The 57,671-nt window shown below is 72.7% G+C and carries 36 protein-coding genes; 9 read left to right on the top strand and 27 right to left on the bottom strand.

Annotation, left to right across the window (positions count from 1 at the left end; translation table 11 throughout):
* Positions 1–42: 42 nt before the first annotated feature.
* Genes ABFJ78_RS09400 through ABFJ78_RS09360 form a run of 9 tightly spaced genes read right to left on the bottom strand, consistent with a single transcriptional unit; the run spans position 43 to position 9,591 of the window.
* On the bottom strand, positions 43–1,512 hold the full coding sequence (locus ABFJ78_RS09400) for a dihydroorotase (protein WP_436385490.1): 1,470 nt from the start codon (positions 1,510–1,512) through the stop codon (positions 43–45).
* Positions 1,513–1,520: 8 nt separating this feature from the next.
* Positions 1,521–2,900: an FAD-dependent oxidoreductase gene (locus ABFJ78_RS09395; RefSeq protein WP_436385489.1), complete on the bottom strand. Its 1,380-nt coding sequence runs from the start codon at positions 2,898–2,900 to the stop codon at positions 1,521–1,523.
* Positions 2,897–3,529: an aspartate/glutamate racemase family protein gene (locus ABFJ78_RS09390; RefSeq protein ID WP_436385488.1), complete on the bottom strand. Its 633-nt coding sequence runs from the start codon at positions 3,527–3,529 to the stop codon at positions 2,897–2,899. The genes ABFJ78_RS09395 and ABFJ78_RS09390 overlap by 4 nt, the downstream gene beginning before the upstream one ends.
* Positions 3,529–4,878 carry an MmgE/PrpD family protein gene (locus ABFJ78_RS09385; RefSeq protein WP_436385487.1) on the bottom strand — a complete coding sequence of 450 codons (1,350 nt, stop codon included), beginning with the start codon at positions 4,876–4,878 and terminating at the stop codon, positions 3,529–3,531. The genes ABFJ78_RS09390 and ABFJ78_RS09385 overlap by 1 nt, the downstream gene beginning before the upstream one ends.
* Positions 4,875–5,576 carry an ABC transporter ATP-binding protein gene (locus ABFJ78_RS09380; RefSeq protein ID WP_436385486.1) on the bottom strand — a complete coding sequence of 234 codons (702 nt, stop codon included), beginning with the start codon at positions 5,574–5,576 and terminating at the stop codon, positions 4,875–4,877. The genes ABFJ78_RS09385 and ABFJ78_RS09380 overlap by 4 nt, the downstream gene beginning before the upstream one ends.
* Positions 5,563–6,297: an ABC transporter ATP-binding protein gene (locus tag ABFJ78_RS09375; RefSeq protein ID WP_436385485.1), complete on the bottom strand. Its 735-nt coding sequence runs from the start codon at positions 6,295–6,297 to the stop codon at positions 5,563–5,565. Before ABFJ78_RS09375 ends, ABFJ78_RS09380 begins: the two co-directional genes overlap by 14 nt.
* Positions 6,294–7,340, bottom strand: a complete 1,047-nt coding sequence (locus ABFJ78_RS09370) for a branched-chain amino acid ABC transporter permease (protein WP_436385484.1) — start codon at positions 7,338–7,340, stop codon at positions 6,294–6,296. The genes ABFJ78_RS09375 and ABFJ78_RS09370 overlap by 4 nt, the downstream gene beginning before the upstream one ends.
* The gene (locus tag ABFJ78_RS09365; RefSeq protein ID WP_436385483.1) at positions 7,337–8,350 is read right to left on the bottom strand and encodes a branched-chain amino acid ABC transporter permease; all 1,014 of its coding nucleotides are present in this window, start codon (positions 8,348–8,350) and stop codon (positions 7,337–7,339) included. Before ABFJ78_RS09365 ends, ABFJ78_RS09370 begins: the two co-directional genes overlap by 4 nt.
* Positions 8,347–9,591 (bottom strand): ABC transporter substrate-binding protein, encoded by a 1,245-nt coding sequence (locus ABFJ78_RS09360; protein WP_436385482.1) that lies wholly within the window; start codon positions 9,589–9,591, stop codon positions 8,347–8,349. The genes ABFJ78_RS09365 and ABFJ78_RS09360 overlap by 4 nt, the downstream gene beginning before the upstream one ends.
* Before the next feature lie 245 nt (positions 9,592–9,836).
* On the opposite strand from ABFJ78_RS09360, the gene ABFJ78_RS09355 reads away from it, so the two are divergent.
* From ABFJ78_RS09355 to ABFJ78_RS09330, 6 genes are read left to right on the top strand one after another with little or no spacing between them, the layout of a single operon-like run.
* Entirely contained in the window at positions 9,837–11,024 is a 1,188-nt protein-coding gene (locus ABFJ78_RS09355) for a CaiB/BaiF CoA transferase family protein (RefSeq protein ID WP_436385481.1), read from the top strand.
* Positions 11,021–11,830, top strand: a complete 810-nt coding sequence (locus tag ABFJ78_RS09350) for an HpcH/HpaI aldolase/citrate lyase family protein (protein ID WP_436385480.1) — start codon at positions 11,021–11,023, stop codon at positions 11,828–11,830. Before ABFJ78_RS09355 ends, ABFJ78_RS09350 begins: the two co-directional genes overlap by 4 nt.
* Positions 11,827–12,648 (top strand): cyclase family protein, encoded by an 822-nt coding sequence (locus ABFJ78_RS09345; RefSeq protein WP_436385479.1) that lies wholly within the window; start codon positions 11,827–11,829, stop codon positions 12,646–12,648. The genes ABFJ78_RS09350 and ABFJ78_RS09345 overlap by 4 nt, the downstream gene beginning before the upstream one ends.
* Positions 12,649–12,659: 11 nt before the next feature.
* A complete protein-coding gene (locus tag ABFJ78_RS09340; protein ID WP_436386740.1) occupies positions 12,660–14,063 on the top strand; it encodes an MmgE/PrpD family protein in 1,404 nt (467 codons plus the stop codon).
* Positions 14,064–14,097: 34 nt separating this feature from the next.
* Positions 14,098–15,345 (top strand): FAD-dependent monooxygenase, encoded by a 1,248-nt coding sequence (locus ABFJ78_RS09335; protein ID WP_436385478.1) that lies wholly within the window; start codon positions 14,098–14,100, stop codon positions 15,343–15,345.
* Positions 15,329–16,039, top strand: coding sequence for a TetR/AcrR family transcriptional regulator (locus ABFJ78_RS09330; protein ID WP_436385477.1), 711 nt, complete (start codon positions 15,329–15,331; stop codon positions 16,037–16,039). Before ABFJ78_RS09335 ends, ABFJ78_RS09330 begins: the two co-directional genes overlap by 17 nt.
* An 81-nt stretch (positions 16,040–16,120) precedes the next feature.
* Here ABFJ78_RS09330 and ABFJ78_RS09325 read toward each other — a convergent pair whose 3' ends face one another.
* Complete coding sequence (locus ABFJ78_RS09325) at positions 16,121–16,732, bottom strand: TetR/AcrR family transcriptional regulator (RefSeq protein ID WP_436385476.1); 612 nt, start codon at positions 16,730–16,732, stop codon at positions 16,121–16,123.
* A 116-nt stretch (positions 16,733–16,848) separates the two neighbouring features.
* Here ABFJ78_RS09325 and ABFJ78_RS09320 point away from each other — a divergent pair, with 116 nt between their 5' ends.
* Genes ABFJ78_RS09320 through ABFJ78_RS09310 form a run of 3 tightly spaced genes read left to right on the top strand, consistent with a single transcriptional unit; the run spans position 16,849 to position 20,153 of the window.
* The gene (locus ABFJ78_RS09320; RefSeq protein WP_436385475.1) at positions 16,849–18,381 is read left to right on the top strand and encodes an acyl-CoA synthetase; all 1,533 of its coding nucleotides are present in this window, start codon (positions 16,849–16,851) and stop codon (positions 18,379–18,381) included.
* 12 nt (positions 18,382–18,393) lie between these two features.
* Positions 18,394–19,386: an LLM class flavin-dependent oxidoreductase gene (locus tag ABFJ78_RS09315; RefSeq protein ID WP_436385474.1), complete on the top strand. Its 993-nt coding sequence runs from the start codon at positions 18,394–18,396 to the stop codon at positions 19,384–19,386.
* An 11-nt stretch (positions 19,387–19,397) separates the two neighbouring features.
* Positions 19,398–20,153, top strand: coding sequence for an SDR family NAD(P)-dependent oxidoreductase (locus ABFJ78_RS09310; protein ID WP_436385473.1), 756 nt, complete (start codon positions 19,398–19,400; stop codon positions 20,151–20,153).
* Between the two features lie 40 nt (positions 20,154–20,193).
* Here ABFJ78_RS09310 and ABFJ78_RS09305 read toward each other — a convergent pair whose 3' ends face one another.
* The 17 genes from ABFJ78_RS09305 to ABFJ78_RS09225 all read right to left on the bottom strand — a co-directional run bounded on the left by ABFJ78_RS09305 (position 20,194) and on the right by ABFJ78_RS09225 (position 57,516).
* Positions 20,194–21,231 carry a glycoside hydrolase family 43 protein gene (locus tag ABFJ78_RS09305; protein ID WP_436385472.1) on the bottom strand — a complete coding sequence of 346 codons (1,038 nt, stop codon included), beginning with the start codon at positions 21,229–21,231 and terminating at the stop codon, positions 20,194–20,196.
* A gap of 139 nt (positions 21,232–21,370) precedes the next feature.
* Positions 21,371–21,805, bottom strand: a complete 435-nt coding sequence (locus ABFJ78_RS09300) for a VOC family protein (protein WP_436385471.1) — start codon at positions 21,803–21,805, stop codon at positions 21,371–21,373.
* 54 nt (positions 21,806–21,859) lie between these two features.
* Positions 21,860–22,975: a GntG family PLP-dependent aldolase gene (locus ABFJ78_RS09295; protein ID WP_436385470.1), complete on the bottom strand. Its 1,116-nt coding sequence runs from the start codon at positions 22,973–22,975 to the stop codon at positions 21,860–21,862.
* Between the two features lie 17 nt (positions 22,976–22,992).
* Positions 22,993–23,178, bottom strand: coding sequence for an MbtH family protein (locus ABFJ78_RS09290; RefSeq protein ID WP_436385469.1), 186 nt, complete (start codon positions 23,176–23,178; stop codon positions 22,993–22,995).
* Entirely contained in the window at positions 23,175–24,671 is a 1,497-nt protein-coding gene (locus tag ABFJ78_RS09285) for an argininosuccinate lyase (protein ID WP_436385468.1), read from the bottom strand. The genes ABFJ78_RS09290 and ABFJ78_RS09285 overlap by 4 nt, the downstream gene beginning before the upstream one ends.
* Complete coding sequence (locus ABFJ78_RS09280) at positions 24,668–24,838, bottom strand: hypothetical protein (RefSeq protein WP_436385467.1); 171 nt, start codon at positions 24,836–24,838, stop codon at positions 24,668–24,670. The genes ABFJ78_RS09285 and ABFJ78_RS09280 overlap by 4 nt, the downstream gene beginning before the upstream one ends.
* Positions 24,835–26,028, bottom strand: a complete 1,194-nt coding sequence (locus ABFJ78_RS09275) for an ATP-grasp domain-containing protein (protein ID WP_436385466.1) — start codon at positions 26,026–26,028, stop codon at positions 24,835–24,837. The genes ABFJ78_RS09280 and ABFJ78_RS09275 overlap by 4 nt, the downstream gene beginning before the upstream one ends.
* On the bottom strand, positions 26,025–27,047 hold the full coding sequence (locus ABFJ78_RS09270; protein WP_436385465.1) for a pyridoxal-phosphate dependent enzyme: 1,023 nt from the start codon (positions 27,045–27,047) through the stop codon (positions 26,025–26,027). The genes ABFJ78_RS09275 and ABFJ78_RS09270 overlap by 4 nt, the downstream gene beginning before the upstream one ends.
* 5 nt (positions 27,048–27,052) lie before the next feature.
* Positions 27,053–27,976 carry a GHMP family kinase ATP-binding protein gene (locus tag ABFJ78_RS09265; RefSeq protein WP_436385464.1) on the bottom strand — a complete coding sequence of 308 codons (924 nt, stop codon included), beginning with the start codon at positions 27,974–27,976 and terminating at the stop codon, positions 27,053–27,055.
* Between the two features lie 11 nt (positions 27,977–27,987).
* Positions 27,988–31,962 (bottom strand): non-ribosomal peptide synthetase, encoded by a 3,975-nt coding sequence (locus ABFJ78_RS09260; RefSeq protein WP_436385463.1) that lies wholly within the window; start codon positions 31,960–31,962, stop codon positions 27,988–27,990.
* A complete protein-coding gene (locus ABFJ78_RS09255) occupies positions 31,959–52,001 on the bottom strand; it encodes a non-ribosomal peptide synthase/polyketide synthase (RefSeq protein ID WP_436385462.1) in 20,043 nt (6,680 codons plus the stop codon). Before ABFJ78_RS09255 ends, ABFJ78_RS09260 begins: the two co-directional genes overlap by 4 nt.
* Before the next feature lie 18 nt (positions 52,002–52,019).
* Positions 52,020–52,226: an MbtH family protein gene (locus ABFJ78_RS09250; protein WP_436385461.1), complete on the bottom strand. Its 207-nt coding sequence runs from the start codon at positions 52,224–52,226 to the stop codon at positions 52,020–52,022.
* The gene (locus tag ABFJ78_RS09245; protein ID WP_436385460.1) at positions 52,223–53,521 is read right to left on the bottom strand and encodes an MFS transporter; all 1,299 of its coding nucleotides are present in this window, start codon (positions 53,519–53,521) and stop codon (positions 52,223–52,225) included. The genes ABFJ78_RS09250 and ABFJ78_RS09245 overlap by 4 nt, the downstream gene beginning before the upstream one ends.
* A complete protein-coding gene (locus ABFJ78_RS09240) occupies positions 53,518–54,771 on the bottom strand; it encodes a glutamate synthase-related protein (protein WP_436385459.1) in 1,254 nt (417 codons plus the stop codon). Before ABFJ78_RS09240 ends, ABFJ78_RS09245 begins: the two co-directional genes overlap by 4 nt.
* Complete coding sequence (locus tag ABFJ78_RS09235) at positions 54,768–55,751, bottom strand: asparagine synthetase A (RefSeq protein WP_436385458.1); 984 nt, start codon at positions 55,749–55,751, stop codon at positions 54,768–54,770. The genes ABFJ78_RS09240 and ABFJ78_RS09235 overlap by 4 nt, the downstream gene beginning before the upstream one ends.
* A gap of 32 nt (positions 55,752–55,783) precedes the next feature.
* Positions 55,784–57,034 carry a methylaspartate mutase gene (locus tag ABFJ78_RS09230; protein WP_436385457.1) on the bottom strand — a complete coding sequence of 417 codons (1,251 nt, stop codon included), beginning with the start codon at positions 57,032–57,034 and terminating at the stop codon, positions 55,784–55,786.
* A complete protein-coding gene (locus ABFJ78_RS09225) occupies positions 57,031–57,516 on the bottom strand; it encodes a cobalamin B12-binding domain-containing protein (RefSeq protein ID WP_436385456.1) in 486 nt (161 codons plus the stop codon). The genes ABFJ78_RS09230 and ABFJ78_RS09225 overlap by 4 nt, the downstream gene beginning before the upstream one ends.
* Positions 57,517–57,671: the final 155 nt, after the last annotated feature.

Raw genomic sequence — 57,671 nt, 5'->3', positions numbered from 1 at the left:
GCCTGACGACAGGAATGAGTCATTCACTACAGCGGTGCGGGGTCAGCGGCCGCGCTTGAGGTACTTGCCCACCGGGTCGCCGGTGATCTTGCCGTCGGCGAACACGTGGTGGCCGCGCACGAACGTGTCGGTCACCTTGGCCGTCATGTCGAAGCCCTCGAACGGCGTGTACTCCTGCGTCGACTCGGACTCCGCCGCGCGCACCGTCCACCGGACGTCCGGGTCGACCAGCGCGAAGTCGGCGTCGAAGCCCTCGGCGATCGTGCCCTTCTTCAGCAGCCCGTAGCGGCGGGCCGGGTTCTGCGACGTCAGCTGCGCGATCCGCTGCAGCGAAAGACCGCGCTTCACGCCTTCGCCGACCAGCCCGGGCAGCAGGTACTCGGCGCCGCCGAAGCCGGACTTCGCCAGGAAGACGTCGTCGCGGTCCGCACCGAACTTCAGCTCGTCGCGGCAGCACGCGTGGTCGCTGACCACCCAGTCGACGTCGCCGGCGAGCACGTGCCGCCACAGCGCCTCGACGTCTTCGCGCTCGCGCAGCGGCGGGTTGACCTTGCCGCCGACGCCCGACGCGGTGTCCACGTCGGCCAGCAGGTGCCCGATCGTCACCTCGCGCCGGAAGTCGATGTGCGGGAACGCCTTCGCCATCGTCAGCGCGGCCGACAAGGCCTTCTCCGACGACAGGTGCAGCAGGTTGATGTTGGGCAGCCCGGTCTCGTGCGCCAGGTAGGACGCGATGGTGACGGCCAGGCCTTCGGAGTGCGGCGGCCGCGACGCGCTGTAGGCCCGCAGCCCCGACAGCGAGCCGTCCTGCTCGACCAGTTTCGTGTACGCGGTCATGATCTCCGCCGTTTCGCAGTGCAGCGAAAGCGAAAGGTGTGGCGCGTACTCCGTCAGCACCTCGCGCGCGTGCTGCACCCCGCGCATGACGAACTCGAAGTGCGCGATGTCGTAGCGCTCGTCCGGCGGGATCATCAGGAAGTCGCTCTGGCTGGTCGACCGCCCGTGCAGCCCGTGGCTGCCGTAGAACATGAAGATCTTGAACGACGTGACGCCGAATTCCTCGACCAGGTAAGGGATTTCGGAGATGTGCTGCGAGCTCATCGGCGCGAGGTGGAAGGCGTAGTCGACGTAGGCGTTGCCTTCCGACGCGCTCAGCACCTCGGGGAAGAAGTCGCGGTAGCTGCCGCCCTTGTTGAGGTAGTACTGGCCGGTGCGCATGTACGTCAGAGACGTCGTGACGCCGCCCTGCGCGCTCGCGCGGCTCTCGGTGCGGGTGTCGGTGGCCAGCTCGTTGTAGATACCCCAGTGCTGGTGCGCGTCGACCACGCCGGGGAAGGCGAGCAGGCCGCGGCCGTCGACGACCTGCGCGACGTCGTCCGTGGGCAGGTCCGGCGCCACACGCGTGATCGTGCCGTCGTTCACGGCGATGTCCAGCAGTTCGGGCTCGGACCCGTCGGCGTCGTCGGGGCGGACGACCCGGACGTTCTTCACGAGCAGTTCCGTGGTGGCCATTTCTCTCCTCAGCTTGCGGTGTTCGAAGTCAGGCGCCGGGCGACGTCGGCGGCGGCCAGGTAGGCCAACCCGAAGGCGGGCAGGAGCCCGTTGCCGGGCAGGTAGCCGGCGGCGCCGTGGCCGGAGATGCTCGCCGCGGCGCCACCCGCGGCGTACAGCCCGGGGATCGGGCGGTCGCCGTGGTCGACGACGGCGGCGTGCTCGTCGACCAGCAGCCCGCCCTGGGTGTGGAAGAGCGCGGGCACGACGCGGACCGCGGCGAGCCGGCCCGAAAGCGGGCGCTCCCAGTGGGTGCGACCGTGCTCGTCTTCACGTTCGCCGCGGGCGATCGCGGCCGCCGCGGCGATTTCCGACTCCAGAGCGTCCGGTGGCAGGCCGGTCGCCGAAGCGAGCCCAAGAGCGTCGTCGGCCCAGACGAGCGCACCCGCCGACACGACGTCCCGGAAGTCCTGGAAAGGCTGGCACTGCTCGAAAATCTTCTCGTCGAGCACGATCCAGCCCGCCGAACCGGGGCGCGCGGCCAGCTCGGCGGCGTACTCCGAGTAGCCGCGGGTCTCGCTGCCGAAGCGGCGGCCCGCGAGGTCGACGAGGAACCCGCCGTGGATGATCGTCGCCCAGCCGACCAGGGTGCCGGCGGCCGCGGAAACCGCGCCATGGCCCTGGTACGCGTCGAGGAACCCGGTCGCGGCACCCAGCTTCTCGCCGATGCGCAGCGCGTCCCCGAGTGACTGGTCACTCCCCTGGTACAGCGCTCCCGAGATCTCCGGCAGGTGCTGCGCGACGAGGTCGGCGTCGGCGCCGAACCCGTTGGTGGCCAGCAGGACCGCCCGCGTCGGAATCTCCTCCTCGGTGCCGTCCGGGTACCGGACCACGACTCCACGCACACAGTCCACATCGGACAGAACGTCGATGAGCCGGGCGGGGGCGAGCAGCTCGATGTTCTCGTGCTCGGTCACGCGCCGGGCGAGGTGGTCGACGACGCCGGAGCCGTGCCGGCCCGGGATCGTGTGGCACCGGGGCACGGAGTGGCCGGGGTAGTTGAAGTCCGTCACCAGCGACAGCGGCAGCCCGGCGGAGTCGGCGAGCCACTCGACGAGCGGCGCGCTGACCTCGGCGAGGGTACGGGCCAGCCGCGCGTCGGCCTGCCCGTGCGTCTTGGCCATGATGTCCGCGACGAACTTCTCGGGCGAGTCGTCGACGCCCTCCTCGGACTGCCACCGGGAACCCGCGCCGGGGAACATCGCCGTGGACATCGAGGTGTTGTTGCCGCGCCGGAAGTGCTCGCTCGCCTCGACGACGAGCACGGAAAGCCCCAGCTCGGCGGCCCGCAAGGCACCGGCGAGGCCGCCGCCCGCGCCGGCGACGACGAGATCGGGTCCGTCGGTCACCGCTCCTCCACAGCCAGCAGCCGCATCGCCAGCTCCGTCGGGTCGACGATCCGCGCGGGCAGGTCGGCGGGCTCGACGTCGACGGCCGAGCAGCCGTTGATCACCGCCGTGGCGCCCAGCGCGGCGAGTTCGCGCACGGCCGTGCCGAGCGCCGCGTTCCACGTCTCGGTCTCGGCGATCGCGGAGAACGGCAGGTCCAGTACGCGGACGCCGACGAAGTACTCGGTCAGCCGGTAGGCGGCGATGCGCTTGGCGAATTCCTCCGCGATGGCCTCGTTCCGCACGACCGCGCCGAACCGGACGCCCTTCGCGGCGAGGTAGGTCGCCGACAGCTTGAGCAGGCCGTGCACCGGCACCGGCGGCCCGGCGACGGCGTCGGGGACCGCCGGGTCGAGCACGCAGTCCGGGAAGGCCAGGTCCCAGCCCTCGCCGGCGGCCGCGAGCGCCGCGGCGACCTCGCGTTCGGACGCGCGCACGGCCTCGCCGGTGTCCAAAGTGGCCGGCGCGGCCGGGCCGACGTCCCGCAGCTCGATCGTCAGACCGGGCGGGGCGAGCCGGTCGTAGCGCTCCTGCCGCCGCCGGATCTCCTCGGGCGGCAGGTGGATGGGCGTCACCGCGAGGGCACGCATCAGTTCGGCTCCTTCTCTTCGGTTCCGGCCAGCTCGCGCAGCGCGGCGCCGACGCGGGGCCGGCCGGGCAGGTCGTGGCCGAGCGCGGCGGCGCGGCCGACGACGGGCCCGGGCAGCCACGTCCCGAGCATGCCGACCAGATCGGACTCGGTCAGCGGACGGTGGTCGGCGTCACCGACCGGGTTGGGGACTTCGCAGGTCAGCGACGTACCGTCGGCGAAAGCGACGGTCACGCGGGCAGCCCGCTCGTCCGGAAGACGTGCGGTGAGGTCGGCGGCCTCGACGACCCGCACCCGGCTCGCCAGCGCCCGCACGCTCGCGTCGCCGAGCGGGCTTTCCGGCCCGACCTCGCCGGTCAGCGCGGCGGTCGCCACCACGAACGGCGTCGAGAACATCGCCGAGAGCCGGTTCGACCAGTCCGCATCGGACAGACCGGCGCCGAGGACGTGGGTCTCCACCAGGATGCGCATGATGCCGTCGGCCTGGAATGCCGGCCGCGTGCGCAGCTCCAGCACCGCGTCGGCGGCCGGGTGCGTGAACGAGCAGGACGCGTGCCGCTTGAAGTACCCGCGAGTGATGTCCCAGCGGGTGCCCAGGTCCGCGGTCAGCTCCGCCGCGTCCAGCGAACCGAGCAGTGTGCCGAGGGAGAGCGCGGCGGTGCCGGTCGTCCGGGCCATCCCGGCGGCCGCCATCCGCGCGGCGGCCAGCCCGGACGTCGCCGACGCGCCCAGCCAGGCGTTGCGCACCGGGTTGCCCTGGGTCGCCGAGTCGAAGTGCCCGGCGACCGCCAGCCCGGCCGCGGTGTCGATGGCGGCCGCGACCGCGCCGGGCGGGAGCCCGAGCAGCCGTGCGCAGCCGGCCGCCGCACCGGGGACGCCCCAGCTGCCGTGCGGGTGCGCGCCCGCGCGCAGGGTGGTCGCGCGGCCGAACCGCGCGGCCACCTCGTAGGCGGCCAGCAGCGCCGCCGCCGTGTCCGCGCCGGTGCTGTCCAGCTCGGCCGCCAGCGCCAGCACCGCCGGGAAGCCGTGCGCGGCCGGGTGACCCTTGGCGTACTTGTGCCCCTCGTCCAGCTCCAGCGAGACGAGCGCGACGCCGTTGAGCCAGGCCGCCGCGTCGGTCGTCACCAAGCGCCCGCCGCCGATGAGCGGCGCCGGACCGGCCGGCGCGCGCCAGGCATCGACCAAGGAGCGCTGCTCCGGCAGCGAGGCACCCAATGCGGTGACGCCGACAACGTCGAGCAGGACGAGGCCCAGCCGGTCGAGCACCGCGGCCGGCACGCTCGCGACGTCCAGTTCGGACACCCAAGCTCCCAGCGACGCGGTCGCCGATGCGGTTTGTTCGCGTTTCACAGTCCCAAGTACGCCTTCCTGACGCGCTGGTCGCCGGCGAGCTCGGCGCCGGTGCCCTGCAGGACGGTCGACCCGCTTTCCAGCACGTACGCCCGGTCGGCGATGGCCAGCGCCTGCTTCGCGTTCTGCTCGACCAGCAGCACCGCCACGCCGTTGTCCCGGATGCGCTGCACCGCTTCCAGGACCGTCCAGGTCAGTTTCGGGGACAACCCGGTCGACGGCTCGTCGAGCATCAGCAGGCGCGGCCCGGCCATCAGCGCGCGGCCGATCGCGAGCATCTGCTGCTGCCCGCCGCTGAACGTCTGGGCGAGCTGCGTCCGGCGCTCGGCGAGCACCGGGAACAGCGCGTAGACCTCGTCCAGCGACGAAGCGGCCTGGGCGGGCGTGCGGGTCCACGCACCCATCCGCAGGTTCTCCTCGACGGTGAGGGTGCCGAACAGCGCCCGGTCCTCGGGCACGTGCACCAGGCCGTCGCGCACGAGCTGGTCGGGACGGCGGCCCGCGGTGGACGCGCCGTCGAGCGTGACGCGGCCCGACAGCGGCTTGAGCTGCCCGCAGATGCTGCGCAACGTCGTGGTTTTGCCCGCGCCGTTCGCGCCGACCAGGGCGACGATCTCGCCCGCATCGAGGTGCAGGTCGACGTCGTGCAGGATCCGCATCCGCCCGTACCCGGCGCACACCTTCTCAAGCGTCAGCATGGGTCGGCTCCTCACCGAGGTAGGCGTCGATGACCCGCGGGTCGCTGGTCACCTCGGCGGGTGAGCCGACGGCCAGCACGCGGCCCTGGTCGAGCACGACGACGCGGTCGGCCAGCCGCATCACGGCGGCCATGATGTGCTCGATGAACACCAGCGTCACGCCTTCCTGCTCGCGCAGGGTGGCGAGCAGGTCGAGCACCGGCTCGCGCTCGGCCGGGACGAGCCCGGCCAGCACCTCGTCGAGCAGCAGCACCTTCGGCCGGGTCGCCAGCGCCCGGGCCAGCTCGAGCCGTTTGAGCCCGGCGGTCGGCAGGTCGGTCGCGTTGCGGTGCGCCCACGGCCCGAGGCCGACGCGCTCCACGACGTCGAGCGAATGCTCCCGCAGCTTCTTCGCGCTCAGCCGGTGGTGCTGGGCGGCGAGGCTGACGTTCTGCGCGACCGTCATGCTCGCGAACGGCCGCATCAGCTGGAACGTGCGGACCATCCCGGCCCGCGCGATCCGGTCGGGGGCGCGGCCGGTGACGTCGTCGCCCGCCAGCCGCACCCGGCCGGTGTCCGGGGTCAGCGCCCCGGAGATCACGTTGAACAGCGTGGTCTTGCCCGCGCCGTTCGGCCCGATGACACCGAGGATCTCGCCCTCGGCCACGGTCAAGTCCACATCGGACAGGGCGTGCACGCCGCGGAACGCCTTGCCGACGCCGGTCACCTCCACGATGGTCATCGACGCCACCTCGCAGCGAGAGTTCCGACGATCCCCTTGGGCAGCAACCGGACGATCAGGATCACCAGGACCGCGTACAGGACGACGTCCAAGCCGCTGCGGCCCTGCAGGAAGCCCAGGAACTCCGGTGGGGTGCGCAGCAGGGTCGCGGTGACGTCGGTGAGCGAGCCGATGATGATCGCCCCGACCACCGGACCCCAGACCGTGCCGATGCCGCCGATGACCACGGGCACGATGGCCTGGATCGAGATGGCCGAGCCGAACCCGAGGTCGGGGTTCACGAACAGGTAGTACTGGGTGTAGAACGCGCCGGCCACCGCGGTGATCGCCGCGGACAGCGCCACGGTCAGCAGCTTGTGCCGCAGCACCGGGGCGCCGAGTGACGCGGCCGCCAGCTCGTCGTCGCGGATCGCCGTGACGTACCGGCCGGCGCGGGAGTGCAGGAACAGGATGCTGACCGCGACCGCCGCCCCGGCCAGGACCAGGGCCACCCAGAAGTACGCGGGCGAGTCGGCCGGGAACTGGATCAGCCACAGCGACGAGTCCTGGATCAGCGGCACGCTGAAGCCGACCGCCTTGTTCGCGAACGCGCTGCTGGTGACGATCAGCCGCAACATCTCCGCGAAAGCGAACGTCGCCAGCGCGAAGTAGGCACCTTGGAGCTTGTAGCGGAAGGAGAAGTAGCCGATGACCACGGCGACCGCGGCGGCCACCGCCATCCCGGCCAGCATCCCGATCCACGGCGACACGTTGTGCTTCACCAGCAGGTACGCGCTGGTGTAGGCGCCGAGGCCGAAGTAGGCGGCGTGGCCGAAGCTGAACATCCCGCCGAAGCCGCTCATGATGTTCCAGCCGACGGCCATCAGCAGGAAGATCAGGATCCGGACGGCAACCGCGCCCTGGGCGGCGGGCAGGATCAGCGGCAGCGGGATCGCGACCAGCACGAGGATCGCCAGGATGGCGAGCTGCTTGTTCTGCGGCCGCAGCGGCGGCGCTTTGACGGCCTCCGCGGAACCGGCGGGAGCTTCGATCGTGATACTCACGCGCGCCTCCCGAACAGGCCCTGCGGACGCAGGAACAGCACCAGCAGGAACACCACGAACACGCCGAGCAGGGAGCTCTGACCGCCGAGGTAGATGGTGGTGAGCTGCTCGACCAGCCCGATCAGCAGGCCGCCGACGAGCGCGCCGGCGACGTTGCCCATCCCGCCGAGCACCACGACCACGAACGCCGTGATGTTGAACTGCTCGCCCAGCGTCGGGGTCACCGTGACCAGCGGGCCGGCGAGCACCGCCGCGGCCCCCGCGCACGCCGTGCCGATGGCGAAGGTCAGTGTGTGCATCCGGCGGACGTTGATGCCGACCAGCGCCGCCCCGGGCGCGTTCGCGGCGACCGCGCGGATCGCCGTGCCCAGCCGGGTGCGCCGCAGCAGCCAGTACAGCAGGCCGCCGAGGACGATCGCGCCGAGGAACGCGTACAGCCGCGAACCCGCGACGACCGCGCCCAGCAGCGGGAACTGGAAGTCGCCGGGCAGGTCGATCGTCTTCGGCTCGGCGCCGAAGAACATCAGCAGGCCGTTCTCCAGCAGCAGCGACAGGCCGAGCGTGATCAGCAGCTGGTTCTCCAGCGACCCGCCGCCCGCCCCGGACAGCAGCCCGCGGTGGACCGCCGCGCCGAGCAGGAACAGCGCCGGCACCGCGACGATCAGCGTCAGGTACGGGTGGAGCCCGGTCGCCTGGATCATCCCGAAGGACAGGAACATCGCCACGGTGAGGAACGCGCCGTGGGCGAAGTTGACGATGTCGAGCACGCCGAAGATCAGCGTCAGGCCCATCGCGATCAGGCCGTAGAGCCCGCCGGTCAGGATGCCGGTGACCACCGACTGCCAGACCACCAGGCCGCTGCCGGACTGCAGCAGCGCGACGACGATCGCGACGACGAGCACGACGGCCACGACGCCGGCGCGGCCGAGGAAACCCTTGTCCGCCTTGCTCTTTTTCTCCGGTGGTGCGGTGTCGGGGACGACGGGCGCCCCGGTGTCGAGTTCGGTCATGGTCGCCACGCCACCCTGTAGTCGGGCCGGGATTCGGCTTTTTCGGGGGGATACACCTGCTGGACCCGCCCGTCCCGGACCTGCATCAGCACCGGGAAGGCGTTGCGGTTGTCGCCGTTCGGGGCGAACTGGATCGGCCCGCGGCCGACGGTCAACGGAGACACCTGCGAAGCGGCGATCGCGTCCCGCACCTTCTGCGGGTCGGTACTCGCGGCCTGCTCGACGCCGTGCGCGATCACCTGGACCGCGTCGTAGGACAGGACCGCGCCGGTGCGCATCGGGTCGCCGTAGCGCTTCTGGTACTTCTCGCGCAGCGCGACGGTTTCGGGGTTCGTCGCGTCGTAGTGGTAGTTGGTGCTGAAGTAGAGGTTGCCGAGCGCGGCCGCGTCGGCGACGAACTTCGGCTGGTCGTAGGCGCCGTTCGAGACACCCCAGACCGCGTTGAGGTCGGGCTTCACCGAGGCGATCGCCTTGGCCGCCAGCAGACTGTCGCGGTAGTAGCCGGCGACCGCCAGCACGTCCGCGCCCGAGGCCTTGACCTGGGTGATCTGGGCGGTCAGGTCGCTGACGGTGGTGGCGTCGTAGCTGATGTTCGGGCCGACCTCGACGCCGAGCTGCTTGGCCGCGGCGGTGAAGGCGTCGGCCGCGCCGCTGCCGAAGTCGCTCTGCTCGTGCAGGAACGCCACCTTGCGCACGGGCTTGCCCGCCTGGTCCGAAACCGCCTTCAGGTACTGGGCGGCGGCCGTCGCGATCGCCTTGCTGCCCGGCTGCACCCGGAACGAGTACTTGTAGCCGTGGGAAAAGATCGCGTCGGACGCGGTCACGTCCATCACGAACGGGACCCGGTTGCGTTCGGCGACGACGGCGACGTTGGTGCTCACGGCGCTCTGGTAGGTGCCGACCAGGCTCACCGCGCCGGCCGAGATCAGCCGCTGGGCCTCGCTCTGCCCGATGTCGGCCTTGCCCTGCGTGTCCCCCGTGACCAGCTCGACCTTGCGGCCGCCGAGCGACTTGATGCCGCCGGCCGCGTTGATCGCGTCGACCGCCAGCTGCGCCCCCCGGCGCATCTGCAGGCCGTCGACCGCGTTCGACCCGCTGACCGGGTGCAGGGCCCCGATCTTGACCGGGCCCTCGTCCCGCCCCGCGGCGGCGCCCCCGGCTCCCATCGGAGCCGATCCCCCGCACCCGGTCACGAGCAGGGCCAGCGCCCCGAGTCCCGCGACGAGCATTCGTGCGGACATGTCACCTCTTCCCACTGGAAGGACTGTTGTTCCGCTAAGCGAAACGCCAGGTTTGTTGCCGGTCATCGTGACACCCGCCCCGACTTCCGGTCAACATCTGCGCATAACTTGACGGACACGTGCGATCAGTGCGAACTTGGGAAACACCGAGAGACGTCGCTACGAAACCAGACGTTCACAAGCGTTCCCCCCGGCGAAACGGTAGTCACATCCGGACCGCCGGACGAGAAAGGCAGGTAAGCCCCATGACGGGCGCTTTGTCCGGGATCCGGGTGCTCGACACCGCCACCCTGTTCGCCGGCCCGCTGGCCGCCACGCTGCTGGGCGACTTCGGCGCCGAGGTGATCAAGATCGAGCACCCGAACGGCGACCCCGTCCGCAGCCACGGCGCGCAGCGCGACGGCGTCGGCCTCTGGTGGAAGATGCTCGGCCGCGGCAAGAAGGCGATCACGCTCTACCTCGGCTCCCCCGAGGGCCAGGAGATCTTCAAGAAGCTGGTGGCCGACGCCGACGTCGTCGTCGAGAACTTCCGGCCCGGCACCCTCGAACGCTGGGGTCTCGGCTACGACGAGCTCAGCAAGATCAACCCCGGCCTGGTGCTCACCCGCGTCACCGGGTTCGGGCAGATCGGCCCGTACGCCAAGCGGCCCGGCTTCGGCACGCTCGCCGAGGCGATGAGCGGGTTCGCCGCGATCACCGGCGAGCCGGACGGCCCGCCGACGCTGCCGCCGTTCGGGCTCGCCGACGGGATCGCCGCGCTGACCACCGCCTACGCCGTGCTGACCGCGCTGCGGGCCCGGGACCAGACCGGCCGCGGGCAGGTCGTCGACCTCGCCATCATCGAGCCGATCCTGACCCTGCTCGGGCCGCAGATCATCGCCTACGACCAGCTCGGCACGCTGCAGCCGCGCACCGGGAACCGGTCCACGAACAACGCGCCGCGCAACACCTACCGCACCCGCGACGGCAGCTGGGTCGCCATCTCCACCAGCGCGCAGTCCATCGCCGAGCGCGTGATGCGGCTGGTCGGGCGCCCGGAGCTGATCGACGAGCCGTGGTTCGCCAGCGGCGCCGAACGCGCGCAGCACGCCGACCTCCTCGACGACGCCGTGGGCTCGTGGATCGCCGACCGCGACCGCGACGACGTCGTCAAGGCGTTCGAGGAGGCCCAGGCCGCCGTCGCGCCGATCTACACCGCCGCCGACGTCATGACCGACCCGCAGTTCGCGGCGCTGGGCAGCATCACGACGGTCGACGACGAGGAGCTCGGGCCGGTCAAGATGCAGAACGTGCTGTTCCGGCTGTCGGAAACCCCCGGCGGGATCACGTCCGCCGGGGCGCCGCTCGGCGCGCACACCGCCGAAGTCCTCGGCGGTCTCGGCCTCGGCGAGCCGGAACTCGCTGCGCTGCGCGAGAAAGGCGTGATCAAGTGATTCCGCGCAGCTGGCTCTACGTCCCCGGCGACCGGCCGGACCGGATCACGAAGGCGCTGAACGGCCCGGCGGACGCGGTGATCATCGACCTCGAGGACGCCGTCGCCGCGGCCGCGAAGAACGAGGCGCGGCGGACTGCGGTGTCCGCTTTGGACGGTGGCGCGACCGCGTACGTCCGGATCAACGCGCCGGGCACCCCCGCCGGGGAAGCCGATATCAAGGCATTGCGCGGCGCCGCGGGCGTTCGCGTGCCGAAGTGCGAGGACCCGGGCGAGGTGCGCCGGGTCGCCGACGCCCTCGGCGTGCCGGTGTACCCGGTGCTGGAATCCGCGCTGGGCGTGGAAAACGCCCTGGACATCGCCACCGCGCACCCGCTCGTCGCCGGGATCTCGCTCGGCGAGGCCGACCTCGCCGCGGACCTGCGCGTGACCGGCGGCGACGCGCTGACCTGGCCACGCTCGCGGGTCGTCGTCGCGGCGCGGGCGGCCGGGCTGCCGAGCCCGGTGCAGAGCGTCTGGACCGCCGTGCGCGACCTCGACGGCCTGCGCACCAGCACCGAAGCCGGGCGGGCGGCCGGGTTCTTCGGCCGGTCGGTGATCCACCCCGCCCAGATCCCCGTGGTGCACGAGGTCTGCGCACCCGACCCGGCCGAGACCGCCTGGGCGAGCGACCTGCTCGACCACCTGGAAACCACCGGGTCGGCGGCCTGGATCGACCACCACGGACAGTTCGTCGACGCCGCGATCGTGGCGCGCGCCCGCTGGGTGCTCGCCCTCGCGGGAGAAAGGGAAGGCCAGCACTCATGACACGTCCCCAGGATCCGCTGCTGTCGGCGGTCGCCGGCGGGGTCCGGCTGATCGAGCTCGGGCAGCCGTTCTTCACCGGCATGCCCTGCTCGCCGAACCACCCCGGGTTCCGGATGACCCTGATCCGCCGCCACGGCGACATGCGGCGTCCGGACGGCGGGTCGGCGGCCAACGAGATCATCGTGACCGGCGGGCACGTCGGCACCCACATCGACGCGCTGTCGCACGTCAGCCACGACGGCAAGCTGCACGGCGACGTCGACGCCGCCGAGGCCCAGCAGGGCGGCGTGTTCCGGACGCACGGCGCGGAGAACCTGCCCGGCCTGCTGCGGCGGGCGGTCCTCCTGGACGTGGCCGCCGTCCACGGCGTCCCCACGCTGGAGCCGGGCTACGGCGTCACGGCCGAAGATCTGGACGCGGCGGCGAAGCGGGCGGGCACCGAGCCCGGCGCCGGGGACGTCGCGCTGATCCGGACGGGCTGGGCGCGGAACTTCGACGACGCTGTTTCCTATATGGGCAAGGAGACCGGCGTTCCCGGCGCGACGACGTCGGCCGCGGAATGGCTGGCGGCGCGGGGTGTCGTCGCGACCGGCGCGGACACCACGGCTTACGAGCAGATCCCGGCCGGCGCCGGGCACGCCGTGCTGCCGGTGCACCGGATCCTGCTGGTGGAGTCCGGCATCTTCATCATGGAGCACCTGAACCTGGAAGCGGTGGCCGAGGAAGGCGTCCACGAGTTCGTGTTCGTGCTGGCGCCGCTGCGGATCGTCGGCGGCACCGGCTCCCCCGTGCGTCCGCTCGCGGCGGTGAGCGCGTGACCGCCACGATCGTGCAGCAGCTGGCCGCGTTCGCCGCGTCGGTGCGGGCCAAAGGGCTACCGCCGGAGCTGCGGGACGACGCCGCCCGGCGCGTCCTGGACGTGCTCGGCAACAGCCTCGCCGCCACGGGCGAGCGGCCCGCCGCGGCCGTCGGCGCCCTGGTCCGGGAGTGGGGCGGCACCGGCCGCGCGACGGCCATCGGCACCGGCGACCGCCTGCCGGAACCGAGCGCGGCCCTGCTCAACGGCACCCTCGCGCACTCGCTCGACTTCGACGACACGCACCTGCCCTCGGTGCTGCACCCGTCGGCGTCCGTGGTACCGGCCGCGCTGGCGGTGGCGGAGTCGCGCGGAGCCACCGGGGCCCAGCTCTTGGACGCGATCGGCGTCGGCGTGGAGATCACCGTCCGGCTCGGCATGGCGGGCTACGACGAAGAACTCGGCAACTCCGTGTTCTTCGAGCGCGGCCTGCACGCGACGGCGATCTGCGGCGCGCTCGGTGCCGCGGCGGCCGCCGCGATGCTGTCCGATGTGGACGAAGCGGGGATCGCCGACGCGCTGGGCATCGCGGCCAGCATGGGGTCCGGCCTGCTGGAGGCCAACCGCACCGGCGGCACGGTCAAGCGCGTCCACTGTGGCTGGGCGGCCCACGCGGCGGTGACGGCGGCGGGCATGGCGCGTCACGGCATCACCGGCCCGCCCACGGTGCTGGAGGGGCGGTTCGGCCTGCTGCAGGCGTTCTGCGGCGACCGGTCCGATGTGGACGCGATCGTCGACGGCCTCGGCGAGCGCTGGGAGCTGCCCGCGATCTTCTTCAAGCCGTACCCGTGCAACCACTTCACCCACGCGGGCATCGACGCGGCCCGGCGGCTGGGTTCGCGAGGTGTCGACCCGGCGGAGATCGAGCACCTGGAACTCGGTGCGCCGACGGCGGTGCTGCGGACGATCGGCGAACCGCGGGAGTCGAAGATCCGGCCGCAGTCCGGCTACCACGCGGCGTTCTCCGGCCCGTACACGGTGGCCGCCGGGCTCCTGGGCGGCGGCGGCCTCGGCGTCTTCCACGACGACTTCACCGACTCGGCGGCGGCGGACCCGGCGCGGCTCGCGTTGGCGGCGAAGGTGCGCTGCGTCCCGGACGCCCGCTGCGACGAGATCTTCCCCCACCAGTTCCCGGCGGTCCTGCGGGTGCGGCTGCGGGACGGCCGCGAGCTGGAGGAGCGCGTCGACGCCAACCGGGGCGGACCAGAGAACCCGCTGTCGGCCGACGAGCTGGCGACGAAGTTCCGCCTCAACGCGGCGCGGGTGCTGCCGGCGGACGTCAGCACGCGGATCACGGAGCTGACCTACGGGCTCGCGGAACTGGGCGACCTGACGGAGCTGACCGAGCTCCTGCGCGTGACGGGAGCCACAAACTGACCAACTGAACGATTTGGTCAGTATGGTGGTCGGCATGACGGAACACAAGACCGGCCGGGTGCTCGTCGTCGGGATGGGCGTGAGCGGGCTCGCCACGGCGGCCCGGCTGCACGCCGCGGGCTGGACCCCCGTACTCGTCGAACGAGCACCCGCCCGGCGCTCCGGCGGCTACTTCGTCGCGCTGTTCGGCGCGGGCAAGGCGGCCGCGCGCCGGCTCGGCATCGACGGTGCCCTCCACGACCGCGCCGGTGACCGGCCGCCGCTGACCCTCGCCCGGCACGGGCGCGTCCGAGCCGGTGCGGGGCTCGCCGACCTGCCGGGCAAGCCGTGGCTGATGCTGCGCGGCGACGCGGAAAAGGCCGCGTACTCGGCGCTGCCGGACGACGTGGAGATCCGGTACTCGACCGTGCCCACCGCGATCGAGCAGGACGACGGCGGCGTCGACGTCACCCTGCGGGACACCGCGGCCGGCACCTCGGTCACCGAGCGGTTCGACCTGGTCGTCGGCGCGGACGGCCTCCGCTCGACCGTCCGGTCGCTGGTGTTCGGGCCGCACGCCGAGCACCTGCACCGGCTCGGCTACGTGGTCGCCGCGTTCGAGTACGACGGCACGCCCGCCGGCCTCACCCCCGGACAGGGGGCGACGCTGCTCGAGCCGGGCCGCTCGATGTGGGTGTTCGCCTTCGCCGACCACAACCCGACGATCATGCTGACCTACCGCACCGACGACGTCGACGCCGAGTTCACCGAGCCTCCCGCGCGGCGCCTGCGGACAGCGTTCGGCCCCGAGCCGCTGGGCCGCACGCTCACCGACGTCCTCGACCACCTCGAAACGACCGGCGACGTCCTGTTCGACTCGGTGGAACAGGTGCGGATGCGGCGGTGGCACCGCGGGCGCGTCGTGCTGGTCGGCGACTCCGCCTGGTGCGTCACCCTCTACGCGGGCATGGGGGTCTCGGCCGGGCTGACCGGCGCCGACCTGCTCGGCACGATGCTCGAACGCCACGACGACCTCGAGACCGCGCTGACCGAGTGGGAACGCGGGCTGCGGCCCTACCTCGACCACTACCAGGACGGCGCGTTCGCCGACCGAAAGATCTTCATGGCCGACACCCGGCTGGAGGTCCGGCTCCGGCGGGTCCTGCCGAAACTGGGCAGGACGAAGCTGGGCGGCCGCCTGCTGCGGCGGATGATGCGGGTGGACGACATCGAGCGGTTCAAGAACGCCGATATCGTCGCCCGCAGCACCGACGAGAGGACCAGCGTTGCCGGACCTGCCTGAACACAGCTCGCCCAAAGCGGCGCGCATCCTCGCCGCCGCGGGTGAGCTGCTGCTCGGCCGCGGCAGCAAGGGCGTCACGATCGCCGACGTCGCCGCGAAGGCCCACATCGGCAAGGGCACGGTCTACCTGTACTGGAAGACCAAGGAAGACCTGCTGCTCGGCCTGATCTGCCGGGACTTCCTGGCCCTCGCCGACGACGTCACCGAAGCGGTCACCGCCGACCCGGACCTGGCCCGCCCGTCCCGGCTCCTTCCCCACATGCTGCGGACGGCGTCCCGGCACCCGTTCGTCAGCGCCCTGCGCGGGAGCGACGACGGCCTCCTCGGCGCTCTCGCCGAGGACCCGCGCTCGGCCGAGCTGCTCGACACGCTCGGGCCGGACGCGGTGATGTACGACGTGCTGCCGATCTGGCGGCGCCACGACCTGGCCCGCACCGACTGGGCGTTCGAGGAGCAGGCCATGGCGCTGCACGCCCTGCTGACCGGTTTCGTCGTGCTCACCACGCAAAACCGGTTCCGCCCGGGCGGGTCCGCCGACCCGGACCCGGCGTTCGCCACCGCCGTCACGGCCTTGCTCGGCCCCGAGCGCGCCACCGCCGACCAGGTACGGGCCACCGCAGCGGAGGGTCTCCGGTCCCTGGCCGAAGGACGCGCGACGGCGCTGGAAATCATCACCCGGCCGACGCTCGGCTGACCGTCCGGCGCGAATCATCCTGCGCTACCACGGTTCCCGCGCGAACGGCCCCCTGGGCGAAGTTCCCGTCCCGCCCTGACCTCAGCCGACCAGGCGCGGGAACAGCTCGCGGACGCCGCGCCGGAAGTCGTCCAGGGCTTCGGCCGTATCGGCCAGGTGGCGCAGCAGGGCTTGCTGGAACAAGCCGTCGAACAGCGCGTAGGCCTCGGCCGGGGTGCAGTTCGGCGACCCGCCGGCGAGCTCGGCGTAGGCCGAGACGTTGCGCCAGATCATCTCCTGGAGGCCCTCGTCGATCTCGGCGACGTCGGCGCGGAACGCTTCCTCGAACATCGACTGCGTGCGCAGGTCGTACCAGAGGCGGTGCATGAGCGGGGCTTCGGCCAGCGCCGTCGCCAGCCCGTCGGCGCAGGCCGCGGCGAGGTCCTCGGGGGTGTCGGCGGCCCCGACCCCGCCCTCGTACCGCTGCACGCACGCCTCCTTGTAGCGGCGCACGCAGTAGGTGATCAGCTCGACCTTGTCGGCGAAGTAGTAGTGCAGCAAGCCGTGCGAGAACTTCGTGTGCTCGGCGATCGTGCGCAGGCTCGTGCGGGCGTAGCCGAGGTCGGCCAGGGCGAGCAACGCCGCGTCGGCCAGTTCCCGGCGGCGGTCCTCGAACTTGTCGACTCGGCGCCTCACGGCGGCTGCGCTGGTCACCGTCCGAACATACCATCGAGCACTTCTCTGACCAATCGTCCAAGAAAATCTTGACATTCGTCCAAACGGCGGCCAAGGTCGTCACCAGCCGCCGGCGGAGTTCGGGAGGGACGACGATGTCTCTGTTCTTCTACCTGGAAAAAGGCGCCTCCCTGGACCCCGGGGCGCCCTGCCTCACCCTCGACGGGGTTTCCCGCTCCTACGGCGAAGTGGTCGCGCTCGCCGAGGCCGTCGCCCGCGCCCTGCGCCGGTCGGGGGTCGCGCCCGGCGACAAGGTCGGCATCCTCTCGGCCAACGACCCGACCGCGTTCACCTGCGTCTTCGGCATCTCCCGGGCGGGCGCGGTCTGGTGCCCGATCAACCCGCGCAACGCCGCCGGCGAGAACGCCGAGCTGCTGGACCTGTTCGACTGCACCACGCTGGTCTTCCAGCCCGCCTTCGAGGACCTGGTCCGCAAGATCGCACCCGACCTGCCGAAGCTGACCACGCTCGTCCGGCTCGGCGAGGGCGACGGCTTCGCGCCCGGGTTCCAGGACTGGCTCGGCCAGGCGAACGACGACCCGCCCGCCGCGGCCGCGCAGCCCGACGACGTCGTCGCCCTCGTCGGAACCGGCGGCACCACCGGCCGCCCCAAGGGCGTCATGCTCACCGACCGCAACCTCGAGGTGATGTCGGCGATCACGCTGATGAGCTACCCCTTCGAGGGCCGCCCGGTGTACCTGGCGCTGGCTCCGCTGACGCACGCGGCCGGCGTCCTGTGCTTCCCGGTCCTCGCCCGCGGCGGCGAGGTCGTGATCATGCCCAAGCCCGACGTCGGCCGCTTCCTGGAGCTGATCGAACGCCACCGCGTCACCCACACGTTCCTGCCGCCGACGCTCATCTACCTGGTCCTCGGCCACGAAGCCTTGGACACCACGGATCTCTCGTCGCTGCAGTGCTTCTGGTACGGCGCGGCGCCGATGTCGACGACCCGGCTGGCCGAAGCCCTCGACCGCATCGGGCCGATGGCCCAGCTCTTCGGCCAGTCCGAGGCGCCGATGATGATCTCGACGATGTCACCCGCCGAGCACCGGCACCCGGACGGCACCGTCCACACGGGACGGTTGTCGTCGGCCGGCCGCCCGTCGCCGCTGGTCACCGTGGCGATCCTCGACGCCGACGGAAACCCGTTACCCCAAGGCGAACGGGGCGAGATCTGCGTCCGCGGCTCGTTGGTCATGGCCGGCTACTACCGGAACCCGGAGGCCACGGCGGAGGCGTCGGCCCACGGCTGGCACCACACCGGCGACATCGGCTTCCTCGACGGCGAAGGCTTCCTGCACATCGTCGACCGCGCCAAGGACATGGTCATCACCGGCGGGTTCAACGTCTACTCCGCCGAAGTCGAGCAGGCCGTGCTGGCCCACGACGCCGTCCGCGACTGCGCCGTGATCGGCCTGCCCGACGACAAGTGGGGCGAGCGCGTCACCGCCGTCGTCCAGCTGAGACCCGGCGCCGAACTGGACACCGGCGAGCTGATCGCGTTCGTCAAGGACCGCATCGGCAGCGTCAAGGCACCCAAGCAGATCGAAGTCTGGCCGGAACTCCCCCGCTCGACCGTCGGCAAGGTCCTCAAGGCCGAGATCCGCACCTCCCTCACCGCCCGCTGAAAGGGAACACCCATGAAACTCGCCCTCTACCTGCCGAACTTCCGCGACAAGGTGACCGTGCCGGAGCTCGAGGACCTCACCGCCCTCGCCGAGGACCTCGACTTCGACTCCGTCTGGACGCTCGACCGGATCATCGTGCCGGAGACGTCGGACACCGAGGAGATGCAGTACGCCTTCGGCATGATCGAGGGGTTCCCGAAGGGCCTGCCCGTCAGCTCGCGGGGCGAGTTCCTGCAGGGCATGCCGCTCATCCCGTGGCTCGCGGCCAAGACGTCGAAGGTGCGGATCGGGATGAGCATCATCGACACGCCCTACCGCTCCCCCGGCGTCCTCGCCGCGGAGCTGGCCACCATCGACCACCTGTCGGGCGGCCGGCTCAACGTCGCCGTCGGCTCCGGCTGGATGCCCGAGGAGTTCGCCGCCGCGAGCGCGTCGCACATCTTCCCGAAGCGGCACAAGCACGTCCGCGAAACCCTGGAGATCATGCAGGGCATCTGGACCAACGACCTGTTCGAGTACCACGGCGAGTTCGCCGACTTCCAGCGCAGCGGGTTCGGCGCGAAGCCGGTGCAGAAGCCGCACCCGCCGATCTTCTTCAGCGGCCTCAAGGACGCGAAGCGCTCGGCCGCGCGCATCGCGAAGTACGGCCTGTCGGGCTGGATCGGCATCCAGGACTCCCCCGACGACATCAAGCGCTGGCGCACCGAGATCCAACGCGAGCTCGAAGCCCTCGACACCCCGCGCTCGGTCGACGACCTCGAGATCTCCAGCATGATCTGGTTCGTCATCACCGACCAGGACATGGACCAGTCCTTCCTGGGCAAGGGCACCAATCTGCTCGTCGGCTCGGAACGGCAGATCACCGACCAGCTCAAGCGCTACCGGGAAGCCGGGCTGACGATGCCGTTCCTGTGGCCGCCGTTCCAGGACGTCCCGGTTGCGAAGACGCTCGACGACATGAAGCGTCTCAAGGAAGAGATCCTGCCCAAGATCGAAGCGATGTGAGAGGAACCAGCATGTCCGAACTCGAGGGAAAGCGCGTCTTCGTCACCGGCTCCGGCGCGGGCATCGGCAAGGCGATCGCGGCGCTGTTCACCGAACGCGGCGCGAAGGTCGTGGTCAGCGATATGAACGCGGACGCGGCCAAGCAGGCGGCCGACGAGATCGGCGCCGCCGGCGTCGCCAACTGCGACGTCACCGACGAAGCCCAGGTCCAGGCGGCCATCCAGCAGGCGGTCGACCTCCTCGGCGGCCTCGACGTCCTGGTCAACAACGCCGGCATCGAGGTGTCGTCGCCGCTGCTGCAGCAGTCGACGGAGAGCTTCGACAAGATCTTCGCCGTCAACGTGCGCGGCACGTTCGTGGCGATGAAGGCGGCGACCCCGCACCTGGTGGAGTCCAAGGGCAACATCGTCAACATCGCGTCGATCGCCGGCATCGGCGGCAGCCCGCTGCTCGGGTCGTACTGCGCGACGAAGGCCGCGGTCATCCAGCTGACCCGCGTCGCGGCCGTCGAAATGCGGCCGGCGGGGATCCGGGTCAACGCGGTGTGCCCGGGCTTCGCGGACACGGCCATGGTCGAGCGCCTGGTCCCCGACTTCGAGGCGGCGACCCAGGTGCCGTTCGGCGACCTCGTCGCGGCGAAGCAGGGCCGGCTGGGCACCCCGCGGGACATCGCGGAGGTGGCGGCGTTCCTGGCCTCCGACCGCGCGACCTGGATCACCGGCAGCCACTACGTCCTCGACGGCGGCCTGACGGCGTCGCTGGTGTGAGGAACCGGCCGGCGGGCCATGCCCCGGCCCGCCGGCTCCCTCACTCGAAGAACTTCAGGCTGAACCCGGTGTCGGTGTTCGCGCCGGGGACGTTCGCGCGGCTGTAGGTCGTCGAGCCCCACCAGCAGAACGTGCCGGTGTACCAGGAGCGGTTCGCCCAGGAGTACGGCGTCCCCTTCGGGACGGCGTGGAACATCAGGGGGAACCGCGGGCCGGCGGGCGGGCTGGTCGCGATGTCGCCGTTGAGCAGGACGAAGGTGTTGTGGCCGGGGCCGTTGACGTACAGCGTCGGATCCCAGCCGGCCATCATCGTGGCGCGGTTCGAGCCGAAGAGGCACCCGTTCGACTTGTACCAGTCCCACACGTAGGTCGGATCGCCGCCGGCGCGCAGGCGGAGTTCGGCGATGCAGTACTGGTCGCTCCAGCTGCCGTTGGCCGAGTAGACGATGTGCAACTGGCCGTTGGGATCCTTGATGGCTTCGGGCGCTTCGTTGATGTACGGGTTGCCGACGACCCGCTCCCAGCTTTCCCGCGGCTGCGAGATGACGTACCGCCCGCCGGTCGGAGTGGTCGGGGTGCTCATCCGGGCGATGTAGAGGTTCTGCTCGACGTTGGTGTCCCCCGCCCAGCCGGACCAGACGAACCAGCGCTGGCCGTTGAAGGTGAAGAGGGTGCCGTCGATGGCCCACTTGCCGTCGGGCAGCGCGAGCTGGGTTTCGCCGGTGTACCCGCTGTCGGCGACGGTCGAGCTGATGACGTACATCCGGTGCGCGGCGCCGGTCCCGGCGGTGAAGTACACGTAGAACCGGCCGCCGTCGGTGACGATCTCCGGCGCCCAGACTTCCCCGAGCCCCCGGGTGTCCGACCAGATCCGTTTTGCCGTGGCGCTCGCGAGGCCGTCCGGCGAGGTGGCTTGCCGGACGACGATCCCGCCGCCGGACGACTGCACGCCGACGTAGGTGGAGCCGACCCGCAGAACGCTGGGGTCGGCGGCTTTGAGGGAGGTCTGGCCGGCTTCCGCTGGTGAGCCGGTGACGATCATGGTGAGGAAGAGCAGGAAAGCGGCGGCGAGTTTCATGACCCCACCCCTCGGTCGAGTGCGGTCCCGGAGAGCGGGAACCCTCAGGCAGGATCACCGGTGATCGAGAGGGATGGGTAGGGCCGCCGGTACTTGCTCGATCCAGTCGGGGCGAAATTGGTCTGAACCGGTGACGGCCTCAGTCGAGGCAGAACTCGTTGCCCTCGACGTCCTGCATCACGATGCACGACTCGTTGTACTCGTCGGCGTACAGCGTCTGGAAGTGGCTCGCCCCCAGCGCGATCAACCGGTCCCGCTCGGCTTCCAAAGCGGCCAGTCGCTCGGCACCCACCAACCCCGTGCCCACTCGCACATCCAGGTGCACCCGGTTCTTCACGACCTTGCCCTCGGGCACCCGCTGGAAGAACAACCGCGGCCCCGCCCCGGACGGATCGGCACAAGCGAACGCCGCCCCCTGGCGGTCGGCAGGCAGCGACGCGTCGAACTCCGCCCAGGACGCGAACCCCGACGGCGCCGGCGGGACTGCGTACCCCAGCACCTCGCACCAGAACCGGGCGACGCGCTCGGGTTCCGCGCAGTCGAACGTGATCTGCACCTGCCTGATCTTCCCCATCCGCCCACCCTAGACGGCCCGGGGCCGGCACCCCGCCCCCGGGCCGCCGGGGGCTCAGCGCACCATCGCGTCGTGGCCGAGGAGGTCGCCGAACACCGAGATCGCGCGGTCGACCGCGTCGTCGTCGATGCCCGCGTGCGTCACCGCGCGGATGCGGTCGGTGCCCAGTTCCTCCACCCGGATCCCCCGCCTGCGGGCCGCCTCGATCAGGGTGCGGGTCGTGTAGCGGTCGTCGCGGACCTTGAAGAACACCATGTTCGTCAGCGGCGGGCCCGGGTCCAGCCGGACGCCGGGGATGCGCGACAGGCCACGCGCCAGCCGTGCCGCGCGGGCGTGGTCGTCGGCCAGGCGCTCGGTCATGTCCGTCAGCGCCACGATGCCGCAGGCCGCGATCATGCCCGCCTGGCGCATGCCGCCGCCGAGCATCTTGCGCATGCGGCGCGCCGCCGCGATCGTCACGCGGTCGCCCACCAGCACCGACCCGATCGGCGCGCACAGGCCCTTCGACAGGCAGATCTGCACGGTGTCCGCGTGCTTGGCCACCTCGGCCGCACTGACGCCGAGCGCGACGGCCGCGTTGAACAGCCGGGCGCCGTCGAGGTGCAGGGCGATGCCGTGCGAGCGGATCAGCCGCGACACCTCGCTGAGGTAGTCCAGCTGCAGCGGCAGCCCGCCGCACCGGTTCTGCGGCGTCTCCAGGCTGAGCACCGCCGGTGGCGCGATCTGCGGGTCGCTGCGGTCGACCGCGCACGCCTCGGCGATCGCCGCCGGGTCGATCGTGCCGTCGGGCAGGTTCGGCAGCGGGTCGTAGACGATGCCGCCGCACAGCGACGCCCCGCCCGCTTCGTAGACGTACACATCGGACTCGTGCCCGACGATCGCCTTGCCGCCGCGCGGGCAGTGCGCCAGCAGCGCCGTCAGGTTGGCCATGGTGCCGCTCGGCATCAGGCAGCCGGCCTGCTTGCCGAGCAGCTCGGCGGCGAGCTGCTCCAGCCGGTCCACGGTCGGGTCCTCGCCGTAGACGTCGTCGCCGAGCGGAGCGCGCGCGGCGGCCTCCAGCATGGTCGGCGTGGGCAGGGTGAAGGTGTCGCTGCGCAGCTCGACGTAAGTGTCCTGAGTGGACGAAGTCTCCGGACGGAGGGTCGCGAGGTCGTCGGCGAACGTGGTCACAACGGGCTCCTAGAGGGTCAGCGGGTGGTCATGCGTTCGCGGAGGCTCCGCGGGCGCATGTCGGTCCAGACGGTGTCGATGTGCGCGAGGCACTCCTCGCGCGTGCCGGTGACGCCGGCGCTCAGCCAGCCCGGCGGCAGGTCGCGGCCGGCGGGCCAGAGCGAGTACTGGTCTTCGTCGTTGCGGACGACGGTGAACGTCACGGCGTCCTCCGGGGTTCGATGAGGGAGCGGACGGCTTCGTCGAGCCCGACATCGGCCTTGCTCCAGCGCCACCGGCGGTCCTCGGCCGCGGTGCGGATCCGGGCGTACGCCGTCTCGGCTTCGGTGACGGCGGCGAGCACGGACGCCCGCGCCGGACCGCCGCCGTGGGCCGCGTGCTGCGCGACCTCGGCCGGGTCGAGCGCGTGCTCGAGCTGCCCGCCGAGCCGGGCCCGGGCGACTTCGTGCAGCGGCGCCCCCGCGGCCAGCGCCTCCTTCGCGATGGCGCCGACGTCGTGGTGGGCCTGCCGGAACGGGACGCCGGTGTCGACGAGCCGTTCGGCGAGGTACGTGGCCGCGGTCTGGCCGTCGACGGCACGCGCGTACATCCGCTCCGGCACCGGTTCGGCTCCCTCGACGACCAGCCGCAGCAGGACGACGGCGTCGGTCGCGGCTTCCAGGGCCGACCACGCCGGGGCGACGGCCTCGGTGCCGACAGCGATGGCGTTGGTGAACCGCGCGGTGGCCATCGCGCTCGCCGACGCCGTGAACGCGCCGAGCGGGGCGAGCGCGCGGCCCTGGACGTGCTCCAGCAGGAACGGGTTGCGCTTCTGCGGCATCATCGAGCTCGACCCGACGACGTCGTCGGCGAGCCGCAGCAGCCCGGCCTCGGCGCTGGTCCACGCCTGCAGGTCGTGGGCGACGCGGCAGAGCAGGACGCCGAGGACGGTGGCCGCGGAAAGCTGGCGCAGCACCAGGTCCCGCGAGGCGACGGCGTGCAGCGAGTTCGCGATCGGGGTGGCGAAGCCGAGCAGCGCGGTGGTGCGGTGCTGGTCGACCGGCAGTGACGTGCCGCCGACCGCGCCCGCGCCGAGCGGGTTCTGGTCGATCTCCGCACCGGCCTGCCAGAGGCCCTCGACGTCCCGGACGAGCGCGCTCGCCACCCCGGCGAGGTAGTGGCCGTAGGTGATCGGGACGGCGGGCTGGTGGTGGGTGTAGGCGGGCATGGTGACGTCCGCCCAGCGCCGGGCCCGGTCGAGCAGGGCGCGGCCGAGGGCGTCGGACTCGGCGAGCAGGCGTTCGTGCGGCTCGCGCAGCCGCAGCCGGACGACGGTGGCGTTGAGGTCGTTGCGCGAGCGTCCACTGTGGAGGATGCCGCCGACCTCGGCGCCGAGGGTGTCGATGAGGTGGGTTTCGTAGGCGAGGTAACGGCCGCGCGGCGCGGGGACGTCGTGCAGCGGCGCGAACCGTTGTTTCCTGAGGTCCTCGATGCCGGCGAGGAGTTCGCCGGCCCGGTTCCGGTCGACGATGCCGCGTTCGGCGAGCATGACGACGTGGGCGCGGTCGACCTGGCTGATGAGGCCCAGCTCGGCGGCGACGGGATCGGGCGCGGGCGCGGTGTCGCGGTCGAAGAGGATCTCGCGGGCCGCGGCGGAGATGGGGCTGGTGAGCCGGCCGGTCCCGCCCGTCGGTGGTGAGTGGTGGGCGATGGTCATCGAGGTGCTCCTTCCGGGGTGTCCGGGTGGGGTGCGGTGGCTCGCCCGGATGTCATGAACGACTCGTTCATCGCGTCGGACGACATGAAAGAGTCGTTCATGTCGTGCGCCGGGCGGTCGGTGCGGGCAGCCTGGGCCACCGTGGTGATGAGGAACCGCAGGGTCACCGAAGTCCTCCTTGCGGGACCAGGGCGGCGCGCAGCCGGTCGAGACCGGCCGCGGCCGCCGCGCGGGCGCCGCGGGGGCGGTCGGAAACGGCGAGGACGTACCCCGCCCGGTCGCGGTAGTCCCGCGCCGGGCGGACCACGGTGCCGTCCGCGCGGGACAGCCGGGCCTCGGCCACCCCCGGAACCGCCGACGCCTTCTCCGCCGCGTCGCCGGCCGAAAGCACCGAAGTGGCGGTAGCCGTGAGGAAGCGCAGCGACGCACAAGCCCGCCGAGTGGCGCGGAGGTCCGGGGAAAGCCCCAGCACCGCGGAAACCTGCGCCGCGACCAGGTCGACGCCGGTCGCCGCGCGGACCAGCTCCGGGATCATCCCGCCCGCCGGGCGCGGGTTCACCTCCATCAACCGCGGCCCGGACGGCGTCAGGCGGATTTCGACGTGCGCCGCGCCGAAGCCCAGGCCCAACGCCGTCACCGCCGCCCGGGCCGTGTCGATCAACGCCGTCTCGTCCGCGGGCGGCAGCGCGGCCGGGACGTCGTGGCCGACCTCGACGAAGAACGGCGCCGGCCCGAGGTGCTTGCGCACCACGGCGACCACGACGTCGCCGAACAGCTCCACCGAGTACTCCGGCCCGCTCGCGTACGGCTCCACCAGCACCTGCGCCGGCACCGGCAGCCCGCGTTCGTTGTGCGTCACCGAAAGCAGCGCCGCCGCCTGGGTGGCCACCGCCTCGGGCGTCTCGCACCGCAGCACGCCGACGCTGCCCGATCCCTCGGCCGGCTTGAGCACCACCGGGAACTCGACCGCCGCCGCGACCGCCTCCGAAACCGAGGTCGCCACCGTGCACGGCGCCCGGAGGACGGCCCGCTGGTGGGCCTTGTTCCGGCAGTCCGCCACGGCGACCGGATCGGGCCCGGGCAGCCCCAGCTTCGCCGCGACCCGCGCCGCCACGGGGATGAAGTACTCCGAACTGCTCGTCACCCCGGCGGGCTCGCCGATGTCCGCCTCCAGCACGGCGCACGCGTCCGCCGTGTCGCAGCGGACCACGCGCACGCCGTCCTCGGCCGCGTACGGGTAGCGAGCCGGCTCGGCCGCGGCCAGCACCGGCTCGAAACCGAGCGAACGAGCCTGCCGCGCGAACAGCCGTCCGGTGCCGGTCGTGTTGCTCTCGACGAGCAGCAGCGTGCGGGTCACGACGCGTCGGCCAGCGACCGCCGGCCCCAGTTCAGCCACGTCCACGAGCCGCCGGGCTCGGTCGGTGCGACGACCTCGTACGGCTCGGCCGCCCCCGCGTGCGCCAGCCCCTGCGCGCGCAGCCATTCGTCGGAGTAGACCGTGTCCTGGTAGCGGTAACCCTCGTCGGGCAGCAGGGCGACGACGGTGGCGTCCGGGTTGCGGCGGGAGAACCAGTCGGCGACTTTGAAGGACGCGCCGCTGGTCGGGCCCATGAACAGGCAGTGCCGCGCGTACAGGTCCCGCGTCGCCGCGAAGGCCTCGGCCGCGCCGATCCAGTGCACCTGGTCGTAGCTGCCGTGGTCGACGTTCGGCGGCACCAGGCTGTTGCCGAGCCCGCGCAGCACGCGCGGCCCGTCCGGCTGGCCGAAGATGGCGCTGCGCTGGGTGTCGACGCCGATCAGCGTCATCTCCGGGACGAGCATCCGCAGGAACGAGCTCGTGCCGGACGTCGAACCGCCGGAGCCGACCGCGCCGACCAGGCAGTCCGGGACGCCGATCGTCTCGGCGAGCTGCTCGGCCACGAGCGCGTACGACCGGGGGTTGTCCGGGTTGCTGTACTGGCCCGGTACCCAGTGGTTCGGGTACTCGGCCCGCAGTTCCTCGAGCCGGTCCAGCCGCGCGCGCTGGTAGCCGCCGACCGGGCTGGGCTTCGGGCAGATTTCGACGCGGGCGCCGAGGTGTTCGAGACGCCGGCGCAGCGGCTCGTCGATCGCGGGGTCGCCGACGATCGTGAGCGGGTAGCCGCGCAGGCGGCAGACCATCGCGAGACCGAGGCCGAAGGTGCCCGACGACGTCTCGAGCACGGTGGTGCCGGGGCCGACTTCGCCGCGTTCCTCGGCGCGGTCGAGCATGAACCGGGCGGGCAGCAGCTTCATCAGCCCGAAGGCGGCGACGTGGAAGCCGGGCCGGATGCGGATGATCCGCGGCAGCTCGGTGGCCTCCACAATGGACCGGCTGACGGGGGCGGCAAGGGTCATCGGACTCACCTTTCGGTTTCGAACTGCCAGGTCTCGGTCACGTCGAGCCGCGCTGCGGCGAACCGCAGCCGCGCCGGGGTTTCCGCGTCGGTCGCGTCGAAGAGCAGCCCGGCGACGTCGCCGCTGTGGGCGACCTGCACGCCGGCGGCCCCGGCGGCGCGGGCGACGGCGAGGATGTCGTCCAGCCCCGGTACCGGCAGGTGCCGCTGGTTGAGCAGGGTGCTGGCGGTGGCGACGCGGCCGAGCAGGCCCGCGTCGCCGTCGGCCACGGCCCGCCGCAGCAGGCCGCGCAGCGGGCGGAACGCCTCGATCTCCCACGACGTGTAGCGCGCGGGCGTGAGTTCGAGGGTGTCGACGCCGCGCCCGCCCGGGCTGGTGCCGAAACCCAGGACGGACAGCGGCATCAGCTCGCCGAGGTCCTCGATCGGCTCGCCTTCGCGGTGCGCGAAGACCACCGCCCGGCCGCCGTACATCAGCGAGTCGGACGCGGTTTCGGCCTCGACGGCCAGCGCGCCGACCTCGGCCGCCGGAAGATCGCGGCCGGTCGCGGCGAGGACCGCGCCGATCGCCGACGTCACGTCCGCCGTCGAGGAGCCGAAGCCGCGGCACAGCGGGATGTCGCTGGTGAGGTCGAGCAGCCCGCCCGGCACCGGGTGGCCGAGCCGGGCGAGGGTGAGGTCGGCGGCGCGGCGGGCCTTGCCGCGCCACGCGGGCCGCACGGTCGTGCCGGTGTCTTCGGTGGGCAGGAAGGTGGCGCGGGTGCTGTAGAGCGGGCAGGGCAGGGTGACCAGGCCGCGGCGCAGCCGGCCGCCGGTGACGAACACCCCTTGCAGGATCTCGCCGTGGTGGGCGTCGACGCGGAAGCTGCCCGCGCGCGGACTGGTAACGGTGGCGGGGGCCGGTGCGGCGACCGCGAGGTCTTCGGTCATGGCGTTCTCCTTCACTCGTCGGCGGTCACGGCGAGCCCGGCCAGCACGGCGCGGGCCAGCTCCGCCACGTGCGGCGGTTCGACCATGTCCCAGTGGTGGCCCGGGACCGGCGTCACCGTGAGCTCGCCGCGCGTGCGGGCGCGCCAGCTCTCCGGCCGGACCTCCGGGCGGCCCTTCACCGGGTGGGTGCCGGTGGAGGTGATGAGGTGGATGCCGGTGTCGACGACCGCCCGGCAGCGGTAGGCCTCGACGGCGTCCTTGCCGGCCAGGTAGACCCGCGCCATCTGCTCGACGACGGCGTTGCCCGCGACTTCCGAGACCATGCCGCGGTCCCGGGCCTCGGCGAGCATCTCGTCGAGGGTGTCGACGGCGCCCGGTGCCAGCTTCAGCACGGCCTCGCCGAACCAGGCCAGCGGGTCGCTGGTGTCCACCTCCGGCAGCGGGTTGCCGTAGTCGTCGACGCCGAGCACGGTCGCGTCGATGATGCACAGGTGCTCGACGGCCCGGCCGGCGTTTTCCAGCTGGGCGGCCATTTCGAAGGCCACCGACCCGCCCTGGGACCAGCCCGCGAGCCGGATCGGCCGGTCCCCCACCACCGACAGCAGGTCGGCGACGAAGGCCGCGGCCAGCTCTTCGATGGTGTGCACCGGGTCCTCGCCGGGTGCGAACCCGGGCGCCTGCAGGCCGAACACCGGCAGCGCCGGATCCAGCTCGGCCACCAGCTGGAGGTACGGGAACGGGCTCCCGGCGGTCGGTGGCAGCAGGAACAGCGGCGCGACGCCCGCACGCCCCGGCGACAGCGGCACGACCAGGCCGCCGCCGTGGTCCCCGGCGCGGATGAGATCGGCCAGCGCGCGGATCGTCGGCGCTCGGAACACCTCGGCCAGTCCGACGGTCGCGCCCAGCTCGGCCTTGATCCGGTCGACCAGCACGACCGCCAGGAGCGAGTGGCCGCCGACGTCGAAGAAACCGTCGGTGACGCCGACGCGCCGGCCCAGCAGGTCCTCCCACAGCTTGGCCAGCGCCATCTCCAGCTCGTCGCGCGGCAGGACACCGGAGGTCGACACCGGTGCCGCGTCCGGGGCCGGCAGGGCGACCCGGTCGATCTTGCCGTTCGACGTCAGTGGCAACGTGTCCAAAGTGGTCAGTGTCGCCGGGACCATGTACTCCGGCAGCCGGTCGGACAAGCGCGCCCGCAGCGCGTCTACGTCGACAGTGGACGGTGATACGTAACCGGCGAGGGCGCCGTCGCGGACCACGGCGACTGCCTCGGTGACGCCGGGGCCGCCGACGAGCGCGGCCTCGATCTCGCCCAGTTCGATGCGGTAGCCGCGGACCTTGACCTGGTGGTCGGTGCGGCCGACGAACTCCAGCCGGCCGTCCGGCAGGTAGCGGGCCAGGTCGCCGCTGCGGTAGAGCCGGCCGGGCCCGAACGGGTTCGGCACGTACTTCGCGGCGGTCAGTCCCGGGTTGCCGGCGAAGCCGCGGGCGAGGCCGGCGCCGCCCGCGTACAGCTCGCCGGTGACGCCGACGGGAACCGGCCGCAGGTGCTCGTCGAGCAGGTAGACCTCGGTGTTCCAGATCGGGCGGCCGACCGAGATCGGCGTGGTCACGCACTCCGCGGCGGGCAGCAGGTTGATCACGTTGGCCACGGACGTCTCGGTGTGGCCGTACTCGTTGGCCACCACGACGTCCGGGGCGTGCTCGCGCCAGAACTCCAGGGCTTCGGCGGTGAGCTGCTCGCCGCCGACGACCAGGTGCGCGGCCGCGGCCGCCGCCTCCGGGGCGAGACACCGGCGCAGCGGCTCGAGGTGGGCCGGGGTGAGCTTGACGAAGCTGAACGTCCGGCCGCTGGACAGGACGTCGGCGAGCCCGGCGACCGGGTGCTCGTCCTCCGGGACCAGCGTCACCGTCGTGCCGCACAGCAGCGGCAGGAACAGCCCCGTGACGGTCAGGTCGAAGGCGAGCGACGAGTGCACCGGGGCGCCGTCGCCCTCGTCGGCGCGGTAGGCCTGGCGGCACCAGTCCAGGTAGTGGAGCACGCCCCGGTGGCTGATCATCACGCCCTTGGGCCGGCCGGTGGAGCCGGAGGTGTAGATGACGTAGGCGAGGTTCTCCGGGTCGACGACCGGGTCGGTCCACGGCACCGGGTCGTCGGCGACCGGCTCGTCGGCCAGGAGCACGACGTCACCGAGCTCCTCGCCCGCGAAGCGGCGGGTGGTGACGAGCACGTGGGCGCCGGCCTGGCGGAGCATGTACTCCTTGCGGTCCTGCGGGTACGCCGGGTCGAGCGGGATGTAGTGGCCGCCGGTCTTGAGGGTGGCCAGCAGGACCGGCAGCAGCAGCGGGCCGCGTTCGCAGAGCACGCCGACCGGGGTCTCGACGCCGACACCGCGCGCTCGCAGCCGCTGCGCCAGCCGGGTGGCGCGGTCCTCCAGCTCGGCGTAAGTCAGCTCGGTCTGCCCACAGCGGACGGCGATCGCGTCCGGGGTGGACGCGGCCTGCGCGGCGATCCGGCCGTGCAGCGTGCCGCGCAGATAGGGCTCGGCGGTGGCGTTCCAGGTCTCCAGGAGCAGCTTCCGCTCGTCCGCGCCGAGGATGTCCACTTCGGACAGCCGGACGCCGGGGCGGGCGGCCAGCTCGGTGAACAGCCGGACGAAGTGCTCGCCCATCCGCGCCATCCGGATCTCGTCGAACAACGCGGTCGCGTATTCCAGGACGCCCTCGACGGAACCGTCGGCCTGGCGGACGAAGGAGATCATCAGGTCGAACTTCGCCGTCGTCGAAGGCAGGTCCACCGGCGACACCCGCAGGTCGCCCAGGTCCGGCGAGCCGGACGAGGAGTCGTAAACGGCGAACATGACCTGGACGACCGGCGTGTGTGCGAGGTCGCGCTCCGGGGCCAGCTCCTTGACCAGCTGCTCGAACGGCAGGTCCTCGTGCGCCTGGTCGGCCAGGCGGGCCACGCGGACGCGGTCGGCGAGTTCCGCGAAGTCCGGATCGCCGGAGAGGTCGCCGCGGGCGACGACGGTGTTCACGAAGAAGCCGACCATGTGCTCCAGCTCGGCCCGGCCGCGGCCGGCGACCGGGGTGCCGACGGCGATGTCCTCGCGTCCGGTGTGCCGCCCGAGCACGACGTACGCGGCGGCGAGCAGCGTCACGAACGGCGTCGCGCCCGTCTGCTTTCCCTGATCAAGCACCGCTTCGGCGGCGGCCGAGGGGATCGTGAAGCGGACGGAGGCGCCGTGGTGGTCACGCTGGGCGGGCCGCGGGCGGTCGGCAGGCAGCTCCAGGGTTTCCAGTCCGGCGAGCCGCTCCTTCCAGTACGCGAGGTCGGCGGCGTGGGCGTCCGCTCGGGACTGTTCCCAGACCGCGAAGTCCGCATAGGACAGTTCGACCGGCGGCAGCTCGGCGCCGGTGTAGAGCTTGCGGAGGTCGTCCATCAGGATCGGCAGGGACCAGCCGTCGCAGGCGATGTGGTGGACGTTCAAGGCGAGCACGTGCCGCTCCGGCGCCTCCCGGACCAGCAGCGCCCGGAACACCGGGCCACTGGCCAGGTCGAAGGGACGGCTGACGTACTCGGTCAGCACGGTGTCCAGATCGCCTTCGACCACCGGCAGGTCGACCGGCGCCGGCGCCCCGATCACCTGGCGCGGCCGGTTGTGCTCCGCGGTGTACGTCGTGCGCAGGATCTCGTGCCGCGCCACCAGGGCGTCGAGGGACCGCCGGAGTGCATCGACGTCGAGCGGGCCCTCCAGCCGCAGGAGCAGCGGCACGGCGTACTCGGCGCTGTCCGGGTCGAGGCGGTCGAGGAACCACAGGCGCTGCTGCCCCGCCGACAGCGGCAGCGGGGCGCCGCGGTCGGCCCGGCCGAACGCCCGGGCCGGCGTCGCGGCCCGGCCGCGCAACCGCTTCGCGAGCACCGCGGCCCGCAGCCGGGCCGCCCGCTCGGCGTCGGCCTCCGGGCGGATGTCGAACGTGGTCATGCGCTGGCCTCCTCGGAAAGGGAGTCGAGGAGCTCCTGCTCGGACATGCCGGCGAGCTCGGCCTCGATCTCGGTGTGGACCACGGCGGCGAGCGCGGCGACCGTGGTGGTCTGGAACAGCACGGGCAGGGGCAGGTCCACCCCGAACGCGGCCTGCAGCCGCATGCGGACCTTGGCGGCGAGCACGGAATGCCCGCCGAGGGCGAAGAAGTCGTCGCCGAGCCCGACGCGGGGCACGCCCAGGACCTCGGCCCAGATGTCGGCGATCAGCTGTTCCTCGGGGCTGCCCGGAGCGACGTAGTCCGCCGTCTCCTCGGCTGGTTCGGGCAGCGCGGCCCGGTCGAGCTTGCCGGACGCGTTGACCGGCAGCGCGTCGAGCACGACGAACGCGCTCGGCACCAGGTGCTCCGGCAGCCGCTGCCCGAGGAACGTCCGCAGCTCGGCGGCCGGCACGTCGCCGGCGACGTAGGCGACCAGGCGTTTCTGCCCGGCCGGGTCGGGCTTGGCGAGCACGACCGCCGCGGTGAGCGCCGGGTGCGCCCGCAGCGCGGACTCGACTTCGCCGAGTTCGATGCGGAAGCCGCGGATCTTGACCTGGTCGTCGGTCCGGCCGAGGAACTCCAGGTCTCCGGCGCGGGTGCGGCGGACGAGGTCGCCGGTGCGGTACATCCGGCCGCCCGCCGGGTTCGCCACGAACCTTTGGGCCGTCAGTCCCGGCCGGCCGAGGTAACCGCGCGCCAAGCCCGGGCTCGCCACGTACAGCTCGCCCGCGACGCCCGGTGGCACCGGCTGGAGCCGGTCGTCCAGGACGTAGGCCTGCGTGTGCCGCAGTGCCTGGCCGATGGTCACCGGGGCACCGACCACCAGGGGTTCGGACACCGTCGAGACGACCGTGGCTTCGGTCGGGCCGTACATGTTGAGCATCCGCCGGCCGGGTGCCCACTTCGCGACCAGGTCGGGCGGGCAGACGTCGCCGCCGACCACGACCGTCCGGAAGTCCGGCAGGTCCGGGTCCTCGACCGTGGCCAGGGCCGCCGGCGGAATCAGCGCGTGCGTCACGCGGCCCTCGGCGAGGACGTCCCGCAGCTGGTCGCCCAGGAGCGGCCCGGGCGGCGTGACGACCAGCGCGGCCCCCGTCATCAGGGACGCGCACAGCTCCAGGATGGCCGCGTCGAAGCTCGGCGAGACGTACTGCAGCACCCGGTCGCCCGGGCCGACCTGGTAGGCGGCGATGGTGTTGGCCACCAGCGTGCCGAGGCCGGCGTGACTGACGACAACGCCCTTCGGCCGTCCTGTCGACCCCGACGTGTAGATCACGTACGCCGCGTTCTCGGGTTCGACTTCGACGTCCAGCGGACTGTCGTCCATTGTGGACACAGGAAGTTCTTCCAGGGTGAGCACCGGGTTCGCGTCGTCGAGCATGTAGCGGACGCGCTCGGCCGGGTAGCTCGGGTCGATCGGGAGGAACGCCGCACCGGTCTTGACCACCGCGAGCTGCGCGACGACCAGGTCGGCCGAGCGCGGCAGCAGCAGGGCGACCACCTTCTCCGGACCGGCCCCCTGACTTTGCAGGTACCGGGCGACGCGGTTGGCGGCCGAGTCCAGCTCGCCGTACGTGAGCGAGTCCGGTCCGGCCACGACGGCCGGAGCGTCCGGGTCGCACCGCACCTGCGCCTCGATCAGCTCGGCGAACGTTCCGCCGGGGGCGGCGTCGTCGATTGGGGCGATCTCGGCCGCGTCGAGCATCGGGACGCGGTCGACCGGACGCCGCGGGTCGGCGGCGAACCCGGTCAGCAGGCGCACGTATCGCTCGGCGAACGCAGCGACCGTGTCCTCGTCGAACAGCGCGACCGGGTACTCGAGGGCACCGCCGACCGTGCCATCGGCTTGCTCGCGCAGCACCATGGCGAGGTCGAACTTCGCCGCGCCCGTCTCGACCCCGACGGGCTCGCAGTCCAGGCCGGCGAACTCCCAGCCGCCTTGCGCCACCGTCTGCAGCGCGAACATCAGCTGTACCAAGGGGTTCCGGCCCGGGTCGCGGTCCGGCCGCAGCTCGGCGACGACCCGGTCGAACGGGACTTCCTGGCGGCTGAAGGAGTTCAGCGCCGTCTCGCGAACCCTTTCGAGCAGCTCGGTGAAGCCCGGTGAGCCGGTCAGGTCGGCGCGCAACGCCAAGGTGTTGACGAACTGGCCGATCAGCCGCTCGGTGTCCGGGTGGTCCCGGCCGGCGACCGGGCTGCCGATCGCGAACTCGCGCAGCCCGGTGTGCCGCGCGACGAGCACCTGGAACCCGGCGAGCAGCGTCATGAACAGGCTCGCCCGAGCCTCCGCGCCCACCTCGCCGAGGCGGGCGGCCAGCTCCGCGGGCACGCTGAACTCGTACCGCGCGCCTCGCGGGTCACGCACCGGCGGCCGCGGCCGGTCGGTGGGCAGCTGCACCACCTGCGGCACTCCGGCCAGCTGCGTCCGCCAGAACTCGACGTCCGCCTCGCTGGGCTGGGACCAGGCCGCGACGTCGGCGTACTGCACCGGCAAAGGCGGCAAGTCGGCGCCGGCGTAGAGGTCGCGCAGCTCCTCGGCGAGGATGCCTTCGGACCAGCCGTCGAGGACGATGTGGTGCGCCGACAGCGCCAGCACGTGATCGTCGTCGGCGAGCCGGCCGAGCGCGGCGGCGAACACCGGCCCGGTGGCGAGGTCGATGGGCTGCACCTGGAGGAACGGCACTGTCTCGTCGATCTCGGTGACGGGCAGCGGGACCGGCCCGGCTGGGTCGACGACCTGCTTCGGCTCGCCGTCGATCTCGACGAACCGGGTCCGCAGGATCTCGTGCCGGGCCACCAGCTGGGTCAGGGCGGCGGCCAGCGCGTCGACGTCGAGGGGGCCGCGGAGGCGGACCGCGTTCGGCACCAGGTACTCCGCGCTCGACGGCGCCATCCGGTCGGCCAGCCACATGCCGACCTGGACCCCGGCCAGTGGTGCGGGGCCGTCCGGCCGCTTCGGGATGGCCTCGAACTCGCGCTTGGTGGCGCGGGCGACGGCGTCGGCGAGTTCCGCGACCGTGGGCGAGTCGAAGATGAGCCGGATCGGGATGTCCGCCGAGAGCCGCTTGCGCAGCTCGGCGACCACCCGCACGCCCAGCAGGGAGTGCCCGCCCAGGTCGAAGAAGTTGTCGTCGGCACCGACCCGCTCGACGCCGAGGACGTGCTGCAGCACTTCGGCGACCAGTTCCGCGACCGCGCCTTCGGGGGCGCGGTACTCGGCCCCGGCGGCGGCCGGTGCCGGCAGCGCCTTGCGGTCGATCTTGCCGCTGGTCGTCGTCGGGAACTCGGGCAGCACGCTCAGCGCCGTCGGCACGAGGTAGACCGGCAGCCGCTCGCGCAGCTGCTCGCGGATCTCGGCCTCGGTGAGCGTGACACCGGCCTGCGGGGTGACGTATCCGGCGAGCCGCTTGTCGCCCGGCACCGGCTGCCACACCGTGACCGCGGCTTCGCGGACGCCGGGCAGCTCCAGGAGGACCTGCTCGACCTCGCCGGGTTCGACGCGGATGCCGCGGATCTTGACCTGCGAGTCCTGGCGGCCGAGGAAGGTCAGCGCGCCGTCGGGGGTGCGCAGGCCGCGGTCGCCGGTGCGGTAGAGCCGCTCCCCCGGCTCGAACGGGCTGGCGAGGAACGCCGACGCCGTCTTGCGCGGGTCGCCGAGGTAGCCGCGGGCCAGGCCGACGCCGCCGATGAACAGGTCGCCGGGGACGCCGACCGGGACCGGCCGCAGGTGCTCGTCGAGGACGTGGATCTGGTTGTTGGCGATCGGTGAGCCGACGCTCACCGAGCCCGCGCCTTGCAAGTCCGCCGGCACGCACTCGCGCATGGTCGAGTCGATCGAGACCTCGGTGGCGCCCCACTGGTTGTGCAGCGTGGCGGTCTCGCCCAGGCGGTCGAAGAACAGCTTCAGCAGTTCCGGCTGGAGCGCTTCGCCGCTGGTGATGACGTTGCGGACCGTCTTGAGCGCGGCCCGGTCGGCCGGGGTCAGCTGCTCCAGGAACAGCGTCAGCATGCTCGGGACGAACTGCAGGTTCGCGACCCGGTGCCGGATCGCGCCGTCGAGGATGGCGGCCGGGTCGCGGTGCAGGCCCGGCGGGATCAGCGCGACGCGCCCGCCGACGATGAGCGGCCACAGGCATTCCACGGCGGCGTCGTCGAAGACGAGGGTCGTCTTCTGCAGGACGCCTTCGCCCGGCTGGAGCCGGTAGGTGTCCTGGTGCCAGCGCAGCCGGTTGACCCAGCCGCGGTGGGTGCTGGCGACGCCCTTCGGTTTGCCGGTGGAGCCGGAGGTGTAGTAGATCGAGACGAGGTTGTCGGGATGGGTGGTGTCCGTTGCCGGTGCTGCCTCACCATCCAAGTTGGACACTTCGAGGAAGGTGACCTCGGAGCTTTTCGGCGTCGGCGCCCCTTCGTTGACCAAGCACACCGGTGACTGCGCGTCGCCGAGGATGCCGAGGACACGGGGTTCGGGGGCGTCGGTCTCGATCGGGACGAACGCGCCGCCGGCCTTGAGGATGGCGACCAGGCCGACGATCAGGTCGATCGAGCGGTCCATCCGCAGGCCGACCGGGACGTCCGGGCCGACGCCGTGCTCGGCGAGCCGCGCGGCGATGACTCCGGCTCGGCGTTCGAGTTCGGCGTAGCCGATGTGGTCGTCGAGGTATTCGACGGCGATCGCGTCCGGGGTCTTCTTCGCCTGCTCGGCGATGAGGTGGTGGAGGCAGACGTCCTCGTCGTAGGCGACTCGCGTGTCGTTGACGCCGTGGACGACGTGGTCCCGCTCGGTTTCGGTGAGCAGGTCGAGCTCGCCGATCGGGGTTTCGGGTGCTTCGGCGATCCTTCCGAGCAGGGTCGTGAAGTGGCCGGCGAGGCGCTCGATCGTCGTGGCGTCGAACAGGGCGGTCGGGTACTCGAAGATGCCGGTCAGGGCGCCGTCGGGGTCCTGGGCGAGGGCGAGTTCGAGGTCGAACTTGCTGACCTGGGTGTCGGCGGCGAGCTTTTCGACGGTCAGGTCCGGCAGTGCCCAGCCGGCCTCCTCGTTGTTCTGCAGGGCGAACACGATCTGCACGAGCGGCGTGCGGGTGAGGTCGCGCTGCGGGCGGAGGAGCTCGACGATCCGGTCGAACGGGACGTCGTCGTGGTCGAACGCGGCGAGGGTGCCGGTGCGGACCCGTTGGAGCAGTTCGGTGAAGGCGGGGTCGCCGGTCAGGTCCGCGCGCAGCGGCACGGTGTTGACGAAGTGGCCGATCAGCGGCTCGGTCTGCGGGTGGTTGCGGCCGGACACCGGGGTGCCGATGGCGAAGTCCCGCATGGCGGTGTAGCGGCTGATCAGGACTCCGAAGGCGGCCAGGACGGTCATGAAGAGGCTCGCCCCGTGCTCGGCGCCGAGTTCCTGCAGGCGGTGGACGACTCCGGCCGGGACGTGCACGGCGGTCTTGGCACCGGCGATGTCCCGGGTGAGCGGCCGCGGCCGGTCGGCGGGCAGCTCGGCGACGTGCGGCATGCCGTCGAGGGCGCGGCGCCAGAAGTCGAGTCCGGCTCGGTCGTCGGCCGCGGCCTGCCAGGCGGCGACATCGCCGAACTGCACCGGAAGGGCGGCGGGCTTCACGCCGGCGTAGTGGTCGCGCAGCTCCTGCGCCAGGACCCCCATGGACCACCCGTCGGCGACGATGTGGTGCATGACCAGCACCAGCACGTGGTCACGCTCCGCCACACGGGCCACTGCGGCGCGGAGGACGGGGCCGTGCTCCAGGTCGAGCGGGACGTCCAGCTGGGCGCGGACGAACGCCTCGACGTCGGGCACCTCGGTGACCGGCAGCGGCACCGGCCGCACCGGGTCCACCACCTGGACCGGCTCCCCCTCCACCTCCACGAACCGGCTGCGCAGCACCTCGTGCCGAGCCACCACCGCCGACAGCGCGCCACTCAACGCCGCCACGTCGAGGTCCCCGCCGATGCGCAACGCCAGCGGCACCAAGTACTCCGCCGAGCCCGGCGCGAGCCGTTCGGCGAACCACAACCCCCGCTGCACCGGCGACAGCGGCGTCCGCGTTCCGCGCGAGCGGACCGGGATCGGCGCGAAGTCCACAGTGGACGCCTCCGGCACCAGCCGCGCCAACGAAGCGATCGTCGGGGCCTCGAACAGCGCCCGCACCCCCAGCCGCACGCCGAACTCCGTGCGCATCCGGCCGGTCACCTTCGCCGCCAGCAGCGAGTGCCCGCCCAGCGCGAAGAAGTTGTCCGCCACCCCCGGCGCCGGAATCCCGAGCACGTCGGCCCAGATCCCGGCCAGCGCGACCTCGGTCGGAGTCCGCGGGGCCACGTGCCCGGCCACGACCCGCCGCGGCGCGGGCAACGCCGACCGGTCCAGCTTGCCGTTCGCGGTCCGCGGCAGCTCCGCCAACGGCACGATCACCGACGGCACCAGGTACTCCGGCAACCGCGCCGCGGCGAACTCCGACAGCACCGCGGGATCGACCGTTCCCACGACGTAGGCGACCAGCAGCCCGTCCCGGACCACGACCGCGGCCTGCGTGACCCCGTCGTGCCCGGCCAGCACGGCCTGCACCTCACCCGGCTCGACGCGGAAGCCGCGGATCTTGACCTGGTCGTCGGCCCGGCCGGCGTACTCGAGGACCCCGGAAGCGTTCCACCGCGCGAGGTCGCCCGTCCGGTACATCCGCTCACCCGGTACGAACGGCGAGGCGACGAACCGCTCGGCAGTCGCTCCCGGCGCACCGAGGTACCCCAGCGCCGTGCCGACCCCGGACAGGTACAGCTCGCCGACGACGCCCGCCGGCACCGGCCGCAGCCGCGCGTCGAGGACGTACGCGTGCTTGCCCACGAGCGGCCGCCCGATCGGCACCGGGCCGTCCACCGCCGTGACCTGGTGGAACGTGCTGAAGCCCATCGTCTCGGCCGGGCCGTACCCGTTGACCACCGCGACGTGCGGGTACTCCCGCAGCACCTTCGCCAGGTGCGCGGGCGAGGCCGCCTCGCCGCCGGTCATCGCGCGGCGGACCGTCGCGAACACCGCCGGGTGCTCGTCGACCAGGAAGTTGAACAGGCTCGCCGAGACGTCCAGCACCGTCACGCCGTGCGCCACGACCAGCTCCTCGATCAGCGCGGGCTCGGGCCGCTGGCCGGGCTGGAGCACGACCGTGCCACCCGAAAGGAGCGGGCCGAGCAACTGCGTGCCGAACGCGTCCCACGACACCGGCGCGCACTGCAACCACACGTCGTCCGGGCCGAACCCGGCGTAGTCCTGGCCGGTCAGCGTGCCGACGACCGCGCGGTGCGGGGCCGCGACCGCCTTCGGGACACCGGTCGAACCGGAGGTGAACATGACGACGGCGAGGTCGTCCGGGCTGCCGGGCAGGCCGAGGACACCGCCGTCGCGGACGGCTATCGCGGCCGCGTCGGCCACGACGTCGATCCGCCGCCAGGGCAGCTCACGGCCGTCGGTCAGCACGACCGCCGCCGACGTCCGCCGCAACGCGGAGACCAGGCGCTCGGCCGGGAAGTCCGTGTCCAGCACGGTGTAGGCCGCGCCCGCCTTGAGGACGGCGAGGAGCGCGACGGCCAGCCGCGGCGATCGTCCGATGTGGACACCGACCAGGTCGCCGGGCCGCACCCCCTCGGCCACCAGGTGCCGGGCGAGGCGGTTGGCCTCGGTGTCGAGCTGCCCGTAGGTGAGGGTCGAGCCCTCGAAGACCAGCGCGGTGGCGTCCGGCGCCCAGGCTGCCTGCCGCTCGACGAGCTCGTGCAGCCGCATCGCCGGCGCGGTCACCTGAGTCGAGCCGAAAGCCAGCAGTTCGGCCCGCTCGCCGGAACCGAGCACATCCAGGTCCACAACGGATACGTCCGGTGTCGCGACGGCCGCGGTGAGGAACCGCGTGAACCGCTCGGCGATGGCGGCAGCCGTGGCTGCGTCGAACAGGTCGGTCGCGTACTCCAGCTGCCCGGTCAGGCCGGCCGGGGTGCCGTCGGCAGCGTGGTTCTCCTCGATGCCCGCGGTGAGGTCGAACTTGGCGACGTCCCGGCGGACCGTGACCCCTTCGGTGGCCAGCCCGGGCAGGCTGACCTGCGCGGTCGCGTTGTTCTGCAGCACCAGCATCACCTGGAACAGCGGGTGCCGGGCCGCCGATCGGGCCGGGTTCAGCTCCTCGACAACGCGCTCGAACGGGACGTCGGCGTGCGCCAGCGCGGCCAGCCCCGCGTCCCGGACCCGGGCCACGAGCTGCCGGAACGTCGGCTGCCCGGAGACGTCCGTCCGCAGGACGAGGGTGTTGACGAAAAACCCGGCGAGGTCGTCCAGCGCGGTGTCCCCGCGCCCCGCGACGGCAGTACCCAGCGGCACGTCGTCCCCGGCGCCGAGCCGGGACAACAAGGCCGCGAACCCGGCCTGCAGGGCCATGAACAGCGTCGCGCCGCTGCCCCGGGCCAGGTCGGCCAGTCCCTTGTGGACTTCCGCGCCGAGCGCGAACTCCACGGAACCGCCGCGGTGGCTCGCGACGGCCGGGCGGGCCCGGTCGGCGGGCAACGCCAGCTCCTCGGGCGCGCCGGCGAGGGTGTCGCGCCAGAACGCGAGCTGGCCGGCGAGCTCCGGTTCGTCGAGGACTTCGCGCTGCCACAGCGTGTAGTCCGCGTACTGCACCGGCAGCGGCGCCCAGTCGGGCGCGTGCCCGCCGAAGCGGGCCGCGTAGGCGGTGGCCAAGTCTCGCCACAGCGGCGCGGCCGACCAGCCGTCGGACGCGATGTGGTGCAGCACCAGCAACAGGACGTGGTCGTCGGCGGAGACCGAGACCAGGTGCGCCCGGATCGGCAGCTCGGTGCGCAGGTCGAACACGTGCGCCGCGGCCTCCGCGAGAACGTCCGGCAACGAGTCCTCAGTGGACTCGACGAACGTCCACGGCACCTCAAACGTCGCCAGGATCTCCTGCCACGGCTCGCCTTCGTGTGACGGGAACACCGTCCGCAGCGACTCGTGCCGCTCGACGACGTCGGCCAACGCCCTTTGCAGAGCGGCCACGTCGAGGTGGCCACGCAGGCGGAGCGCACGCGGGACGTCGTAGCCCGCGTTGGCCTCCTCGGCCTGGTCGACGAACCACAGCCGCTGCTGCGCGAACGACAGCGGCAGCCGGTCCGGCCGCTCCCGGCGGGTCACGGGCGGCCGCGCCGGGGCCGCGTCGCCGAGCACCTCGGCGAGCCCGGCGACGGCCGGCGTGCGGAACAGGTCCCGGATGCCCAGCTCGACGCCGAGCACCGCCCGGACGCGGCCGATCAGCCGGGCGGCCAGCAGCGAATGCCCGCCCAGGTCGAAGAAACCGTCGTCCAAGCCGACCTCGGGCAGCCCGAGCACTTCCGCGAACAGTCCACAGAGGACGTTCTCGGTGACCGTCCGGGGACGGCGACGCGAACCGGCCGCGAAGTCCGGTGCGGGCAGGGCGCGCCGGTCGAGCTTGCCGTTGGCGGTCCGCGGCAGCTCGGGCAGCGGCACGATCGCGGACGGCACCAGGTAGTCGGGCAGCCGCTCGGCCAGGTACGCCCGCAGCGCGGCGGGTTCGGCGGTACCGACGACGTACCCGATCAGCCGGCCGTCGCGGACGACGACCGCCGCCTGCTCGACGCCGTCGTGCCGCGCCAGCACCGCCCGCACCTCGCCGGGTTCGACGCGGAAGCCGCGGACCTTGACCTGGTCGTCGGCGCGGCCGACGTACTCGATGACACCGTCGGCGCGCCAGCGGACGAGGTCGCCGGTGCGGTACATCCGCTCTCCCGGAACGAACGGCGAAGCCACGAACCGCTCGGCCGTCGCGGCGGGCAGGCCGCGGTAGCCGTCGGCGAGGCCGTGGCCCGCGAGGTACAGCTCCCCCGTCACGCCGGGGGCGACCAACGCCAAGTGCGCGTCGAGGACGTACGCGCGCTTGCTCGCGACGGGACGGCCGATCGGGATGGCCGTGCCGCCGAGGTCAGCGTCGGTGATCGGGTGGAACGTCGTGTAGCCCATGCTCTCGGCCGGGCCGTAGCCGTTGATCAGCCGGACGTCCGGGTACTCGCGCAGCGCCTTGGTGACGTGCTCGACGGACGCCGGCTCGCCGCCGGTCATCGCGCGACGCAGCACGGTGAAGACCTGCGGTTCCTGGTCGAGGAGGTAGTTGAACAGGCTCGCCGACGCGTGCAGGACGGTGACGCCGTGCTCGGCGACCAGCGCGGCGATCCGCTCCGGCTCGGGGTTCTGGCCGGGCTGCAGGACCGTGCGGCCGCCGTAGAGCAGCGCGCCGAACAGCTGGAGCGCGAAGCCGTCCCACGAGACCGGGGCGCACTGCAGCCACACCTGGTCGGCGTCGAAGGTGGCGTAGCCCTGACCCATGGTGGCGACGACCCCGCGGTGCGAAGTCGCGACGCCCTTGGGCACCCCGGTCGAGCCGGAGGTGAACATGACGCAGGCCAGGTCGGCCGGGGTCAGCCCGACGTCCGGGTTCGTGCGGTCCGGGTGACTCGGCAGGGACTTCAGCACCCGCCGCACACCGGCCTGTTCGGTGACGGCGGCCAGCCGCTCGGCCGGGTAGCTCGGGTCCAGCAGCGTGTAGGCGGCCCCGGACTTGAGCACGCCCAGCACCGCGATCGCGAAGTCGAAGCCGCGCTCCATCAGGACACCGACCACTTCACCGCGGCGGACTCCGTCGTCGAGGAGGTGGTGTGCGACCTCGTTGGCGCGGGCGTTCAGCTCGCCATAGGTCAGCGACTCGCCCTCGAACAGGATCGCGACGGCGCCGGGGTCCTGCCGTTCGACGATCGTGTGCAGGCAGTCTTCCGGCGCGTCGCTCACCTGAACGGCGTTGCCCACCGCCAGGACGAGGTCGCGCTCGCCGGTGGTGAGCACGTCGTACGCCGTCACCGGCTTCGCGGGTGCGTCGGCGATCTGTTCCAGCAGCCGCACGAAAGCGTTCGCCAGCCGCGCGGCGGTGGCGGCGTCGAACAGCGCGGTGGCGTACTCGAACGCACCGGTGATCCCACCGCCGTTGCCGTGCTCCTCCAGGGCGGCGGTGAGGTCGAACTTGGCGACCGCGCGGGCCACCTCGTACGGCTCACACTCCACTCCGGACAGCACGGGCGCCGGGGCGTCCTGCTGCAGCACCAGCATCACCTGGAAGAGCGGGTGCCGCGCGGCCGACCGCGCGGGGTTCAGCTCCTCGACGAGCCGCTCGAACGGGACGTCGTCGTGCTCGAACGCGCTCAGATCGGCTTCGCGGACGCGGTCCAGCAGCTCGGTGAACGTCGGTGCGCCGCTGAGGTCCGTGCGCAGGACGACGGTGTTGACGAAGAACCCGACGAGGTCGTCGAGCGCCGGGTCGGGCCGGCCGGCGACCGGGGTGCCGATGGGAACGTCGTCGCCGGCGCCGAACCGCGCCAGCAGCGTCGCGAGCGCGGCCTGCAGGACCATGAACAGGGTCGCGCGCTGCCCGGCCGCCAGCTCCAGGAGCCGGGCGTGCAGCTCGGCCGGGATCACGACGGCGGCGGACCCGCCGGTGTGGTCCGCGGTGGCGGGCCGGACGCGGTCGTAGGGCAGCGCGAGTTCCTCGGGCAGGCCGGCGAGGGCATCCGTCCAGTACGCGAGGTCGCCGTCGAGTTCTCGTTGCCACAGCGTGTAGTCCGCGTACTGCACGGGCAACGGTGTCCACTCGGGAGCGTCGCCGTCGAGCCGGGCGGCGTAGGCGGTGGCCAGGTCGCGCAGCAGGACCGGGATCGACCAGCCGTCCCCGGCGATGTGGTGGGTCAGCACGAGCAGGACGTGCTCGTCGCCCTCGCCGAACAGCCACGCCCGCACCGGCGGCGCGGCGGCCAGGTCGAACGGCGTCCGCGCGGCGTCGGCGACCGAGCCGGTGCCGATCTCGAACGGGACCTCGAAGGAGTCCAGGATCACCTGGTACGGGCCGGCCTCGTCCTCCGCGTAGTACGTGCGCAGGGCTTCGTGCCGACCGGCCACATCGGACAGCGCGGTCGCGAGCGCGGCGGCGTCGACGTCGCCACGCAGCCGCAGCGCGATCGGCATGTGGTACGCGGTGTCGTCACTGTCCATCTTGGCCAGGAACCACAACCGCTCCTGACCGGGCGCCAGCGGCAGGCGGTCCGGCCGCGAGCGCCGCGTGACGGCCGGGCGCGCCGCGACGGCGGCACCGAGGCTCTCGCTGAGCCCGGCGACCGTCGGGGTCGCGAACAACGCCCGCACGGTGACGTCCAGGCCGAGGACCGCGCGGATCCGCCCGGCCAGCCGGGTGGCCAGCAGGGAGTGGCCGCCCAGGTCGAAGAAGCCGTCGTCGATGCCGACCTCGGGCACCCCGAGGACCTCGGCGAACAGCTCGCACAAGGCGTGTTCGCGCGCGGTCCGCGGGACCCGGCCGGCGCCGCTCTCCAGGGCCGGTGCGGGCAGGGCCTTGCGGTCCAGCTTGCCGTTCGGGGTCCGCGGCAGCTCGTCGAGCAGCACGAACGCCGACGGCACCATGTACCCGGGCAGCGCGGCCGCCAGGTGCCGGCGCAGGTCCTCGACGTCGACCGGCTCGCTGGGCACGACGTACGCGACCAGGCGCTTGTCGCCGGGCCGGTCCTCGCGGACGACGACCGCGCGCAGCGCCACCGCCGGGTGCGCGGCCAGGACCGTCTCGATCTCGCCCAGCTCGATGCGGAAGCCGCGGATCTTGACCTGGTGGTCGACGCGGCCGAGGAAGCGGATCTCGCCGTCACGGCGGCGCGCGACCAGGTCGCCGGTGCGGTACATCCGCTCGCCGTCGCCGAACGGGCTGGCCACGAACCGGTCGGCGGTGAGGTCCGGGCGGCCGAGGTAGCCGCGCACGACACCGTCCCCGGCGATGTACAGCTCACCCGGCACGCCCGGCGGGACCGGCCGCAGCGCGCGGTCGAGCACGTGGACCTGCGTGTTCGCGATGGCCGTGCCGATGGTCGGCGAGCCCTCGCCGACGCGGGCGGTCGTCGACCAGATCGTCGTCTCGGTCGGGCCGTACATGTTGGTGACCGACGCGGCCCGGGCCCGCAGCGCGACGGCGAGGTCGTCGGGCAGGGCTTCGCCGCCGACCAGGACGTGCACGGCCGAGAGGTCGACCGGCTCGGCCAGCAGTGCGTGGAACAGGCTCGGCGTCGCTTGCAGGAGCGTGACGTCCTCGGCGAGCGCGGCCAGGGCGCGGGTGTCGCGCACGTCGTCGCGGCTCGCGAGCACGACGGTCGCCCCGGCGAGCAGCGGCGCGAAGATCTCCAGGCCGGCGATGTCGAAGCCGACGGTCGTGACCGCGAGGAGCCGGTCCCCCGCCGTCATCCCGAACCGGTCGACCATGTCGAGCAGGAAGTTCAGCAGCGGCCGCCGCGGCACGACGACGCCCTTGGGGCGGCCGGTCGAGCCGGACGTGAAGATCACGTACGCCGGGCTGTCGGGCGACGCGGTGTGCGCCAGGTTCCCGGTGTCCTCCGCGAAGACGAGATCGTCGCGGGTCAGGACCAGGGCCGGGTCGGCGTCCTCCAGCATCATCGCCAGCCGGTCGGCCGGATACTCCAGGTCGAGCGCGAGGTAGCCGGCGCCGGTCTTGAGCACGGCGAGCATCGCGATGATCAGCTGCTCGTCGCGCGGCAGCGCCAGGGCGACGTACCGCTCGGGCCCGGCACCGCGGCCGGCCAGGTGGTGGGCGAGCCGGTTGGCCCGGGTGTTCAGCTCGGCGTAGGTCAGCGTCGTCGCGCCGAACTCCAGCGCGGGCGCGTCCGGCGTTGCGGCGGCCTGAGCCTCGAACAGCTCGATGACCGAGGTGTCGGGCAGCGGTCGCGCCGTCTCGTTGTTGGCCGTGTCGATGGCCGTGCGTTCGCCGTCCGACAGCAGGTCCACAGTGGACAAGGCCGTCTCGGGTGCGGCGACGGCCGCGGACAGGAGCCGGACGAACCGGTCGGCGAGGTCGGCCGCGGTGCCTTCGTCCAAGAGGTCGGTCGCGTACTCCAGGTACCCGCCGATGCCGGCCGGTTCCCCGTCGGCGCCGGTGTTCTCCTCCAGGTTGAGCGTGAGGTCGAACTTGGCGGTGTCGGTGGTCACCGGGACGTCCGCCGCGGCCAGGCCGGGCAGGGTCAGGTTGGCCGCGACGTTGTTCTGCAGCGCCAGCATGACCTGGAACAGCGGGTGCCGCGCGGTCGAGCGCGCCGGGTTCAGCCGCTCGACGACCCGCTCGAAGGGGACGTCGGCGTGGTCGAACGCCGTCAGCGCGGTCTCCCGGACCCGCCGCACGAGTTCGGTGAAGCTGGGATCTCCGCTGAGGTCGGTGCGCAGGACGAGCGTCGTGACGAAGAAGCCGACGAGGTCGTCGAGCGCGGCGTCGGGACGGCCCGCCGAGGGGGTGCCGACGGCGACGTCGTCCCCGGCGCCGAGCCGCGACAGCAGCGCGGCGAACCCCGCCTGCAGCACCATGAACAGCGTCGCGTGCTCGCCGCGAGCGAGGTCGAGGAGCCGGGCGTGCAGGTCCGCGTCGAGGCGCACGGGCAGCGTGGCGCCGCGGTGGCTCGCGACCGGCGGGCGCGGGTGGTCGAAGGGCAGGCCGATCTCGTCGGGCAGCCCGGCGAGCGCCTCGGCCCAGTAGCCGAGGGAGTCGTCGGTCAGCTCCTGTTGCCACAGCGCGTAGTCCGCGTACTGGACCGGCAACGGTGTCCACTTCGGACTTTCACCGGCGAGGCGGGCGGCGTAGGCCGTCGACAGGTCACGCAGCAGCGGGGCGAAAGACCAGCCATCGCCGGCGATGTGGTGGGTGACGAGCACCAGCACGTGGTCGTCGCCCTCGCGCCGCAGTGCCGCGCGGATCGGCAGGTCGATGGCCAGGTCGAACTCGCGCGCGGCGAACTCGGCGACGTCCACCGCGGCTTCGGTCCACGGCAGCTCGGTGAGCGGCCGGATCTCCTGACGCGGCACGCCGTCGGTGTCCGGGAACACCGTCCGCAGGGCCTCGTGGCGCTCGACGACGTCGGCGAACGCCTGGCGCAGCGCCGTGACGTCGAGGGGGCCGGTCAGCCGGAGCGCGCGGGGCACGTTGTAGGTCGCGCCGGCCCGGTCGAGCTGCTCGACGAACCACAGGCTGCGCTGCGCCGACGAGAGCGGCAGGACGTCCGGACGCGGCCGGGCCACGACGGCGGGCCGGGCGGCCCGGGCGCTGTCCAGGACCGCGGCCAGGCCGGCGACGGTCGGTGCGCGGAAGACGTCGGCGACGCCGATCCGGGCACCGAGCACCGACCCGATCCGGGCGACGAGCCGGGCGGCCAGCAGGGAATGCCCGCCGAGGGCGAAGAACCCGTCGTCGACGCCGACCGTCTCGACCCCGAGCACGTCGGCGAAGAGTCCACAGAGGACCTCCTCGCGCGGGCTGCGGGGCGCGCGGCTCGTGCTGGTGCGCTCGGGTGCGGGCAGCGCCCGGCGGTCGAGCTTGCCGTTGGGGGTCAACGGCAGCGCGTCGAGTAGGACGAACGCGCTCGGCACCAGGTGTTCCGGCAGCCGCTCCGCAAGGTACGCGCGGAAGTCGGCGGGGTCGCCGACAACGTAGGCGACCAGGAGCTGCTGGCCCGGCCGGTCCTCGCGGACGACGACCGCCGACTCCGTCACGGCCGGGTGCGTGCCCAGCACGGTCCGGACCTCGCCCGGCTCGACGCGGAACCCGCGGATCTTGACCTGGTCGTCGGCGCGGCCGACGTACTCGAGGACGCCGTCGGCGCGGCGGCGCACCAGGTCGCCGGTGCGGTACATCCGCTCCCCCGACTGATGAGGGCTGGCCACGAACCGCTCGGCGGTCAGGCCGGGCCGGCCGACGTAGCCGTCCGCGATGCCGCCGCCCGCGGCGTACAGCTCGCCGACGACGCCGGGCGCGACCGGCCGGAGCCGCTCGTCGAGGACGTACGCGCGCTTGCCGTTCAGCGGCACGCCGATCGGGATGGGCGCGTCGAGATCCGCCGGCGTGACGCGGTGCGAGCTGACGAAGATCATGTTCTCGACGGGGCCGTAGCCGTTGGTGAACGCGACATCCGGGAAGCTTTCGAGCGCTTTCGCCAGGTGCGTGACCGAGGCGGCCTCACCGCCGGTGTAGACGTCGCCGACCCGCGTGAAGACGGCCGGGTACTCGTCGATCAGGAAGTTGAGCAGGCTGGCCGAGACGAACATCGTCGTGACGCCGTGCCGCTCGACCAGCTCGGCGATGAGCGCGGGCTCGGGCTTCGGGCCGGGCTGCAGGACGCAGGCGGCGCCGGTGAGCAGGGCGCCGAACAGCTCGAACGCGAAGGCGTCCCAGGAGACGGGCGCGGTCTGCAGCCAGACGTCGCCGGCGTAGCCCTGGCCGAGGATCGTGGTGACGACGGCTTCGTGGGAGGCGACGACGCCCTTGGGCATGCCGGTGGAGCCGGAGGTGAACATGACGCAGGCGGGCCCGGCCGGGCTGACCGCGCGGCTTGGTGCGGCCGGCCCGGCGTCCACTTCGGACAGGTCGTCGAGCACGACCGGGGCGTCGACCTGCTCGGCGAGGAGCTGACGGCGTTCGGCGGGGAACGACGGGTCCAAGAGCGTGTAGCCGCAACCGGCCTTGAGCACGCCGAGGATGGCGGCGACCAGGTCCGGGCCGCGGTCGAGGCAGATCGCGACGATCCGGCCGGGATCGACGCCGGCCAGGAGCGCGGCGACGCCGTTGGCGCGGGCGTCCAGCTCGGCGTAGGTGACGACCTGGTCCTCGAACAGCAGCGCAGTGCGGTCCGGGGTGCGGCGGGCGTGGCCTTCGACGACCTCGTGCAGGGTGACGGCCGGCGCGGCGGGCGCGAGCAGGCCGCCCGTCTCGGCCTGGCGCCGCTCGGCCGGGTCGAGGAGGTCGAGGTCGCCGACGCGGGTGTCCGGGTCGGCGGCGACGGCGGCCAGGACGCGCAGGAGGCGGGCGGCCAGCGTGGCGGCGGTGGCGCGGTCGAACAGGTCGCTCGCGAACTCCAGGAGGCCGGTCAGCTCGCCGTCGCGCTCCTCGAAGATCGCGGCCAGGTCGAACTTCGCGTAACCGATGTCGACGCGTTCGCCGGTGGCGCGGACGCCTGGCAGGTTCAGCTCCGCAGCCAGGTTGTTCTGCAGCACCAGGAGCACCTGGAACAGCGGGTGGCGGCCGAGCGACCGCGCCGGGTTCAGCTCTTCGACGACCCGCTCGAACGGCACCTCGGAGTGCTCGAACGCGGCCAGGCAGGTTTCGCGGGCGCGGTTCAGCAGTTCGCGGAACGTCGGGTCGCCGCCGGTGGCGGTGCGCAGGACGACGGTGTTGACGAAGAAGCCGACGAGGTCGTCCAGGGCGGCGTCCGTGCGGCCCGCGACCGGCGAGCCGACCGGGACGTCGTCGCCCGCGCCGAGGCGGGTGAGCAGGGCGGCGAACGCGGCCTGCAGGACCATGAACAGCGTCGCGCCTTCCGCCGCGGCCAGGTCGGCCAGCTTGCGGTGGACGTCGGCGGGGACGTCCATCGGGACGACACCGCCGCGGTGGCTCGCGACCGCCGGGCGTGGGCGGTCGGTGGGCAGCGGCAGTTCTTCGGGCAGCCCGGCCAGGGTGTCACGCCAGTAGGCGAGGTCCCGCTCCACGGGGAGTTCTTGTTGCCACAGCGTGTAGTCGGCGTACTGGACCGGCAGCGGAGTCCACTTCGGAGGGTTGCCGGTGACGCGGGCGGTGTAGGCGGCCGACAGGTCGCGCAGGAGCGGGGCGAAGGACCAGCCGTCGCTCGCGATGTGGTGCACGACCAGCAGCAGCACGGCGGTGTCGCCGGGCAGGGTGAACAGGGTGGCGCGGATCGGCAGTTCGCGGGCGAGGTCGAAGCCGGCTTCGGTGGCGGCGGTCAGGCCGTCGGCCAGGGTGTCCTCAGTGGACTGTTCGATCGACAGCGGGACTTCGCCGGACGTCAGGATGTGCTGCACCGGCTCGTCGCCGTCGCGGGTGAAGACCGTGCGGAGGGCTTCGTGGCGGGCCACGACGTCCCCGACGGCCAGCCGCAGCACATCGGCGTCGACCGGGCCGTCGAGGCGGACGGCCTGCGGGACGTGGTAGCTGGCGTTCCCGGTGTCGGCCTGGTCGAGGAACCACAGCCGGCGCTGCGCGAACGACAGCGGCATCGGCTCGGGACGGTGGCGCGGGGTCAGGGCCGGGCGCGCTTCGGGGGCGTCTTCGAGGAGGTCGGCCAGGCCGGCCGGGGTCGGCGCGCGGAAGACGTCGCCGATGCCGGCCTCGACACCGAGGGTGGCGCGGATGCGCGAGACGAGCTTGGCGGCCAGGAGGGAGTGGCCGCCGAGGGCGAGGAAGCCGTCGTCGATGCCGACGCCGTCGACGCCCAGGATCTCGGAGAACAGCTCGCACAGCGCGGCCTCGCGCGGGGTGCGCGGGGCGCGGCCGGTGCGGGCGGCGGACCAGTCCGGGGCGGGGAGGGCCTTGCGGTCGAGCTTGCCGCTCGGGGTCAGCGGCAGATCATCGAGCACGACGAACGCGGCCGGGACCATGTATTCCGGCAGGTTCTCGGCGAGCGCCGCGTGCAGGGCGTCGATGTCGGGAGCGGCGCCGTCCGGGACGACGTAACCGACCAGGCGCTGGTCGCCTTCGCGGTCTTCGCGGGCCAGCACGCAGGAGCCGCCGATGCCGGGCTGCCGGTCGAGGACGGCCTCGATCTCGCCCAGCTCGACGCGCAGACCGCGGATCTTGACCTGGTGGTCGGTGCGGCCGAGGTAGTGCAGGGCACCGTCGGCGGACCAGCGGGCGAGATCGCCGGTGCGGTACATCCGCTCCCCCGGCTGATGAGGGCTGGCCACGAACCGCTCGGCAGTGAGGCCGGGCCGGCCGTGGTAGCCGCGGGCCAGCTGGATCCCGGCGAGGTACAGCTCGCCGGCGACGCCGGGCGCGACCGGCTTCAGTTCGGCGTCCAGGACGTACGTTCGGGTGTTCCACACCGGACGTCCGATGGGGACGGTCGTTTCTCCGGGCTTGCACGCCCAGTACGTGACGTCGACCGAGGCTTCGGTCGGGCCGTACAGGTTGTGCAGCTCGACGCCCGGGAGCGTGGCGAAGAACCGGGTCTGCAGCTCGGCCGGCAGGGCCTCGCCACTGCACAGGACGCGGCGCAGGCCGGTGCAGGTGGCGGCGGCGGGGTCGAGCAGGAACGCCTGCAGCATCGACGGGACGAAGTGGACGGTCGTGATCCGCTCGGTGCGGATGAGCTCGGCCAGGTAGGCCGGGTCGCGGTGGCCGCCGGGACGCGCGACGACGAGCGTGGCGCCGGTCAGCAACGGCCAGAAGAACTCCCAGACGGAGACGTCGAAGCTGGACGGCGTCTTCTGCAGCACGCGGTCTTCTTCGCTGAGGCCGTATTCCGCCTGCGTCCACATGAGACGGTTGACGATGCCCTCGTGCGGCACCAGGACGCCCTTGGGACGGCCGGTGGAGCCGGAGGTGTAGATCACGTACGCGAGGTCCTTTGTGGACGTACTTGCTGCCGGCACTGGCGGGGCGGAGAAGTCCACGGCGTCGAGGAGGATGGTCTCGGCGTCGATTCTCCCGGCCAGGTGGGTCTGGGTGAGGACGACCGGCGCGGCGCTGTCGGCGACCATGTAGGCCAGCCGGTCGGCCGGGTAGTCCGGGTCGAGCGGGACGTAGGCGCCGCCGGCCTTGAGCACCCCCAGCAGGGCGATCACCAGCTCAAGGCTGCGGTCGGCGCACACGCCGGTGAGGACACCGGGGCCCACGCCCCGCTCGACCAGGAGGTTCGCGAGCCCGTCGGCCCGCCGGTGGAGTTCGCGGTAGGTCAGGGACTCGCCTTCGAACACCACCGCCGGCGCGTCCGGGGTGCGGGCCGCCTGCTCGGCAAGCAGCCGGGTCAGCGTGCGGCCCGCTTCCGGGACGTCGGTGGTGGTGTCGTTCCAGGCCGCCAGCAGCTGCCGGGCGTCGTGGTTCACGGTGATCAGCTCCAGTTCGTTCACTGCCGGCGGGGGAAGGGGTCAGCGCATCGCGGCGACGAGGCTTGCCGGGCGCAGGTCGGTCCAGTTCTTTTCGACGTACTCGAGGCACGCGGCGCGAGTGTCCTCGCCGTGGACCTTCGTCCAGCCGGCCGGGACGTCCACGGTGGACGGCCAGAGCGAGTGCTGGTTCTCGGCGTTGACCAGGACCAGGAAGGTGCCGTTCTCGTCTTCGAAGGGGTTGGTCATGACTGCTTCTCCTCTGTGAGTGCGGCCCGGCCGAGTGCCGGGGTGGCGACGAGCAGGGCGAGCGCGACGAGCGCGACCGCGGCGTGGGCGAACATGGTGAGCGGGACGCCGAGCGTCTCGACCAGCACGCCGATCAGCAGGTTCCCGATCGGGGTGGCGGCGAGGGTGAAGAGGGCGAGGATCGACATCACGCGGCCGCGCATCTCCGGGGTGGCCCAGCGCTGGGCGAGGCTCACGAGCACGAGCGCGGTGAGCCCGGCGACCAGGCCGAGGGTGAAGAAGGCGGCGATGCCGACGGCGAGGTTCGCGGTGGCCAGCAGGGCGAGGCAGCCGACCTGCGCGGCGAGTCCCGCCGTCGCGAGCCGGCCGGCTTTCTCCCGCGGCGGCCACTTGACGGAGACGACGAAGGCGAGGGACGCGCCGAGCGTCATGGCGGTGAGCAGCCAGCCGGCGCCTTGGTTGCCGCCGAGCAGGACGAGTCCGAGGTTGATCGGGCCGGCGCCGCTGAGTTCGAGCAGGCCGGTGACGATCATGGCGGTCCGGAGCGCGGGCCTTCTCGCGACGTACCGCGCGCCTTCCGCTATTTCCTTGCCCAGCTGCTTGATCTTGACGCGCTGCCGGGGTTCTTTGCCGGCCAGGGTCTTGGTGTTCCCGGCGGCGATGGCGGAGACCGCGAAGCTGATCCCGTTGACGACGGCGACGGTGACGAGTCCCCCGAGCCCGGCGAGCCACGAGCCGAGCGCACCCCCGGCGGCCTGCCCGCCCCGCACGGCGGCGAGGTAGACGGCGTTGCCGCGCACGAGGTGTTCGGGCGGCAGGAGGTTCGGCCGCAGGGCATCGGAGGCCGGGATGAAGAAGGCACTGGCGACGGCCATGACGACGATGAGGCCGGTGAGCAGCGGGAGTTGGGGGCCCACGAAGAGGACACCGGCGGCTCCGGCGAGCATGGCGCCGGCTCGGATGAGATCGGTGGTGATGAGGACGCGCCGTGGCCCGGTCCGGTCGGCGACGGCGCCGCCGACGAGGAGGGTGAGGACTTTGGGGAGGGATCCGAGCGCGAGGACGAGGCCGGCGAGGGCGGGACCCGCGGTGCCGACGAGCGTGACGGAGAGGGCGATGAGCCAGACCGCGTCGCCGAAGGAGGACAGGCCCATGGCGAGGACCAGGCCGAGGAAGGGAGCGGGAAGGACTTTGCCGGGCTTGGCTGCCTCACCCGGGTCGGCCACGCCCGCGGCGGCCTCGACCACCGCACCCGGGTCGACCGGTCGCGGCAGACCCGCCAACTCGCGCGTCATGACAGCACCTCTTCGGCCACCCGCTCCGCCTGGCCCGGGAACCACACGTCGTCCGGGGTCAACGCGTCCGCCCGGTACTGGCCCAGCGCGCTCAGCAGCAACCGCAGCTCCAACGCCAGCGCCTCCACGAACCGGACCAACCCGTCCGCGGGATCCGTATCCACCGCCAGCAGCGCAGCCCGGCCCAAACCCGCCGCGCGCGCTCCCAGCGCCAGGACCTTCGCCACCCGCGTCCCCTCCCACATCCGGCCCGATGCCAGCAAGCAGCCGGCCGGTGTTCCGATGCGGGACAGGCACTCCGCCAACGGCAGCCCCACCGAAGCGAACGACACCGGCGCCCAGCCGGAACCACCCTCGGCACCGTCCACAGTGACCGCGGACGCTCCGGCCGCCCAAGCCACCGAAGCGGCAGAACCGATGTCACGCCCCGGCGGGAGCTTCACCCACACCTCCGCCCGGGGGAAGTTGTTGCGCATCAAGCGGATCTGCTGCCGGAGGATCTCGTCGGTGAACGTCCCCGGCGAACTGCTGCGCAGAACCTGCGAGCCCAACGACAGATCGACCGCGTACAGCGACGCCAGCGAAGCGGCTTCGGCAGAAGACACCAACGTCATCCCGCCGAGCCCCGGCTTCGCGCCCTGGCCCACCTTCAGCTCGAACGCCAGCCGTCCGGACTCGAGCAGCGGCAGCGCCGACGGGTCCGAATACACCAGGTTCCACACCTCGGCGTCCGCGTCCTCCGTGCTCTGCTGGACGACCACGCCGCCGAGCCCGTCGGGCACCGCGTCCGCGTACGCCCGCAGCCGCTCCAGGAGCGTCCCGGCCGACGCGCCGTCCACGCGGCCGTGGCCGTGCATCGGGACGACGTTCTCGCCGATCACCATCGGGATCCCGAGCCGCGCCGCCTGCGCCGACGCCGCCGCGCCCAGCCCGCGGCCCGCCACCTGCGTCGAGCCGAACGCCGACAGGTACAGCGGCAACGCGGACGCGAACCCGCCGATCGACGTCGACAGCGCAACGTCGCCGTACAACGGTTCCCGGCCCAGCTCGATCAGCTTCTCCAGCCGTCGCGGCACGAACACCGGTGGCACCAGCCGTGCCGACTCCAAGACATCGCCGGAAACATCCGTCGTAGCACCGAACAACGCGGTCCCGTAAGAAGAAGCGGCGGGGAACACCGCCGCGGCACCGTGCCGGGCGCGCTCCCGGACGAGATCAGCAGGGAAACCCTCAGCCTGCAACGCGGTCACGGCGAGACCACCCCCGGCAGCTTCGGGAACGCCGTCGCCTGCCACACCGCGTCCAGCCCGGCCACGTACCGGGTGAACCGCTGCACGCCCAGCCCGAACCCGGCGCTGGCCGGAATGCCCGAGCGGACCAGGTCCAGGTACCACGCGTACTTCGCCGGGTTCTCCCCCGTCTCGCGCATCCGCGTGACGATCCGGCCGTAGTCGTGCTCGCGCTCGCTGCCGGAACACAGCTCGCCGTAGCCCTCGGGCGCGATCAGGTCGAAGTTGCGCAGCACTCCCGGCGTGGAAACGCTTTCGCGGTCGTAGAACCCGCGCGAGCCCTTCGGGTAGTCGACGAGGAAGAACGGCCGCGCGTGCTTCTCCGACAGGATCGCCTCGCCCGCCCAGTCGATCTCGGCGTCCGCGCTCTGCGGGTGGCCGAGCTCGCGCAGCGTCTCGACGGCGGTCGCGTGCGACAGCCGGCCGAACGCGCCGCCGAGCAGGTCGGCGAACGCGCCCGAGTCGCGCCCGAGCGCCTCCAGCACGTCGCCCGCGTCCTCGACGACCCGGCGGACCACGTGCGCGACCAGGTCCTGCAGCAGGTCGAGCACGTCGTCGCGGGACGCGCCGGCGACCTCGACGTCGAGCTGGTGGAACTCGGCCAGGTGCCGGCTGGTGTTCGCCGTCTCCAAGGGCTCCAGCCGCACGTTCGGCGCGACGTAGAAGATCTTCGAGAAGCCCAGCAGCGACGCCTGCTTGTACAGGATCGCGCTGGTCATCAGCTTGTACCGGTGACCGTAGAAGTCGACGTCGACCTGCTTCGCGCCGCGGCCGCCCGGGTCGGTGACCGGGCCGATCACCGGCGGCAGCAGCTCGGTGAAGCCGCGGGCGGCGAGGAACGCGCGCGCCTCGGCGAGCATGCGGTGCTGCAGGCCCAGCACGTGCCGCGTGGTCTCCGAGGTCAGGTGCGTACGCGGGTCCGGGGGATCGGTGTACTCCATGGCGTTCTCACTCCCAAGCTGGTCGGGGCGGATCAGGACAGGACCGGGTCGAGCCTTCGGCGGTGGTAGGACAGATCGGCGAGCAGCCGGGTCGCGGTGACCCGGCCGTGGCCGCGGCGGCCGCCGAGCGCGGCGGGCAGCGGCATCCGCCCGGTGTGCCACCACTGCAGGCGGCCGTCGTCGTCGAGCACGCACCGGGTTTCGCCGCCGTTGTCGGGGTGCAGGCAGTACGGGACGTCGAGCAGGCCGCGTTCGAACGCCGCCGGCAGCGCCTCGGCGAGCGTCGGCGCGAGCGAGCGCACCTCGTCGACGAGCAGCCGGGCCTGCAGGTACACCTCGGTGTCCCCCGGCGGCGGCGAAACCGGAGACGGCTGGGCCAGCGCGGTCGCGTGCGCCAGCCGCAGCGCCTCGACGTTCTCCTCGACGGTCGGGATCCGGTGCGCCTCCGCGGTGGTCTTGACGATCAGCCGCTCGGTGCCGGTGCGCACGGCCAGCCGGACGCTTTCGGCGACCAGCTCCCGCGCCCCGGCCGCGGACTCCGGGAACAGGCCCATGTAGGTGTAGAGCACCACGTGGTGGTCCACGCCTGCCAATTCCTCGGCGCACAGGCGCCGCATCGCCCACAGCGCTTCGGCGTCCTGCTCCGGGCTGGTCTGCTGCGCGTAGCTGGCCGAAACGCTGCGCACGCCGTGCTCGGCGAAGAACAGGCACTCCAGCACCGACAGCGCGACCAGCAGCCCCGGCGGGCACAGCTGCCCGAGCATGCAGCCGCCGAAGCTCTCGAGATGGCAGTCCACGGTCTGCTCGGCGAGCAGCAACGCCGACCGCGTCCACGATTTCGTCGCCGTCCGCAGCGGGACGCTGCTGTAGGGCAGGCAGTAGGACACCGGCCCGCCTTCGGAGGCGTCGAGCCCGGCTTCGAGCATCGCGGCGAAGACGTCCTCCGGCTGCGCGGACCCGTGCCGCACCTGGACCGGGAAGCGCGGGCCGTACAGCCCGTCCACCAGTTCGGCGGTGGCGGCGGGCCCGAGCGCCACCAGCGGGTAGCCGTTGAGCGGGACGCCGGAGGCGATCGACATGGCGGCGAGGTCGTGCTGCCCGGTGCGGGTGTAGCTGTCCAGGGTCACGGTGCCCACGGCCGGCACGCCGGCCTCGGCCACCGCGCGCAGTCCGCGGCGCATCACGACGGGGTCGGAGAACCCCATCCGCGGCTGCACGACCAGCGTCCGGCGGTGCCGGTGCTCGGCCACGAAGCTGCTGAACACCGACCGGGCAGCGGTCACCGCAAGGTCCGGACGTTCGCGGCGACGAATTCGCGGAACGACTCGATCGCCTGGCCGGAGTCGCCGGCGCCGACGTGGAACACCGCGTCGTAGCCCAGCGCCAGCAGCTCGGTCTCCAGCTCGGCGTCGGCGGCGCCCCGCACCCCCAGCTTGCCGCCGATGACGGCGGGCAGGCCGGCCAGCGCGGGGTCGGCGCGCAGGGCGGAGATCACCCGGGCGCCGTCGACGTGCCCGTGGCCGTTGATCGTGCTGATCACCAGGCAGTCGGGGCGCTCGTCGCGGCAGGCGGCGAGCAGCCGCTCCACCGGGACGCAGGCGCCGAGGTTGACCACCTCGTGCCCCATCTCCTCCATGATCAGCTGGAGGGCGACGAGGTTCCACATGTGCGAGTCGGACTGGACGCTGGACAGGACGAACTTGAGCGGGGGGCCGGCGGCCACGCCGGGCCCGTCGGGGGTCTGCTCGATCTGGAACGTGGTCATCGTGCGTCGCTCCCTGTGCGTTCGGGGAACGTCCGCGGGGCGAGCCGCGAACTTCTCACGACGAATCGTCATCGGCGGACGGCCGGCGCACATGGGTGCGGCGGCCCCGCATTCCGGCGCCGCACCGGCACCGGAGTCCGCCTCGCGCGCGGGCG

Source organism: Amycolatopsis sp. MEPSY49, assembly GCF_051337345.1.
Classification (GTDB): Bacteria; Actinomycetota; Actinomycetes; order Mycobacteriales; family Pseudonocardiaceae; genus Amycolatopsis.
The sequence above is the reverse complement of the archived record's forward strand: the minus strand, read 5'-3'. Positions and strand labels throughout refer to the sequence as shown.

Coding starts and splice junctions, on each gene's coding strand:
- ABFJ78_RS09320 (WP_436385475.1), top strand. CDS start 16,849: ATGTCTCTGTTCTTCTACCTGGAAAAAGGCGCCTCCCTGGACCCCGGG.
- ABFJ78_RS09245 (WP_436385460.1), bottom strand. CDS start 53,521: ATGACGCGCGAGTTGGCGGGTCTGCCGCGACCGGTCGACCCGGGTGCG.
- ABFJ78_RS09310 (WP_436385473.1), top strand. CDS start 19,398: ATGTCCGAACTCGAGGGAAAGCGCGTCTTCGTCACCGGCTCCGGCGCG.
- ABFJ78_RS09345 (WP_436385479.1), top strand. CDS start 11,827: ATGACACGTCCCCAGGATCCGCTGCTGTCGGCGGTCGCCGGCGGGGTC.
- ABFJ78_RS09300 (WP_436385471.1), bottom strand. CDS start 21,805: ATGGGGAAGATCAGGCAGGTGCAGATCACGTTCGACTGCGCGGAACCC.
- ABFJ78_RS09225 (WP_436385456.1), bottom strand. CDS start 57,516: ATGACCACGTTCCAGATCGAGCAGACCCCCGACGGGCCCGGCGTGGCC.
- ABFJ78_RS09400 (WP_436385490.1), bottom strand. CDS start 1,512: ATGGCCACCACGGAACTGCTCGTGAAGAACGTCCGGGTCGTCCGCCCC.
- ABFJ78_RS09265 (WP_436385464.1), bottom strand. CDS start 27,976: ATGACCGAAGACCTCGCGGTCGCCGCACCGGCCCCCGCCACCGTTACC.
- ABFJ78_RS09355 (WP_436385481.1), top strand. CDS start 9,837: ATGACGGGCGCTTTGTCCGGGATCCGGGTGCTCGACACCGCCACCCTG.
- ABFJ78_RS09250 (WP_436385461.1), bottom strand. CDS start 52,226: ATGACCAACCCCTTCGAAGACGAGAACGGCACCTTCCTGGTCCTGGTC.
- ABFJ78_RS09380 (WP_436385486.1), bottom strand. CDS start 5,576: ATGCTGACGCTTGAGAAGGTGTGCGCCGGGTACGGGCGGATGCGGATC.
- ABFJ78_RS09285 (WP_436385468.1), bottom strand. CDS start 24,671: ATGACCATCGCCCACCACTCACCACCGACGGGCGGGACCGGCCGGCTC.
- ABFJ78_RS09360 (WP_436385482.1), bottom strand. CDS start 9,591: ATGTCCGCACGAATGCTCGTCGCGGGACTCGGGGCGCTGGCCCTGCTC.
- ABFJ78_RS09305 (WP_436385472.1), bottom strand. CDS start 21,231: ATGAAACTCGCCGCCGCTTTCCTGCTCTTCCTCACCATGATCGTCACC.
- ABFJ78_RS09270 (WP_436385465.1), bottom strand. CDS start 27,047: ATGACCCTTGCCGCCCCCGTCAGCCGGTCCATTGTGGAGGCCACCGAG.
- ABFJ78_RS09335 (WP_436385478.1), top strand. CDS start 14,098: ATGACGGAACACAAGACCGGCCGGGTGCTCGTCGTCGGGATGGGCGTG.
- ABFJ78_RS09315 (WP_436385474.1), top strand. CDS start 18,394: ATGAAACTCGCCCTCTACCTGCCGAACTTCCGCGACAAGGTGACCGTG.
- ABFJ78_RS09260 (WP_436385463.1), bottom strand. CDS start 31,962: ATGACCACGTTCGACATCCGCCCGGAGGCCGACGCCGAGCGGGCGGCC.
- ABFJ78_RS09375 (WP_436385485.1), bottom strand. CDS start 6,297: ATGACCATCGTGGAGGTGACCGGCGTCGGCAAGGCGTTCCGCGGCGTG.
- ABFJ78_RS09235 (WP_436385458.1), bottom strand. CDS start 55,751: ATGGAGTACACCGATCCCCCGGACCCGCGTACGCACCTGACCTCGGAG.
- ABFJ78_RS09390 (WP_436385488.1), bottom strand. CDS start 3,529: ATGCGTGCCCTCGCGGTGACGCCCATCCACCTGCCGCCCGAGGAGATC.
- ABFJ78_RS09365 (WP_436385483.1), bottom strand. CDS start 8,350: ATGACCGAACTCGACACCGGGGCGCCCGTCGTCCCCGACACCGCACCA.